The following is a 42,756-nucleotide window of genomic DNA, read 5'->3' on the forward strand; positions in this document are numbered from 1 at the left end:
ATGCTGAAAAACTTAGCTTAAATGAGAAAGAGCAGCAACTGCAATAGCTACTACTCTTTACAAGCTAGCTCAAGGCTGCTTTAATAAAATAAAGGTAAAGAAAATTTAGTTTTCTTTTGGATACTAACACAGAATCTATGTGGTTAAAATAGCTGTGTGCTTTTCAAATTGAATCCCTCCTTTTCAAAATGAAATAGATTCGCCTTTTTGGCACGAATCACAGATCTGCGAACTCCTTTCTCAAAGCCTTGTCAGGCTTGGTGTTTAAGTTTTTTTGTGAGAGTAAAAACCCCTTGAGGGCATGGATTTGGATTTTACCTGTTCAAATGACAAACTATCAATCATGAAAGAAGTTGCCACATTGCTTATAGCAAGCTGTTCAGTATTCGGGATGAATGTGAACGCGCAGGAAGATTTAAGAGAGAATTTGAAATTTGGTATCAAAGCCGGGGCTAATTACTCCAATGTTTGGGACGAAAGAGATCAGGACTTTGAAGCGAATGGAAGAGCAGGATTTGCGGGAGGAGCATTTTTACATATTCCAATTGGCAAATTCTTAGGTGTTCAGCCAGAGGTATTGTTTTCTCAAAAAGGATTTAAAGGTTCGGGAAGTTTGTTAGGGCAATCCTATGAATTTAGACGAACCACGAATTATTTAGATGTTCCGCTTTTATTTACGATTAAACCAAGTTCGTTTTTTACCATAGTCGCGGGACCTCAATATTCCTTTTTGTTGAGTCAGCAAGATGATTTGACTTCCGGACCTTACACCTCTTCTGAATTTAGAGAATATGAAAACGATAATATCCGCAAGAACACATTGGGAGCAGTAGTCGGCTTCGATGTGAATGTAAACCACTTTGTGGTGTCTCCGAGAGCTGGATGGGACTTTCAAACGAACCATGGCGATGGTTCCTCATCCACTCCACGCTATAAAAATCAATGGCTTCAGCTAACACTGGGTTACAGATTCTAGTCTGGAAGTCGATTATTGGTTTGGGAAGAGTCTTGGAATTGTTGAATTTCAAGACTCTTTTTTGTTTGTTACAATTCCTTTAAACTTAAAGATCAAAAAAATATCATTGCTCAATCTTAGAACTACGGATTTACTGATTTTTCCTGAGTCGTTTTCCGGATCGTATTTTAGTGTGAATGACAAGCCGGAATTTGGATTTATTGAGCGCTTTTTCAGGGTGACTTTTGTACAACCACACGATTTTGAAATATCCACGATTTCAATTTTTTCGTTTGAAGAATTATGAATGGATATGGGAATTGATTGAAGATCTGTATGATCTATTTTTCCTAAATCAATGTTATTGTCTTTCAGGAAAACAGATTCCGGGTTGGAGTTTTGAGGCTTTTCATTCAACGTATTGCAGGAAATGAGAAGTAACATCAAAAGTGAAAATAAGAGTTTATTTTTCATGGATGAGTTTTTTGATTAATTCCGAAGTTGATTCGATGTAACTCGCTTCTGCTTCTGAGTTGTACCCGTTTGATCGTCTCACAGCTTTTCCTTTTTTGCTAAAAATGATCTCAGTCGGAGCTCCTAATACTTTAAGAGTCTGAGCAAGCCGATTTAGGGAGTCGTGATAAGTTACCGCATAATCAAAGTAATAAGATTCCTGGAAGATTTCCATGGATTCAAATGTATGAATCTCAATGATCTTGAACGGACTGTGTTTGTATTGTTTGGAAAGGGTTTTTATGGCTCTTTTCTTTTGTCTGCAAGGCAGGCAATTCCTGAAACTGAAATTGACTAAATAAACGGTGTCTGAATTGAAAGTTGGATGTTCATTATAATGCCCAATCAGAAAACCGCGATTTTCATTGAGAGCAGAAAGATCGCTCTTGTCTTCATATTCATAATTTAGTTGATCTATGTAAACGGATTTAATGACGAACAAATAAATCAAAGAAGCTATAAACAGGGTAATGGAAGATTTATAATACTTAAGCTTAAAAAGGACCATTACACTAACGCCGAGTAAACAAAATGAGAATTGAATAAAATGGAAGACATTTAATTCATTACCTAGAAACAGCATTCCGAAATCAACTAACACCAATACAATTAAACCAATAAATGGATATTTTGCCAGTCTGCTTGATAACAGGAATGCGAAAAATAAGGTTGCAAAATTGATTGTAACAGGTCCATCAGCGGTCTGCCACTGCGCCAATATAAAGCCAGCAAATGAAAGGAGGATGGATAATAAAACCCATCCTATTAAAGCGATTTTTTCTTTCATTTTAGTTGCCAATTGTACATTTACCTTTGCAAGACCATCCCCAGAAAGTCCCACAACCCCTCTTGTGTTCAATATTGCAGGCACTTGTGTTGCAATTTACCAAGCTTCCTTGTCCCCAGCCGCTACACCAATTTGATTGTGTACTGCATGTACAATTGACAGGAGTATTTGGATCTGCAACGGGCATATTTGCAATATCCTCTTCCGAATTTACCATCGAATCAAAAAGGAGTCCTTGAACGTAAGGGTTCAAAGTGGAGAAATATTTTTGTATGTCCTTCTCCAATTTGATCATAACTTGAGAAGTTTCTGGATTTTGAGAAGTGAAAATCTCATGAAGATTTGTTTTAGCTTCATTTAGGATTTGAACTTGAGTATTATTCAAATGAAAATACTGGATGCAAAATGAGATGTGTTGAGATACGATTGCTTCCTGTTCCTGGCTTGTCATCAAGCTGAAAGTCATTCGTTGATTGGATTGTTCCCCAATTTTTTCAAAATTTTCAACTGCCTTTGATTTCGAAATTACAGGGTTGTTTTGATTTTTACTGCAGGAGACAATTATCAAAAGTCCAGCTGCATAAAGAAATGGTCTAATCATATTAAATGTGAATAATGGTTGTGTTTATAACATTGCCTAGTAATAAATGGTACACCAAAATTATAAAAAACATCGAATTACACAAAAGTGTGAAATCCAATTAATCTCGACTAACCAATTGTTAATAAATCGGTTCATTACCTCTTCGTAACTAATTATTAATGTTTCGTTCTAAAGGCAACTTTTGATTCTGTATCTTTGCCTCATGGAAGAACAACAAGCAAACAATTCCCGTAGGGTAGGAGCTCGTACCAAGAATACTATTTTACCGCTTGCAAATGAAATGGGGAAAATTCCACCTCAGGCAATTGACGTAGAACAAGCAGTTCTAGGCGCGATGATGTTGGATAAGAATGCGGTGACAGATACGATTGATATGTTGTCCGCAGAAAGTTTTTACGATCCGAAACACACTTACATTTACGGGGCAATCAGAGAATTGTTTGGAACTTCCAATCCGATCGACCTATTGACAGTTGCCGAAAAATTGAAGCAGCGTGGCGAATTGGAAGCGTGCGGCGGAGTTGTTTATTTGTCTTCCCTGACTCAGCGTGTTGGTTCTGTGGCACATATCGAATACCATGCCCGGATCATTTCCCAAAAACACATTCAGCGCGAAATTATCCGCATGTGTTCCGAAACATTGCGGGATGCATACGATGAAACCTCCGATGTATTTGAATTATTGACCAAAGCGGAAGGTGCGCTCTTCGGAATTGCTGAGAACAACATGAAGAAATCGGTTTCTACCATGAATATCGTGGTGAGTGAAGCGATCAAGGAAATTGAACAGGCAGCAAAAAACAGCGACGGACTTTCAGGAGTTCCGACAGGATTCCGAAAATTGGACGAATTGACTTCCGGCTGGCAGCGTTCCGACATGATTGTAATTGCAGCTCGTCCTGCAATGGGTAAAACGGCTTTCGTATTGTCCATGGCAAGAAATACAGCAGTTGATTTCGGTATGGGAGTAGCTGTTTTCTCTCTGGAGATGTCCTCTGTCCAGTTGGTGAAACGTTTGATCTCTGCGGAAAGTCAGATTTCTGCTGAAAAACTAAGAAAAGGAAAACTGGAAGAATACGAATTCCAGCAATTATACAGCCGGGTTACGAAATTAGCCGAAGCACCGATTTATATTGATGATACGCCAGGTCTGAGTGTATTCGATCTACGTGCAAAATGCCGTCGCTTGAAAATGCAGTACGATATCCAAATGGTCATTATCGATTACTTGCAGCTCATGTCGGCAGGTACTGGAAAAGGAGGAAATCGCGAGCAGGAAATCTCGACCATTTCACGTTCCATCAAGGAAATTGCAAAAGAATTGAACATTCCCATCATCGCACTCTCTCAGCTTTCCCGTTCGGTTGAAACCCGTGGAGGAGATAAACGACCGGTACTTTCCGACTTACGTGAATCCGGAGCGATTGAGCAAGATGCCGATATCGTAGGATTCTTGTATCGTCCGGAATATTATGGAATTACCACCGCAGAAGACGGTTCATCCAATGAAGGAGTTGGTGAGATCATTATTGCAAAGCATCGGAATGGTGGATTGGAAAATGTGCGTTTGCGTTTCGTTGGAAAATATGCCCGTTTCGAAAATATGGAAGACCAATACAACAGTGCTCCCGGAACTGATTTCAATCCGAATGCGATGAGTGCAGGAATGTCTATGAATAGAGGTTTTGATGAATCACCACGGACAATTACACTGGGAAGTAATATGAATAACGTTCCGGATGAAGATTTCAACGGACCGGATGAAACGCCATTTTAAATTTGGTTCACAATTTATGTTGTAAATCCGACGTTAGTTAATTTTTGAATTAAATTTAGGGTCTATCACAAAACGAATATGAAATTTTTCCTGACAATCGCATTCTTAATCGTTGTTAAAGCCGTTTCAGCCTCTTCCATCCTGGTTCCAATGGATGAAAGACAAGCAAACCATTTGAAAGCCTATGGTGTTTCTTTTTGGGTGCTTGAAAATGGGGTGGTGATGGAATGGCTGCTGAATTACCGTGGAGGATCATTCCTTTTCCCACATTTACGGACGATTGAAGAAGAATTGATTATCCGTGGAGTGAGCTACGAAATTGTAGCTGATGGTCAGGTAAATGCCATTCGAACCGAGATAGCCAACCCGGAAGTCAATATGGAAATCGTGCAATTGGAAAAAGCTCCGAAAATTGCGGTTTACACTCCCAATAGTGCTTTGCCTTGGGATGATGCAGTGACGATGGTGCTGGATTATGCCGAAATTCCTTACGATAAGATTTACGATTCAGCCATTGTGATGGGAGTTCTTCCAAAATACGATTGGTTGCATTTACATCACGAGGATTTCACCGGACAATACGGAAAGTTTTACGCCTCATTCCATCGGGAAGCTTGGTACATCAACCAGGTTGCGGATGCGGAACGAGATGCATCCAATCTCGGATTTGCGAAAGTGTCACAGTTAAAATTGGCTGTTGCAAATAACCTCCGGAACTTTGTGATGGGTGGTGGATTCCTGTTCACCATGTGCAGTGGAACAGATAGTTTTGATATCGGACTCGCCGCCCACGATACGGACATCTGCGAACGCATGTTTGATGGCGATCCGAGAGATCCGAATTGTCAGAACAAATTGGATTACAACATGACCTTCGCTTTCAAGGATTTCATTTTGGTTCAGGATCCGATGGTGTACGAATATTCCAATATTGACGGAACGGATCTGCATCGATTACCAGAGAATCAGGATAAATTCACCTTGTTTGATTTCTCTGCCAAATGGGATGTTGTTCCTGCGATGTTGACCCAATGTCACACCGATGTGATTGACGGGTTCATGGGGCAGACCACCGATTTCAGACGTGATTTGATCAAGTCGAACGTCTTGGTGATGGGAGAGAATAAATCGTTGAACACAGCACGTTACATCCATGGGGAATTGGGGCAAGGTACCTGGACTTTTTATGGTGGTCACGATCCGGAAGATTTTCAACACAAGGTTGGAGATCCGCCAACAGATTTGAATTTACATCCGAATTCTCCCGGATATCGTTTGATCCTGAATAATATTCTATTCCCTGCGGCTAAGAAGCAGAAGCGGAAAACATAAAAAGGCACTTCGACTACGCTCAGTGTCCTTTTGGTAAATCTTATGTCTATCTTTTTAGGTGACTGAGCGCAGTCGAAGGCGCCGATAAAATATTCCCTTTCAAAAATCCAAAAGTTAGTTTCATTCGTAAATGCTCTGAATAGTGCAGTTTTCTGTAATAGTGTTTTAGTAGTGACCTAAATGACGGATGATTTTAGGGGTTAGGTTTAAGTTCGGAAACTCTGATTGACTTCGGTTAATCAGAGTTTCCTTTTTTATTACAGTCCTAGTATCCAAAGTCTTTATATCTTTGTCCCAACTTTTTACAAAAACAAACATAGCATGCAACTGTGGAACACATTTAGTAAGGAGGAATTAGAGCAAAAATTGCGCGAGGCTGGTCATGAATTTGCGACCATTTCTTTCTACAAGTACGCAAAAATTGCAAATCCTCAAATTTTCAGAGATTACCTGTACCAATTATTGGACAATGTCCAGGTTGTTGGTCGGATTTATGTAGCGCACGAAGGAATCAATGCGCAAATCTCTGTTCCAACCAACCGATTGAATGATTTTCGTTCGGAGCTTTATTCGATTGATTTCTTAGATGGGGTGAGATTGAATATCGCTGTTGAAGAAGATGGGGCTGAGTTCCCATTCCTGAAACTGAAGGTGAAGGTCCGGAATAAAATCCTGGCAGATGGCTTGAGTGACGAATCATTTGATGTGCAAGATATCGGAAAACATCTGAAAGCGGAAGAGTTCAATGAATTGACCAAAGATCCGGATACCATCCTGATCGATTTCAGAAATCATTATGAACATGAAGTGGGGCATTTCAAAGGGGCCATTCTTCCGGATGTAGATACTTTTCGTGAATCCTTGCCGATTATTGAAGATGCTTACCTGAAAGGAAATGAAGACAAGAATATCGTGATGTATTGTACCGGTGGAATTCGCTGTGAAAAAGCTTCGGCTTGGTTCAAACATCGTGGATTCAAGCATGTTCATCAGTTGGAAGGCGGAATTATCAAGTATGCCAACGAATGCAAGGAAAAAGGATTGGAAAATCGGTTCATCGGTAAGAACTTCGTGTTTGATGAAAGACGCGGAGAACGAATCACAGATGATGTCGTTTCAAACTGTCATCAATGTGGTGAACCTGCGGATGTGCATGTGAATTGCGCCAATGAGGCTTGTCATTTGTTATTTATCCAGTGCGAAAAATGCAATGCGAAGTATGAAAGTTGCTGTACACCTGAATGTCAGGAAATCATCCATCTTTCTTTCGAGGAACAAAAAGCATTGAGAAAAGGATTGGATAATAGCAATAAAATTTTCAAAAAAGGAAGAGCGGAGCATTTATTGCAGAAATTGAATCAATAAAACAGCTATCTTCGAGCAACAAAATCAAATACGTGGAATTAGCAATTGACTGGAGAGTAGAATCTCAATTAGTAGATGGATGGTCTACGCCTAACCTATATGGCTTGTTGTTCGTTGGCGGAATGATCTTCGGATATTACATCATCAAAAGAATGTTCAAGTCGGAAGGGATTTCGGATAAATACCTGGATAAACTATTGCTTTATGTGGTTCCGGCAACTATTATAGGCGCGCGTTTAGGTCATGTTTTGTTCTACGGACCTTATTGGGATGGATTCAATGCAAAAGGTCAGTTCGAAGAAGGATATTTCGATCACCCCTTATCGATTTTAAAAGTATGGGAAGGTGGTTTGGCTAGTCACGGAGCAGCAATCATGATTTTGATTATGTTGTATGTGTATTCTATAAAAGTGGTTCATCGTCCGATGTTGTGGATTTTAGACCGCATTGTTGCTCCAATTGCCATTGCAGGATGTTTTATCCGTTTGGGCAACTTGGTGAATCATGAGATTATTGGTACTCCAACAAATCTTCCTTGGGGATTTAATTTTTATTATGCCGGAGACGAATATTTGGTCGATGGAAAAGTAGTTCCGCGTCATCCTGCTCAATTGTATGAATCGATTACATACCTGTTTTCATTCATTGTATTGTTTAGAATGTATTGGAAAACAAATGCAAAGGCAATCCCGGGAAGATTATTCGGAATGTTTATGATTCTGATCTGGACCGCACGATTTACCATTGAATTCATAAAAGTGGGGCAAACATCCCGTGATGATGTGTGGGCTTTGAATACGGGACAGTTATTAAGTATCCCGTTTATTCTGATCGGACTTTACCTAACTTTCCGAAAGGTTCCGGAGAAAGAACAAGCCAAATTTGACGAAGCGGTTGCAACACCACTTCCTTTAAAATAAGTGAGAGCCTCGATAATCTTTATCGAGGCTCTTTTTTTTTGATATCTGGATAACAAGAAAACATGATGTCGTTATAGAACGAATTATAGATATGATGCACTTTGCTTACTCAAGGCTGCTAGCTTGTTTTCTTTGACGAAATGTCTAAGAATTTGATATCCGAATGAACCTTCCGAAACTTCAAAGAATTTAGCTTATCTTTGCGCCTCCGCTGAAGCTCAGGTCTAAGCGTTGTACCCCTTTAGTATCGTTTGATTTCATGAAAACAAAAACACTTCGTAAGAATAAAGTAAATGTCATAACGCTTGGATGTGCAAAGAACACCTTTGACTCCGAAGTTTTGATGGCGCAATTGAAAGCCAATAAATTTGAAGTGGAACATGAAGCAAAACAAGATGATTCCGAGATTGTAATTATCAATACCTGCGGGTTTATTGACAATGCGAAACAAGAATCAATTGATACGATTTTGCGGTATGCAGATGCGAAGAACGAAGGGTTGGTTGACAAAGTGTACGTTACAGGTTGCCTGGTTCAACGTTACAAGGACGATTTGGAACAGGAAATTCCGGAAGTGGATGCATTTTTTGGAACAAGAGATCTTCCACGTTTACTGAAAACATTAAAAGCAGATTACAAACACGAATTGGTAGGGGAACGTTTATTGACAACTCCTTCCCATTATGCATACTTCAAAATTGCTGAAGGTTGCGACAGACCGTGTTCGTTTTGTGCGATTCCCCTCATGAGAGGAAAGCACGTCTCCACACCGATGGATCAATTGGTCAATTCTGCAAAGTCTCTGGCTGCTCAGGGGGTGAAGGAGATTTTATTGATTGCGCAAGATTTGACCTATTACGGATTAGATATATACAAAAAGCGAAATCTGGCCGAATTGTTGGATCAATTGGCTGCGGTTGAAGGAATTGAATGGATTCGTTTACATTATGCTTTTCCGGCAGGTTTCCCGATGGACGTACTCGATGCGATGGTAAAACATCCGAATGTGTGTCTATACCTGGATATGCCGCTGCAACATGGTTCAACAAAAATCCTTCAATCCATGCGCAGAGGAATCACGCGTGAGAAAACAGAAGCTTTGGTGAATACAATTCGTGAAAAAGTTCCTGGCATCGCGATCCGTACTACTATGATTGCCGGATATCCTGGCGAAACAGAAGAGGATTTCCGGGAAATGTACGAGTTCGTAGAACGCATGCGTTTTGACCGTTTGGGAATTTTCACTTACTCCCACGAAGAAGATACCCATGCTTATTCTTTGGAGGATGATGTGCCGGAGGAAGTAAAACGCCAACGTGCAGATGAAATCATGGAATTGCAATCCGGAATTAGCTATGAGATGAATCAAGAGAAAATCGGGAAGACATTTAAAGTCCTTTTTGATCGTATTGAAGGTGATTATTTCATTGGTCGAACAGAATTCGATTCACCTGAGGTGGATAATGAGGTATTGGTTAAGAAATCCGAAGGATATGTGAGTATCGGGGATTTTGCCATGGTTGAAATTACCTCTGCCGACCACTATGACCTGTACGGAAAATTCGTCTCGTAAGTTCAGTTTTCATTAAATTTTCATTAAATATTTACTCAATCGCTGATTTGGCTAATTCATAGGTGGAATATGCTCATTTGTCGATCGGTTTATTCCTAATCCCTTGATTTATCAGTACTTTTAACGAACACATATACTATTACTTAATTAAAAATAAGGTTACTTTCACAGGTGAAATCTAAACAGGTTAAGAAGGTTATATAGATAGTCTTCAGTTGAAAATTTATAAACCAATCACAACACATTTTTCAACCCGAGGGTTAACCCCTGATTCCTTTTTTCTCACTGTTTTCATAGCTCACCCAGATGCGTAATTCCCTATTTTTGTACTAAACACAGATTACCATGAAAAAAAAGTTACTATTCATCGGACTTTTTACGAGCTCATTGTCTTTTTTGAGCTTTGGACAGTCCCCAATTAAAACTCCAAAGGAATCGACTCCTATTGTTGTTTCATCACATGCTGATTTAAACGCTCAACGTGCAAAACTGGATTCAAAACAAGCAGAGATCAATCAGTCAACTGCTTCATCCAGAGCTCAAGTAAGCAAATTGAATGACGAATTTCGTGTGTTGAAAGAAGAGTACCTTCGATTACTGAAAGTTGAATTGGAGAAAACTACTGATGCGCAGTTGAAGGGTCAATTGCAAGCAGAAATCACACGTTATTCAGAAGGATCAAATCCTCAAACCCGTTAATCACTGAATCTATGAAAACAAGAATTTTAAAAACAGCTGCTTTATGCGGATTATTTGTATTGGGGAGTATCTCCAAATACAATGCTCAGTCTTACACTGAATTATTCAATGATATTACTACTTTACCAGGGAATGGGTGGTTTATCCAAAACAACAGTACTCCGGTAGGTAGTGTTAGTTGGTTTCAAGGAACTCCACCAGCTACAGGACCTTTTATTGCGTATAATGGAGCTGATAATGCATATATCGGAGTAAATTTCAATAGTACAGGAAGCACTGGAACAATCAGTAATTGGCTTCTAACGCCTAATAGAACATTAAGAAACGGAGATGTATTTACCTTTTATACAAGAACCGCTGCAGAAGCAACAGAATATCCGGATCGCTTAGAAGTTCGTTTGAGTACAAACGGTGCGAGTACAAATGTGGGTTCCGGGGCAACTGCAACCGGAGATTTCACAACGCTTTTATTAAGTGTCAATCCAACCTTGGTTACAGGCGTTTATCCTCAGGTATGGACACAATATACCATCACCATTTCCGGTCTTCCGGCACCAACATCCGGAAGAATTGCGTTTCGCTATTTCGTTACCAGTGCAGGTTCATTAGGTACAAACTCGAATTATATTGGAATCGATCAGGTTGATTACATACCTTATGTTTGTCCTGCATTCACCATGACTGCTGGTGGCGCCTTAACAGGTGGAGCAGCAGGTTCAGCGTATTCATTGACTTTGACTCAAACTGGAGCTTTAGGAGCGCCAAATTTTGCTGTTACAGCAGGAGCGATTCCTCCGGGATTGACATTGAGTACAGATGGAACCATTTCCGGAACCCCAACTGCTACCGGAACATTTAATTTCACAGCAACGGTAAGTGATGCGAGTGGATGTACAGGTTCACAAAGTTATTCGATCACGGTAGTTTGTCCTGCAAACCCAATTACATTAACAACACCACCGGCTTTATGTGACAATGCGGGAACGTATACTTTGGTTGAAGGTTCGCCGGCAGGTGGAACTTATTCCGGAACAGGGGTTACAGGAGGTGCTTTTGATCCGACGATGGGTACACAGACGGTTACTTATGATTATACCGATCCTTACGGTTGTGCATTCAATTCGAATTACGCAATTACTGTAAACACGTCTCCAATAGTTACCTTGTCTTCAATTGCTCCGGTGTGTGATAATTCAGGAACTCTTGCATTGACAGGTGAAAGCCCGGCAGGAGGAACGTATAGTGGGACAGGTGTTACAGGAACAGATTTTGATCCGATGGCTGGAACACAAACCATTACTTATACCTATACAGATGCGAATGGTTGTACAAATAACGCCAGTACAACGATTACAGTAAATATAGCTCCAATAGTAACTCAAGGTGCTGTTTCAGCGGTTTGTAGCAATGCAGCTCCTGTGGCATTAACGGGAGGAAGTCCTGTAGGTGGAACTTATAGCGGAACGGGCGTAAATGCAAGTGGTGATTTTGATCCATCAGCTGGAACGCAAACGGTAACTTACACTTATACAGATGCAAACAACTGTACAAATGCTGCTACTACCAGTATTACGGTAAATCCGGCACCAACAGTTTCATTTACATCTCCGGTTTCAACAATGTGTGTCAATCATGCACCATTGACACTTTCCGGTGGAAGTCCTGCAGGAGGAACTTATTCCGGAGCAGGAGTGAGCGGTGGAGTTTTGAATCCAGCAACAGCTGGGGCAGGTGACCATGTGATTACCTATTCATTCACGGATGCGAATGGTTGTGATGGAGAAGCGATGTTCACGATTCATGTGGATGCATGTTTAGGTTTGACAGAAAACAGTCAGGAATTCGGTTTGGAAATTTATCCTAATCCGACAACTGGGATGTTCACTGCAAAAGTAACTTCAGGAGCTGATTTCTCCATTGTAAATGTGGTAGATATCCAAGGGAAAGCGATTCAATTCGGATCTTCCAACTCTTCCGCACAAACAGTTGATGTTGATTTCTCGAATCAAGCACCGGGAATGTATTTTGTGACTGGTTTGGTTGATGGTCAACAGATCACTTTCCGTGTTCAGAAAAACTAATATTTAACACCGATATCCAAGTAAAAGTCGTTCAGAAATGGACGACTTTTACTTTTTTTATTACTTTGGTACCATGGACATTCAAAACCGACTACTTGAACAGTTAAAGGCGAAATTACCTCCTGATACTTCATTGGGTAAACTGCTGATGGATGATTTGGAGTTATCAAGAGATTCTGCGTACCGAAGAGCAAGGGGGGAAACTGCCCTGAAACCGGAAGAAATCAATTTACTCTGTCAGAAATACGATTTGTCGATCGATAAGATCATTGGTGTTTCGGGAAAAAGTGTCACCTTTCAATACAATCCGATTCAACGTTCCGAATTTTCCTTTGAAACCTATTTGAGTGGGATCATGGATGGTTTCAAGCGGATGGTTGCCCAGCGTACGCAAGAGTTGTACATGTCGAATTTGGATCTGATCATTTTTCAATTATTGAATTCACCGGCTCTCCTCCGTTTTAAATTACTTTACTTCGGGAAATGCTATCTGAAGTTGGGACAATTGGATGATGTCAAGTTTCACAAAGGCTGGAAAGGTGACATTTCGGATGAACACTTGCAGCAGATGGCCAACTTTTATATCCGGGTGAAGTCGACGGAAGTGATCGGATACGATGCGGGGAAAGGTCTGATCCGGGAAATCGTCTCCTTTTACGAACTGGGTTATTTTGAAACTCCTGAAGATGCATTGTTCTTAATTGACGAAGTTGCATCCTTGGTTGAACACATCAAGAAACAAGCGGAAATAGGTCGTAAATTTATCAAAGGTCAACCGGTTATCACAGATACTGACAATTTTCATTTATATCTGCACCAGACCTATATCCAGGATAATACCATCATTTCGGAAACGAATGCCTATCGTATGCTTTACATTACGCATAACATGCTGAATTACCTGTACACGATCGATCAGGATTATGTGAACAAATCATTTGCAGTGTTCCAATCCATGCTGAAAAGCTGCGTGAAGATCTCAGAGGAAAACCAACGGCAGCGCAATGCCTATTTCGATAGTTTAAATGTGTTTGTAGAACGGGCACGAATCCGCATTCAGGGAACAGACCTGTTTTAATTCAAAATTAAGAATTCAAAATGCAAAAAGTTTTGAATTTTGTCTTTTGAATTAATTATGCGTGTTTCTCGGATGATAGGTCAAGATAGCTTCCCGCAAAAAGCGTTGGTCTAAATGCGTGTAGATTTCCGTAGTAGTGATGCTTTCATGACCCAGCATGTCTTGAACTGCCCGTAAATTTGCCCCGCCCTCAATCAGATGTGTCGCAAAAGAATGCCGGAAGGTATGCGGACTGATTGTCTTTTTGATTCCTGCCAGATCTGCCAAACGTTTGACAATAGTGAAAATCATCACCCGCGTCAATTGCGCACCTCGTCGATTGAGAAAAACAATTGCCTCATTTCCTTTTTTGACAGGTACATTTTCCCGGTCGTTTTTCGCGTAAATCGTTACTTCTTCAATCACGCTCGGACTAACTGGAACCAATCGTTCCTTGTTTCCTTTTCCGATCACCCGGACAAATCCTTCATCAAAAAAACAATCTTCAAATCGGAGATTCACCAACTCACTGACACGTAAGCCGCAACTGTACAAGGTTTCAATGATTGCTTTGTTCCGCTGACCTTCATTCGAGCCCAGATCAATTGCAGCAATCATTGCATCGATTTCTTCGATGGTTAATACTTCCGGTAATTTCCGTCCAATTTTCGGGAGTTCCAAACTTTCTGAGGGGTCATCTTTCCGAACTTCCTCCAGAAGCAGGAAATCAAAAAATTGTTTCCATCCACTGATGATTCTGGCTTGGGAACGGGCACTCAGTCCCATGTCATATAACTCAGCAACAAATTGTTTTAGATGTCCGGTTTGAATATGCTCGGGAGAAAGTGTGTAAGATTCGCAAAAGTCGCGTAATTTAGCAATGTCCTGTTGATAGGCAAAAATGGAGTTTTCGGCTAAACTGCGTTCTATCTTCAGATAATGAACAAATTGTTTAATATAACGTTCCCAATTTTTCAATGATGCGTATTCTAATTCTCAATGGCCCGAATTTAAATCTTTTAGGAACACGAGAGCCCGAAATTTACGGAAATCGTACTTTTTTACATGTATTGGAAGACTTGAAGAAGCTTTTTCCCGGAGAGATTGATTATTTCCAGAGTAATGTGGAAGGTGAATTGATTAATGCGCTTCACGATTCAAAACACGATGGGATCATTCTCAATGCAGGAGGTTATTCACATACCAGCGTTGCAATCCGAGATGCGATTTCGGGAATCCAGATCCCGGTAGTGGAAGTACATATCAGTAACCTGGCTCAACGTGAAGAATTCCGCCACAATTCATTCATTACGGCTGTTTGCCAAGGATCAATCATGGGCTTCGGAATGGATAGCTACCGATTGGCTCTGCAATGGTTTGAATGGAATCAACGCGGGAAGATCGGGTATAGATAATTAAAAATGCAAAATGCAAAATTGAAAAGTTAGCGAGACCGGCGCGCCTATGCTGATCGAGTGTCGCCAATAGCTTTAGCGATAGCACAAGCTTCAGCGTAAGCATTAGGTGAGCAACTAATTTGAGCATTTGTGGGAAGAAAATTATTTTGTTGGCGGAATAAATTCAATTGTTTTTTCCTGCACTGAAATGATGGGCGGTGATGATTTATACTTGTTTTCTGTCTCCATTGCAATCAATCTTCCCAAGCCAAGTGCAATGATTTTATTGATACTGTCATTATTGGTGTGAAGAACTCCAAAATTTCTCCATGTTATTGAATGGCTATACACTTTTCCGATTCCTTCGATATATCCTGAATTCCCGTTGGCATCCGGTGCGAATTCATGATTCTCATTGGTGAAAAGGGATACTCCAATCCCTTTGCCATTTTCATCATCAACAAAACCAATTCCGATCAATGAATCCTTTTCGTTCTTTTTGAGAATTTCTGAAGCACTTACCGTATCATTATGGAATCTTTTGTTGGATGGTAAATAGTAATAAGAAATAGGTTCTTTCTTCACTTCGCATTTCTCTTTACATTTCATATCACACACCCTGGGAGAAAATACCAACAGTACAATTCCAATCAAAGCAGGTAATGCCTGAACAAAGAAGATTTTCTTGTCTGCGGTCAATGCACCATAGATTCCGGCAACGGAAACACAGATCAGGAAGAACAGACTCACATTGAATCGCCATTCCGGGTTACAGATGAAGAACGTCCAGATCAATCCGGCAGCTAGAAAACCATTGTATAATCCCTGATTGGCTGCCAAAGATTTCGTTTTTGGGAACAATTCTTTTTCGAAGTTTTTGAATGTTTTAGGCCCGCGGGTAGTCCAGGCAAACATTTCCAGCCACATGACATAGAGGTGAAAAAGTGCGACGATTCCGATTACAATTTTGATAGCGATTTCCATATTCCAAATGTTTTATACTGATTTGATTCTGAGTTGAATTTTAGACTTGATTCTGAAGAATTTTTTCTACCACTTCTTTTTTGTGTTTCAGGATGTTTACTAAAGCTAAGGAAATAACAGAACTAATGTATTCATCGCGTGATTTCAATAAAACATAATTCTCCATCCGAGGGTTTTCCGAATAAATCACTCCCCAATCATTTAAGGTGACTTTAAAAGCATCTTTATTATTGAGAGCATATTTAGAAGGACCATAAAAGTTAAGCTGATTCGGGTGCTTTAATTCATCCGTAAAGCTGAAAGAAAAGAAGAGGGAATCTGAAAAATCCGGATGATTATTTTTACTAATTGAAAAGGGTTCGCTTAACTTTCTTCCTTTCGAATCAATCAGGTGCACAACGTAACTATCCTCATCGGAATGCTTTGTTTCCTGAAAGGCAACTTTCGTTTGTGAGTTACATTTCATATCACACACCCTGGGAGAAAATACCAACAGTACAATTCCAATCAAAGCAGGTAATGCCTGAACAAAGAAGATTTTCTTGTCTGCGGTCAATGCACCATAGATTCCGGCAACGGAAACGCAGATCAGGAAGAACAGACTCACATTGAATCGCCATTCCGGGTTGCAGATGAAGAACGTCCAGATCAATCCGGCAGCTAGAAAACCATTGTATAATCCCTGATTGGCTGCCAATGATTTCGTTTTGGGAAACAATTCTTTTTCGAAGTTTTTGAATGTTTTAGGTCCGCGTGTGGTCCAGGCAAACATTTCCAGCCACATGACATAGACGTGAAAAAGTGCAACAATTCCGATTACAATTTTGATAGCGATTTCCATAGTTTAAAAAGATTAAAGTGTTTTTGTTCCTACTAGTGAATACATCATCGGAATGGAGTCTCCCAAATGTTTGATCCTGTATTTCCCGGGTTCGAATTCTTCCGTATGTGAAAAGCAGTTGTAGTTCGAAAAATCGTATTCCTGCAAGTCTTGCAATTGAATACCTTGTTTGAGCAGACTCGTGATCACTTCACTCATCGCGTGATTCCAGGTAACGGAGGTTGTTTGAATTGCTGCATCCCGGTCAGCATAAGTTCCGGTTGCAGTTTCCACTATCGGATCCGATTTGAAATAACGGTAGCCAACTTTTTGGAAGTCATCGTCAAACATCCAGACCACCGGATGAAATTCCACAAAAACGAATTTTCCATTTGGCTTCAAAAAATGAGTGATTACCGAAGCCCATTTGTCCAGATCAGGTAACCAGCCAATGGTTCCATAAGAAGTGAACACGATGTCGAATTGACCTTCCAATTGCTGTGGAAGATCATAGAGATCACAACAGACAAATGTTGCGTCCGCTCCAATTGTGGCTGCAAGTTCACGCGCTTTGGCGATTGCTTTATCGGAAATATCTGCTCCGACAGTACTTGCTCCCATTCGGGCAAAGGAAATGGTATCCTGCCCAAAATGACATTGAAGATGCAAAATGCGTTTCCCCGAAATGTCTCCCAATAGTTTCAGCTCTGTTTCATTCAGCGAACTTTTTCCGGCTAAAAAGCCTTGTAAATCATAAAATTCCGATTCCACGTGCGGTTCCACGCGATCATTCCATTGTTGTTTATTTATTTCCTTGTAATTCTCCATGAATGACTTCTTTTCTGTTTTTCACCTCGTCGAAAGCTTCGTCGTAATCCTTTCGCAATGTTCCCATCCAACGGTCCCAAAATAAAAAGTACAGACCGTAGTTTCCTTGAAAGTATTGATGGTGCTGATTGTGAGCTACGGATGTGTTGATCCATTTTCCAATCCACGTTTTCTGAAATTTCGGAGGGAACAGCTCGAAGCCCAGGTGACCATAAACATTGATGATAAATTGTCCCAATAGAAAAATGACCAAAGCACTTGTGTGAACCGGCAAAGTGAAAGCAATGATGGGAATGATTAAGGCTTCCAGGATACTTTCCGAGAAGTGAAAAGAATAAGCAGCCAGTGGAGTTGGGTTGGTGGACTGATGATGAACAAAATGAATATGCCTGAATAATTTCGGATGATGAATTGCGCGATGCATCCAGTAAAAATACGTGTCGTGAATCACAAACATGACCGGAATCGTAAACAAGTAATAAACAACTCCATACTGATCGATGTCTTTATAAAGATTGGTGTACGGGCGCAAGACAATCACGACCAAAAGAAAAATAGTTGCGAATATAATAGTGGTTTGCATGGAATAGATCACCTCCATCCATACGCGTCTGTTCTTTGGGAAAACCAATTGAATTTTTCGCTGGAAGAACTGATTTCGGAACAAGATGTAGAACAGAAGGTAGGTTCCACCGGCAATAAACAAATAGCGCAGTGAAATGTACCAGGCAATTTTTGGCCAAAGGCTATAAACGATTTCCATGTCTTTTGAATTCAAATAAAGGTCGGAATTTAAGTTGAACATTTTTCAACTTCGATAATTTCTTTTTTTGTGATCCATGTTATACAAAAATTAACTTCGAAAGCACCGAAGTTTACTTTTTAAGCGACTCATTAATTGATGGATTTTAATCAATTGTTTTTCAGTTGATTAGCGGATTGGCCTTATGGCTGTTAATTTATTTTCTATTTGTTAAAAATGAAAAGTTTAACAAACTTAATTGTTTTAATTCAAACAAAAGATTGTAATATTCACTTCTAACATTAAAAAGCTAATTATGAAGAAAGTTACTTTTAAGATGACAACATTGTTATGTCTTGGAATTTCCGTGGGCTCTCATGCTCAGGAATTTAAGAGAGTGTCACTTCCTAAGGGAATCTACACAGAAACAAAATCGGTTGAACGGATCAATCAGAAACGTGTTAACAATGCATTTCAGGGGATAGATGAGATCTACTCTTTTGATTTTACTGCTGCACGAGTGAAATCTGTTCCGCAGGAAATTGAATCAACAACCAATCTGGCACTCGAAAAGTCCGGATTAGTGTCGTATTCAAATACCACCTCTATTTCAAATCTGCTTGCAACCCGACCGGAAATCCTATCTGTTCAGTTGCCTTACGAAAATCAGGTTCTAACGCTCGATTTGGTTCAGGTCAATCTTTTCACAGACGAGTTCAAGTTGGAAACCAGTACTCCAGGTTTGGAGAAAGGAGTGAATTTCGGATTGTATTATCAGGGAACCATTCGTGGTGAGGATGCAGTTGTAGGAGTCAGTTTCTTCCAGGATGAATTTTATGTTCTGATTAACAGGAATTCAACGGAGGACGCAACGATCGAAGCAGGTTTCATAAGACTTCCTGAGAACAAATCCGGAATCCATGTGATTTATTCAGACGATGATCTGAAGAATAAGCCTGTTTATTCCTGTGGTTCTGAAGGATTGGAACAATACCATGAAGCTGTCGAGCGTCTTTCTTCGCAGAGAGAGGACCTGGAGCAAATGGAAAAGGCAACTTACAAGTGTGTGACTTATTTCTGGGAAACACGCTATAATTTGTACACCGCAAAAGGTAGTACGCAAGCCGTTACCAATCACATAACGAACATCTTCAATAATTTCAAATTGATGTATGAAAACGAGCAGATCGGATCGAAGTTGAATCAACTTTATATCTGGACAACAGCAGATACTTACAATGATGATCTGAATACATTCTCTGCTAACCGCTCGAATTTCGGGGCAAATATCGCTACCTTGTTTTCGAATACCGGTGGCGGTGGTGTAGCATGGTTGGATCAATTGTGCGGGAGTAATGAATATTACAAACACGGATTTTGCGGAGCTGTCGGTGGAACGGTGAATGCCATTCCAACTTATAGTTGGGCTGTAAATGTCACGACGCATGAAGTTGGACATAATTTGGGATCGCCACATACACATGCATGCAGCTGGACAGGTGGTGCGATTGATGGTTGTGGTCCGCAGGCGGGTTATTCCGAAGGTTGTACGGGACCCATTCCTACGAATGGAGGAACAATCATGAGTTATTGTCATTTAACAAGTACTGGAATGAACTTCACGCTTGGCTTCGGTCCTCAACCTGGAAATCTGATCAGAAGCAGAGTGAATAGTTGTATCACCTTGACTTGCGATACCGGTGGTGGTGGACAAACTTGTACCAATGCATATGAACCGAATGAAACTCAGCCTGCCGCTGCTGCTTTGACGAGTGGAACAGCCGCCTCAGCTGCGATTGCAACTGCCGGAGATGTGGACTTTTTTAAGATCACCACTTCTACGACAACGAATAATGTGTTCAATCTTGTTGGGCCATCCGGTGTGGATTTCGATATGGTTATTTACAATAGTGCAGGAACTCAGATCGGTTCGGGAGCCGGAGGTACTGCAACGGAATCGGTAACATTGAACGGACAAGCTGCCGGAACGTATGCTGTAAAAGTGTTCGGGTATAACAATGCATTCAGTACAACCTGTTATACACTGACTGCTACTGCCACAGCTGTGACTAACTGTGCCACAGCTTATGAACCGAATGAAACTCAGGCTGCAGGTGCAACAATTCCATTGGCAACAACGATTTCTTCCGCGATTTCCACGAGCACGGATCAGGACTATTTCAAAGTGACAACCACTTCCGTTGGAACCCATCAGTTTGCCCTGGCAGGACCAAGTGGAGTGGATTACGACCTGAATGTGTATAACAGTGGAGGAACGTTGATCGGATCCGGAACAGGTTCAACAGCAACCGAGAATGTTTCGATCACAAACCTGGCGGTTGGAACTTATACGGTTCGGGTTTTTGGCTATAACGGTGCAAACAGTCCGACTTGTTATACCTTGAACGCAGCGAAAACTTCGGCTTCTTTCCTTGGTGAAGAAACGACTTTCGCAACCTATTCGGTTTATCCGAATCCGACAAAAGATAAATTGGTCGTAAGCTCATCCAATCAGGACGAGATCATGCAAGTGGAAGTCATGGATATGAATGGTAAAGTCCTTTCAACCCGCGAATTGAGAAGCAATGCAGTAATCGATGTTTCAGATATCAGCTCAGGGATTTATTTCTTAAAAATAGGTTCAGCGAGCAATGGAGTGACACAGATCAAATTTGTGAAGGAATGATAACGAACTACTAATCCTGTTCATTGAAGAGGGGAGGTTCCGCACATGTGGGGTCTCCCTTTTTTGATGTTTATAGAATAGTGAAGTATCCGGTCTGATTGATTTTAGTCCGATCGGAAAAAGCCCCTTTTATGACATAGTAGTAAGTCCCCTGATTTGTTATTTTTCCGGATAGATCATACTCCAATTGAGTGGAAACATGAAGTTTTTCTCCCCAACGGTTAAAAATCGTAATTTCAATATCCTGAATCGAGCACGTGCTTGTGAAACGGAAATGAACTTGTTGGTCTCCGCGACCTTCTTTTTGAAGATTGGTTGGCACGACAATCACACATGAATCTGCAGTTTGCTGAGCAAATAAGATTCCGCCGAAGAATAGAAATAAGATCAGTAGAGCGATGTTTTTCATACCGTTCTTTACAATTAAGTTGATGATTCGTTCATTAAATTGAAATCTTTCTAAACTAGGCAAATTAACATTCACTTCCTGAAAAGAATACTAAATTTGTATCCAAAATTTGTTCCTTATGAAATGGTTGCTTCTCCTATTAATCTTTTCCACCTCTACGCATTTTTACGCACAAGACAAGATTGAAATTTGGAAGCCGAATAAAAAAGGGTCCTTTTACATTTATTGGGGATGGAACCGAGAAGCATACACGAAATCAGACATCACATTTTGGGGAAAGTCGTACGATTTTAAAATGGATAATGTCATTGCGAATGACCGTCAATCATTATTTAAAGCCAATTTGTATTTCAATCCATCAACGATAACTATTCCGCAATACAACCTGCGTTTGGGATATTATTTCAAGGATAAATATGAAATTTCGATTGGTGCGGATCACATGAAGTATGTAATGAAACCATTCCAGACAGTGAATATGAATGGAAACATTGAAAATTCCGGGACTCCGTATGATGGTGTTTATAATGACCAGGCGATGATGGTGGATACTTCATTTTTAAAGTTCGAACACACGGATGGATTGAATTATCTGAATGCGGAAGTAAGGAGATCGGATGCATTGATCAATGTGAAACATTTTAATGTGAGTGGCTTGTACGGAGTAGGAGCCGGTGTTTTGGTCCCAAGAACAAACACAACCCTTTTAGGGAATCCAAGACACGATGAATTTCACCTTGCAGGATATGGACTGAGTTTGGTCGGAGGAATTAAATTGAATTTTTTCAAGTATTTCTTTATCCAGGGTGAGGCGAAATATGGCTTTATTCACATGCCGGATATCCGCACTACCTATGATTCGGCAGATAGGGCAAAACAGCATTTCTTCTTCATGCAATACAACGTTGTTTTCGGAGCACAGTTCCAGATGACAAACAGGGTTAAGAAGAGTAAATAATCACGAATTATTTGGCGCTTATTTGCTTGAATCTAATCAGGTTGTGCTAAGTAAATCCTTGTGTTCTTCGCGTCTTTTCGGTTAAATTTCACTCTGGTCAGTCAGTGAGGTTTCCAGCTAGTTTTTAGAATCTTCTGAGAAACGCAAGATTTTCGGATCACCGGTTTGTCCTTCATTGGAGATATACAAATCGCCATTGGGCATGATGGCAATTCCCTCCGCTTTGTTGAACTTTTCAGGATCCAGAACTTCCAGATGGATGATGTTTCCGATGCTGTCAAAGACAAACAAGTAATAGTCCGAAGCACTCAAAACGTAAAGCAAGTTGCTTTTAGGGTGAATGTAAATTCCCGAGAGTTGAAATTTCAATGCAGCTTCTTGCTCACTTGGATTCTTTTTGCCTGGTTTTGTTGGTAATTGAATGTGATTCCTTGCTGCAAACTCCTTAATGGAGTTGATGTCATAAGTGTAAAGCGGTTTTTCTTCCAGTTTAGATTGGGTCAGGTCGAAGGCATAAATCGTCCGCAGGTTCTTGTATTCGGAACCTTTGGCAATCTTGCTTTTGGAACCGATCAGCAGGCGCTTGTTTTTCGAATCGAAACACAAACCTTCGTTGTCTTTGTTTGGAATTCCGGTTTTAATGGAATCAATACTTCGCTTAACGGATTGATACTCGTGAATGCGGAACAAGGTAGCGTCGCTTCTTAGTACAAAGAGGTCTTTTCCAACAAGTGCGATTCCTTCGTAGTCGCCAGGTCCCGCAAAACGGATTTTCTGTTTGATCGCTTGTTTTTTTAAATCGTAAATGAAAACCAATCCTTCTTCATCCTGAACACAACCAAGGGTTTTTGAATCGATGATGGTAATTCCGGAAACCTCGCGTAATTCAGAAGGAAGCACGATGGTTTGATTTTCCAACTTTAGATTATAGGGAATGGAATCCTGGGAAAAAGTCGGTGCTCCGATTAAACCGAAAACGACAAGCAGAAATTTGTTTCTCATGTTGTAAATTTAGTGAACGAAGCGGAAGATGATTTTTGCTTTAAGAGGAATTAACGGTTTTTTTGAAGACTTTAAGATTAAGACCATCGATAAAAGACTGCAGACAAAATGAGCCTCTGGTCTTAAAATCCTGAAGTCATATCATGAAACACCTTTGCGTTTCGGATGAGCTCAATGAGTTCCGGTTTTTTGAGTAAGTGATCACTTAGTTCGACATAACGTGTTTTTTTTCCTGTTCCTTCCAGAAGACCATGCTTGTTTGAAAACTCAGCACCTTTGCTGAAAGAGAGTTTCACCCCTTTTTGAGATGGGAGCAATACACAAATCATTCCTTTGTATCCGGGACCATAACTGAAAGCAAGCATCTTTGCTGCAATATCTAATTCCTGTTGACTGTTTGGAAGTTCTTGTTCCAGTAAGAACCGGGTTTTCAGGAATAGTTCCCTTACCGGATGTGGATAACCACCTAAAAATATGGCCAGGGAAGAACTCATCAGTTATCGAATTTCCGTTGATTCAAGTCTTTGAATTTACTCACCTTTTGAATGTAAAGTGCCCAAAGGATACTTCCTCTGTAAAATGAAATGGGGGCTTTCTTGTCCAGTTTTTTCCATTTTTTCCGTTCTTTCATGGAAGAGGGAAGGTGGTTGTAGAAAGACATGTGCGCTCTGAAAACAGCCCAGAAATGCGGGAATTGTCCTCTGATTAAAAAGATGAATGCAGCCAAACCGTCAAAGCAAAGTCTTCTGAAAAGTACGTAAGCTAAACCGGTGCGTTGGTTTTTGTGAATCATCAAAAGACTATTCCTGAAATTTAGAAAAGTCTTTTTCGGGTTCATATAATTGAGCGTTCCTCCTCCGACATGGTAAACCACACTTTGCGGATTCACTTCGAAATGAAGACCCAAACGCTGGATTCTCCAACACAGGTCAATTTCCTCCATGTGAGCAAAGAAACGTTCATCCAATCCACCGGTTTCCCAATAGATTTTGGAGCGGATCATCAGACAAGCTCCGGTTGCCCAAAATATTTTGGATGGGTGATCGTATTGACCTTCATCGATTTCCACGTGATCCATAATTCGTCCGCGGCAGAAAGGGTAGTGGTATTTGTCTAAAAAACCTCCTGAAGCTCCGGCATGTTCAAAATGAGTTCTGGATTTAAACGAATGAACTTTCGGCTGACAACCAGCTACCTGTTCATTTTTCATGGTTTCAATCAAAGGTAAAAGCCAATTTTCACTGACTTCGACATCACTGTTGAGTAAGACGTAATAATCCGCAGTTACTTTTTTCAAAGCATCGTTATAGCCTTTCGCGAATCCGCCATTGGAGCTATTGACAACAATTTCCATTTCCGGAAAATGTTCTTTTGTCCAGGAAACGGAATCATCCGTTGAGGCATTGTCAGCCAGAACCACCCGAAATGGTTTGGAGTGTTCGATAACCTCCGGTAAAAATTGTTCTAAGAAATGTAAGCCGTTCCAATTGAGAATGACAACGGCAATGTCAGGATTTTGCACAGATGACTTCTAATCTTGTTTGTAATAGTAGTTACTGTTTCCTCCATATTGGCTGCTTCCACTTGTATTGTCAACGCTGTTACTTGAGTTGTTGCGTTTTACGAGCATTTCCTGCCATTTATAATTTTGTTGTTCTCCGACCATATCAGAATGCAATAAACGATATGCATTGTTGACCAAATCCGGATTGTAGAATACAAAACGCTTGTTGCTGAAAGTCTTGATCTTGTAATAATGCCAGATTTCGTATGGGTATTCCGACGGTGAAGTTTGTCTGTCAATAATGGTGTTCGGCGGACCGTATTGCAGGTAAACCCTTCCGCGATCTGTTTCAAAGCCATCCTGGAAATTGTTCCCGTAATTTTGCTGAACAAGCGCTACATTTTTCTTGTAGATCAACCATTGACTCGTAGCATTTGCTCCTGAAGTCTGAACCCAGAACTGTTGAATGTGCTTGCGGTTCAAATCAGGGCTGTTTGCTTTCAAGGTTTTCATGATTGATTTCACTTCTGCCGGTCGCGCAATTGGAATCAAACTTGCCAGGTAATATTTCGTAGAATCTTCTGTCAAAGAAGCTTGGAATGAAGGATCGAGAATAATCTCGTCTACATTTTCAGCCACTTCGATATCGTTGATGCGTTCGAAAAAGTAATCAGCAGTCTGACCGATTGTTTTACTGTTTCTGTCAATGATCTCCAATGTGAGGTGGTACGAACCGGAAGGCAGTTTTGAAATATCGATGTTTCTGATAATCGGAACGACCGGACTCGGTTTTATTTTGGTGAAACGCGAATACCCGGGCATCACCTGACTATTCTGAGTGGAAACGATCTGTTGTCTTAAGCCGAAACTACTGTCCTGAATCAGGTTGGTGTTATACAATTCCACATAATATGGAAGGTAATTCATGCCTTGATTGTAGAAATTTGAAATTCGGGGAATGATTTCATAACCACTTTTATAAAAAGGGGATTGGTTGTTTGCGCTCTGACTTGCAACTTCGGCAATCAGGATATCTGAAGTCGAGACATTCGTGAATGCGTCCGGAACCAGAATCTCTACTTGTCCATCAAGAGATTTACCGCCTCCGTAAATATCTTTCAAACTCACATGTGCGGTATATTTTCCGGGTTGAAGAGGAATCCGGAGATTATCGAAAAAATCCTCTACGATAGAGTCACGCATTCTGGGACTTTCCAATGCGAAAGCGTTCGTATAAACAGTATCTCCGGAAGGTTCACTCGTTACAAAGGTCGAAACTTCAATTTTTGCCTGTAAGACAGAATCAATAGGCGCAAATCGGATAGTATATGCCACATATTGAAATTGTAAATCAACATAGGGTCCTTGTTCAGGTGAATAATAACTTTTGTAATCAATGAATGCTTTCATCTGATTTTTCTGTCCAAAAGAATTTGAAACAAGAACAAGTAAAGTCAAAATCACCAAAAATGGATTTTTCATAATTCAAAAATAGGTCTTGTAAAGTTAATGAATTTGGAGGGATTTACCGAATGTGAAACCCTATAAACGAAAAATCATTGATTAAACGGTGCTGATTTTCAGGTAACAAGTAAATAACTTTTATTTTTTTTTCAATTAATACTTGTCAAAAAGGAAAATAGCACTACTTTTGTCGCGGAGAATTGGCAGAGTGGTCGATTGCGGCAGTCTTGAAAACTGTTGTACCGCAAGGTACCGTAGGTTCGAATCCTACATTCTCCGCAAGAAATTGAATCCCGACATGCATAGCATCGTCGGGTTTTTTTCTTTTATGACTTTTCGAAGTGTAAGGACCAGTATTTTACCACAAATGCACAAATTTTTGGAGTCGCTTACCAGTCGACACTTTCTCTTTTTAAGTAAAAACTACTGGTTCCGCTTAAAAGAAAAGCGAGTGCGGTTCGCCTATGCATTTGCTTAGTTCACCTGACTTTCTCTGGTTCTTCAGTAGGTTATCAGTTTTTATTCTTTGAAACCTAAAGGTATTTGTAGTAAAAATAGAATGGGGTGTTAATTGTGATCTGCACATACAATTTCTGGCAATGGGCACAACTGAAAGGGTGATTTCCTATCTTTAGCCTTAAGGAAAATAAACCTTATCAAAATGAACCCTTCCGACTTAATAGCATTGATCGAGACAAATCACCTGGTTGAAAAGGTGCTTACAATTGAGCGCAATGCATTTCTGAAAACTGCCGGAAGTATCGATACCCATATCTATTTCATAGAAGAAGGAAGTCTGCGCGTTTTTGTGGTAGATGGAGAGGAGGAACGAACCATTCGTTTCGGTTATCAGAACAATATTTTGGTTTCACTGGATTCCTTCTTGACTGAAAAACCTTCCGAGTTTGTGATTCAGGCAATCAAAAAAACGCGGGTAAGGGTTATTCCGAAGAAAGGATTTATGGAATTTATCCATCAGGATGAAAATCATTTGAAGTTGTGGGTGAAGATCCTGGAGGATTTGGTGATCCAGCAGATTGAACGCGAAAAAGATCTGTTGACCGCTTCTCCCAAGGAACGCTTTGAGCGGGTATTGAAACGAAGCCCGATTTTGTTTCAGGAGATTTCCAACCGTCATATTGCGAATTATTTACGGATGACACCCGAAACCTTGTCACGCTTAAAAAAGTCTTGATTTCAATCAATGATTTTTGAAGAGGAGTTCATGACCTTTGTCAAAAATAGAGGAGATGAAAATACAGACAGAAGCATTATTGGTTGATTTAGCGAATAGAACGAAACAACTTATTCAGGATGCGGAATTGCTGAAAGAAAAGTCGGAAGAAAGTTTGAACTATAAGCAACATGCAGAAAGCTGGAGCATATTGGAATGTTTGGAACATCTGAATTTATACGGACGGTTTTATCTTCCTGAAATAAAAAAACGAATTTCGGAGCAGCTTGCTTTGTCCTCCCCCTCAATCGCCCTCCAAAAGGGGAAGAGCAATCCTGTTTTCAAAAGTGGATGGCTGGGAAATTATTTTGCGAATAGCATGCTTCTTAAAGCGAAACTGAATAAAATGAAGACCTTCCAAAATATGAATCCGATCAATAGTAAATTGGATAAACAGGTGATTGAAGAATTTTTGGATCAACAAACCGAACTGCTTCAATTGTTGGAGAAATCCCGCGAAATCAGTTTGAATAAGACCAAAACGGCCATCAGTATTTCGAAGTTGATCAAATTGAAGTTGGGTGACACGTTCCGTTTTGTGATTTACCACAATCAGCGGCACATGATGCAGGCACTTCGACTACGCTCAGTGACCTTGCCCCATGATTAGCAAGAGTGTTTTCCAATGTGGTAAGAGGAATATATTTTGAGGTGGCTGAGCGTAGTCGAAGTCACCCGATTCTAGTTCCATTTTTAACCGTTCTTTCCGGTTGCAATAAAGTGACTTCTTTGTTTTCTCCGATTCCACCAAGAATCAAGCATTCACTCATCATAGTGGCAATTTGTTTCGGAGGAAAGTTGATGACGGCAACCACTTGTTTTCCGATCAATTCTTCAGCTTGATAAAGAGCGGTTACTTGAGCAGAGGTTTTCCGGATCCCGAATTCCCCGAAATCGATGGTGATCTTGTATGCCGGATTGCGCACTTCCGGGAAAGTTTCTGCTGCGATAACGGTTCCGACTCGCATTTCCACGTGCATGAATTCGTCCCAGGTGAGGTTTTTAGATACGTTCTCCATAAATAGTACGTAATTGATCGGACTTTGATTTTACCGATTTGAATCTTTAACCAAAAGTATAGCCCCGATGAGTGATGCTCCAAAGATTATTGCTCCGGAAATTGCACAGGATATCCCGGTAAAATTCTGTTGGTTAGAAATTAATAAACCGTAAATAGTTAACCAGATTCCTGCCAATATGGAAAATGTGGTGATGAGTCCTATTAGATTTTTCATGTTGTCCTTTTGAAAATTACTAAGTGAAAATTAGTCAAATTCTAAATGGATTCTGTACTTGCTGAGAAAAATAGGCGCCCGAGATCAATATAGGTTGCATCGTGAAATGTTTCCAATAGTGATTCGTATAGTTCTTTCTGTTCATTGACTTCGTTCAACGCAAGTGGGAAAGGCAGAGTCATAATCTCACGTTCGATCTTTCCTTCTGAATTTAAAACCGGGCATAGAAATACGAGTTCGTCTTCTTTGATTTCTTTAAAAAGGGGAATGAATCCGGGATGAAAGGGGATTTCGTCAACGGATTGAATCAGTTGAAGTTTTAAGATTGAAAGCAGGGAATCATCTATTTCCGATTCCAAACAGGAAATCTTTTCTGCCAGGGCTTCCAGTCCGAATACGGTTCTTAATCGAAAACCTTTTGACATTTCCCGTGCAGCGGGAGCAGCGTATTTGCCGGCCAGATAATTTTCAAAATTATGGGTTACGACTTTTTCGTGTTCTTTCCAGCTTGAATTCCAGGACTTCGGGAATTGAGTGATCATTATTTTTTGGTCAAAGTCAAGATAGACTAACGGATCATCCACGTGAAAAGAATGAGTGCAGTTCGGGCAGGTAAACCTTTGGAATTTCCCGGATAAGATTTGCTGTTTGAAATCTGTTTTGGATGAGATTCGGAGACTTGTTGCAATCGACTGTGTGCTCTTTTGTCTGCAAACCGGACAAGAAACAGATTCTTCCTGAAATCGTGACATAATTTTTAAAGTTTCGTTTACAGACTGATATCTACATGTGTCTCCATGTAATTATAAGTTGTGGCATCACGCCCCTGAAGCACAGAACCATAACCCCGTTGTGTTTGATCCGGTTGATAATAAGCAGCATAAGCTTCTGCAAACCATTCTCCCGGAGCTCTGAATTGATAATTGGAAACCTGTCGGGCACGCGCGGCTGTATCATATGCCGACAAGGTGGTATCGTTCGAATAAACAAACGTTTTACCCGCAACATCTTTACCACCGGATGTATTCCATGGTTTTTTAAGGTTTACTTTTTGGAGATCCTCAAAAATAGAATCTTTATCTACTATGGAGCGATCGAATGGAATATTTGCCAGGTTGCTTGATTGGGTCATTAATCGAATGACTTCCGTTTTGACGGCATTCGGTGAAGCAGTGGCAGTAATCAGTTTGGCTATTTCGATTCTAACCATTGCGAGACAAGCGGGATGGTTTGAAAGTGCCGAGTTGTTCTGAAGCAGGTAAGCCTTCACCATTGAATCCATTGAATTATACGAATCCCAGTTTCCACCGTTTGCAGTCGAACAATACGCTCTACTGAAACCGTGTTGCTTATCTACAGCATGACCCACTTCATGTCTCACGGATTTATCGAAGCTGTTTTTTCCTGTAAAGACATTGGTTCCTCTGTTATTCCATTTGTCAGATAAAGTCCTTTCGTCTGCTCTGGTATTGTTGATATTGTCATAACCAATGGAAACGGTATTGGCATCACCATACCAGCCACCTCCTCCTGTGAATCGTTTTAATTTTGCAAAACTGGCGTTACTGGATGCATGTCCGTCGGGTAATTTAATCATCAAATTGTAGGCTCTTTTTAATCCTTCCAAGGTCCAGTCTGTTTCTGCCTGCACAGTGTCATCGCCGGCAGTTGGCTTTCCAACTTCCAATCCTTTAATATTGGCGACATCAATATCAAAACGCTGGGACGCTAACTTTTTTAAGGCTCCCAAATCAGTAACCAGATCCACAAATAAATTGATCACCTTTCTTGAAAAGAATGACAATGCTTTCCCCTTCGGAAAAGTCCCGATTAGATCACTTCCTGCCCCGTTAACAAAAGTCTGGTCTAGTATGAGTGGTAATTCGCCCTTGAGCAATAAGGAGGTCATGGTGGTGATTTTCTGCGGAACACTTGTCACCTGAAGATAATCCTGGATCCACGTTTTGGCTCTTGGAGCCTTGGCAATACTTAGGATTAGTAAACGGGTAGAATCGGCATCCGGTTGTTGCTCAATTCTATCCACAATAGTTTGATTGGATGGAATATTGCCGTTTGTCTGTTCAATTTCCAGTAATACATCCTCTTTAAAACTTTTTACAGGAGCAATCCGTTTATTGGTAGGATCATTTTGCTCTTTGTCGGTGATGTAGGCATTTGTCACATACCTTAAAACACCCAGTAAATTCAGTTTTCGCTGTTTGTGACCTTCCTCATCATTTAAAATGGGATTTAAGAGGTAGTCTTCATAATTCTGGATAGCATCGTCAATAGCAGTAATGGAACTTCGTCTTTCCCCCAAATTTGTAAGTGCTTTGAATGCTCCTAAACTCATCATGGCCTGGATGGGTGCTTCGGATCCAGTTGAATTTCTTTCTTTTGTTTCCGGATCATCCGTAAATTGTTTTGGAAGAAGGGTATTTGCTTTTGCTCCCATCAAATCTGCTTCCTTTTCCAACCCGGAATCATCATTGATGTTTGTAGTTCCTTTCAATTGCTTCGTGGGTTGAACCCGCCCTTGTTTTTGTTGTACCACATGCCAGGCTTCATGGGGAAGATGCTTTTCCTGTCCGGGACCCAGGTGAATATCTGTTCCTTGCGCATAGGCGTGAGCTTGCAGTTGGGAAGGTTTGTCCGAGTTGCGATGCACTTTTACATCGTCGAGTGAAATTCCCGAAAGGTTTTCAATTCCTCCCTTCAGGTTGTCGGGTAAACCGGTTTTGTTTTCTTTCTTTTGAATGGTTGTGGTCTGGACGCTATTGTCTGCCATTTCCTGCACAGATCTTAATTGGGCAGCTTGCGGGCTGTTATCAGCGATTTCCTGTATTTTTTTCTGAGAAACCGATTGATGCTGATTATCAACAAAATGAGAGGCGGACTTTCGATCAGTTTTTGACTGAGATTGGCTTAAGGAAGCTTGCTTGCTTTTGTTTCCCGGTTTTTTATTGGCATGCGGACTCATTTCATTGGTGTATGAAGGGTTTTACATTGCGGGAATTTTTCAGTAGAAAGATTCATTATAAATAGTGTTTCAGTTATTGGGTAGACAATGTATGAAATTTTGAGAAAAGTCAATTGATAAAACAAAAAAAATCCCTTTCGGTCATCTGACGGAAAGGGATTCGATTATTCTATGTGAGGAGTTACTTTCCTAAAAGTACATCCACCGCTTTTTTCAATTGTGCGTCTTCGCCTTTCAACATGGTGTTGTAGTCGTTTGCGATTTTGAAATCCGGTTCGCATTGGTTGTTTTCGTAGTATTTTCCATCCATGGTCATGACACCGACTTGCGGAATCCCGAAGATCAAGGAGTTGTCCTGCAGGTTTTCCCACCAAACTGCTGTTCCTGTTCCCGGTACCGGCATTCCGATTAGTTTACCGATGTTCAAGGTTTTGTAAACAACCGGGAACATGTGTGCATCGGAGTAGTTTCCTTCTCCCATGATCACACAACTTGGTTTGGTCCATTTGGAACCCGGTTCAATTCCAATTTTTTGACCCCTCGGTACAAAGTTGATGTATTGTTTTCCGGACAGGAAGGTTGCCAAGTCGTCGTGTAACCAACCACCGCCGTTGAATCGCGTATCTACGATCAATGCTTCCTTGTTGATGTATTTCCCCATTACCTGGTTGTAGAATTCGCGGTAACTGTCATCATCCATTCCACGAACGTGCATGTAACCCAACTTACCGTCAGATAGTTTTTCCGTCATGGTCTGCATACGTTTCACCCAACGTTGGTAAAGTAATTCGCTTTGCATTCCCGCAGAAATCGGTTTGATGATCTCCTCCCAGCGTTTGCCATTTGACGGGTCGTAAATAGAAAGTAAGATTGGCTTACCGGATTTGCGATTCAGAAGGGAGTAATAGTTCAATTCCGGTTTGATTTCCACTCCGTCGATTTTTTCAATGATGGCACCGGCTTTTATTTTGGTTTCAGAACTAACCAATGGACCTTTATCCAGGATTTCAGCAATTTTCAAACCTGTTCCGGTGAACGTTTCATCGAGAATTACACCCAATTGTGCTGTTTCATCCGCATTTTCGCGATGTGGGTAGAAACGACAACCTGTATGAGATGCGTTCAATTCACCCAATAATTCGCTACACATTTCGGCAAAATCATAGTTGTTATTGATGTGAGGAAGGAACTTTGCATACGTGGATTTGTAATAAGTCCAATCGGTTCCCTGAAGATCTGCAACGTAGAATTTTGTTTTTACCTGTCTCCACATGTGCTCAAACAGGTAGGCGCGTTCTGCGTAACTGTTTTGTGTGCGTTCTGCTCTGAATGGAATGTCTTTCCGTTCTCCTTTTTCTAAATCCAGGCGTGTCAATTTCCCTTCGATAACGGCATAGATATTTTTCCCTTCCTTGTCCATGGACGTACTCCATATCCCATTCGCCTTCAACGGAATCAACATTTTTGTTTCGTGATCCTTGAAATTGCGGAGATACAAATTAGTCCCATCTTCATTCGGAGTCAGGTAATACAATTTTTCTCCTTTCGGATCTAAGAATGCATCTTGTAAGAAAGAAGAGTTTTCAGTCAAACGAACCTGGCGATCCATTAATCCCACCAAGTCAATTTTTAAAGGCTCTGTCTTTTTGGTTGTATCCGCTTTCTCACCTTTTCCTTTTTTTGCAGTTTCGGATTCCTTGGTTTTGTCTTTTTCCTTATCGGTTTTCTCCTTTTGTTCTTTCCAAAGCTCGTAATCCGCCTTTTTCATTTTGAACAGGTCGAATGCATTCTGATCCAGGAACAAAGCATAAGCATCTTGTTGCGAACCGTGGCTGGCAACATTTTTCATTCCGTCGCGATTGGAGAACCACAAAATAGCTTTTCCATCCATCTGGAATTTCGGTCCACCGTTTGAGAATCCGTTTTGGGTCAGTTCAAGCATCGGTTTTCCTCCGCTCACATCCACTAATCCGATTTGTTCGTGCCAGTTTCCATCTTGTAGGAAAGAAACCAGAATGTATTTGCTGTCCGGAGCCCAATTGAAGGTCTGGTCACCATCGCTGTAAGAATAATTCTTAGTTGCAGGAAGTACATTACGGATCTTCTTGCTTGCGATATTGTAGACGCTCACTGCAGTTCTGTTTTCCAGGAAAGCAATTTCCTTTCCGTCCGGAGAATATTGCGGTTGGAACGATTCATTTTCAGTAACAACCAGTGCTTCTTCTTTTAAAAGGGTAGAAGCGTAGAAATGACTATCTTCTTTTCGGATCATGGTTGTTTGATAAATCCCCCAAATGTTATTTCTTTCAGATGCGTACAAAATAGCTTTCCCATCAGGAGAGAAACTAACATTTCGTTCTTCTTCCGGTGTATTGGTGATTTGTTTGGTTACACCGTTTTCAAGTGAAACAGCGTACACATCACCGTGATTGGTGAAAACAACTTCTTTTCCACTTGGCGCAACAGCAATTTCAGAAGCTCCACCGGTTTCAGAGACGTTTTTAGTATCTGCATTCCGGTCTTCCGCATTGATCTGAATGCTTACTTTCTCCGGACCTTGACCTTCTTTTTGCGTGTAGATCTCTCCATCGTAACCGTAACAAAGTGTGTTGTTATCGGAAACCGAAAGGAAGCGAACCGGGTTTTTATCAAATTTTGAAATCTGAGTTGCTGAGCCTGGTGAATTCGGGTTCATTTTCCAAATATTGTAAGAACCACTTTTTTCGCTCAGGTAATAAATACTGCTTTCGTCGTTATTCCAAACCGGATTTCGGTCTTCTCCTGCAAACTCGGTCAATTTGGTAAACTTATCTCCTGCTTTTTCGTACATCCACACATCGCGAGTTACGGATGATTGATGGTGTTTTCTCCAGGAATCTTCGTATCCTTTTTTATCGTGGAAAATCATTTTTGTTCCAGCCTTGTTCCATTTGATGTTTTCAGCTGTAATCGAAAGTTCCTGTTTTTCACGTCCTCCTTCAATTCCGACAGAATAAACTTCGCCTAAAGCTCCATAAGGAAACTGGGACATAGCTGCATTGTCTACGCGTAAAGCAATGAACACGATTCTTTTTCCGTCCGGAGAAGTACATTGCGGATAGTCATTGCTCGAATGAAGCGTAAGTCTTTTGGTTGTTCCGCCAATTAAGGGAACGGAAAACACATCAAAATTCCCATAACGATCCGATGCGAAATAAATGGTTTTTCCGTCGGGTGAGAACACCGGCATGAAGTCGTATGCATCGCTCAAAGTTATTGGAGTTGCAGTTCCACCTGCAGCAGGAACCTGATAGATATCTCCTTTGTAAGTGAAAACAATGGTTTTCCCATCCGGTGAGATGATAGGATAGCGCATCCAAAGGGGAGCGCCTGCTATTTGTTCTGGTAGGTTAGGCATTCGAAGGCTCATAACCATTGCGCCAATCATGACCCAAGCAACTAGTTTCTTCATATAGTGATTTTAGAATTTTAAAAGTAAAAAAATAATGCAGAATAGGTGCGGGACAAATGTGGGACGGACGAATCTAATTACGAATGGAAGGACTTGAGGTGTACGGTTAAACTAATTTTTTTACTTTGGAATCCAACCTTTGCACCTTTTGCGCGTTATATTCTTAAATAATATTTAATAATATAACTTTAAAAAAAGTAGCTTATGAAAAAAATTACTCAATTATTCATGATTTGTTTGGCGCCTGTGGCTTTTGGTCAGACAAATCATACAGTGAATGCACAAGCGCAGTCTTGGTCGCCGAATGACCTGACCATTGATCTTGGGGATTCCGTAACATGGATCAACAATAACAATGGGTCGCATAATTTGAACGGTACAACTGCTACGTTTGCTGCAAATCCTGAATCATTCTCTATGTTGACTACAGGGACAAACTGGACTTTTGGAAAACGTTTCAATATTGCAGGTGTTTACATGTATCGTTGCAATGTTCATTCTGCTATGATGACCGGGAAAGTGACGGTGATTGATCCAAGCTTAGGAGTAGGAGAAAATGCAGCTTCAACAATCAGTTTCGGACCGAACCCTGCAACGGAGACAATTACCATTCAAACGAAAGCAACGGATTTCAATGTGGTGATCTATGACATGTCAGGAAAACAGGTATTGTCAGAAAATTTGAAAAACAAGAACGAATTGAACATTGCTTCCTTGAAACAAGGGACTTATGTGATTGAGATCAATGCTGAGGGAACAATCCTTCAGGATAAGTTTATCAAAAACTAAGAACTTAGAATATTTAGAAGGAAGTCCGGATCAGTTTGTGGTTCGGGCTTTTTTATAAAAAGCAGTAGCTTCTCCTATTTTTCTTTCCCCCAATAATAATAGAGTTTTCCTTTGGAATAAAACGTAGGAGATTTGGGTGAATCGTAAACTCCTTTTGTGTCAATACCGACCAATTTACAGCCGTCTTTTGCTGCTTTTTTCTTCATTTCCATGAGTTGTTCCTCATTTAAATCACTTACGGCATTTATTCTTTGAGTGATCTTAAGCGTAGATTCTCCCATAATATCCAATTTCCGTGGTGTTTTTCGGGATTCAATAATACGAATTTCTACTTTTTGCCAGTCAACTTCAGGTGTTTTATCCTGAGCATAGGAAGCCGTGCCGATCGCTAGTTGAAAGAATAATAAAAGAATACCAATTTTTTGCATGTTGGATTGAATAAATTTCCAAGGGTAATGATAAAACTTTTTGAGATAGTATTCTATACTTGAATAAAAATCTAAGTCTTAATATCCTGATCTTTATTTGCTATCAACCACTCATCCCTGTCTTTTAACCTCTCGCTAAATGAGATCCGTATTTTGACCGAATTTTAGATAAGTGTTTCGGGATTGCTAACAATTGTGTATATTTTTGCGACACTAATTTTAAGTCATGGATACAAAAAACGAACTTTCGACTCTTCGTGTTTCTAAATTGGCAGAACATATCATTGGTTCTGAAATTATCAAATTGGCAGCAGAGGTTAATGAGAAAATAAAACAGGGAGAACAAGTTTACAATCTGACGATTGGAGATTTCAATTCGAAGGTTTTCCCTATTCCGGCAGAATTAAAGCAATTCATTCAGGAGGCGTATGACGATGATCAAACGAATTATCCTGCTGCAGATGGAATGTTGGAATTACGTCAGGCTGTTTCCCAATTATTGAGTAAGCGGGGTGATTTAGAATACGCAACAGATGAAATTGTAGTTACCGGTGGAGCCCGACCGGCTATTTATGCCATTTTCAAGGCGATTGTAGATCCGGGAGATGCTGTGATTTTTCCGGTTCCATCCTGGAATAACAATCATTATACTTATTTGAATAATGCCCGTCCGATCCTGATTGAAACGAGTCCGGAGAGTAATTTCATGCCTCGGGCAGAGGAAATTGCACCCTATCTTGCAGAAGCGAGTCTTTTGGCTTTGTGTTCACCCCTGAATCCGACAGGAACCGTTTTTTCGAAAGAGGATTTGGAACAGATCTGTGATTTGGTGATTGCAGAAAACAAAAAACGCGAATCGGCAGGAGTGAAACCTTTGTATGTGATGTATGACCAAATTTATTGGCCATTGACTCATGGTTCCATTGAACATTACAATCCGGTTTCTTTGCGACCTGCTATGCGCGAATATACCTTGTTTGTGGATGGGATCTCCAAATCGTTGGCTGCAACAGGAGTTCGTGTCGGTTGGACGATGGGACCGAAATTCGTAATCAACAAGATCAAATCCATTTTGACTCACGTAGGTGCTTGGGCTCCAAAGGCAGAGCAAATGGCTACTGCAAAATACCTGAATGAATTAAGCTTATACGATACGTATCTGAATCATATCAAATCTGAGATCAATTCACGTTTGTTGGGCTTTTACAATGGAATTCAATCCTTGAGATCGGCAGGTCATAAGATTGATGCGATTGCTCCGGAAGCTGCAATCTATCTGACTGTTCAGTTTGAATTACATGGTTTGAAAACGGCATCAGGAACTGTTTTGGAAACAACACAAGACGTTACGAAATATATTTTGGATGAAGCAAAAGTGGCAATTGTGCCATTCTATGCTTTCGGTTCTTCAGATGATTCCAGTTGGTACCGACTTTCTGTCGGGACTTGCAAGATCGAAGATGTGGATGGAGTTATTTCCAATTTGAAAGCTGCTTTGGAGAAATTGAGTTAGAACTTGTCCTTTGACAATCGTTTTTAGATAATGACGCGGGAATTTTACCCGCGTTTTTTGTTTTGCTAAAGAAAATAATCGCCCTTTTAGATCTGAAATTGACCAGTGATATTTTAGCGTTATTTCATGTGGTTTGGTGAAATAATCATCAAATAGTTTTCTGAAAGATATTCACAATTTTAATTTATTGAGGTAAGAATGAGGTTTCTGAAACGATTTTTTATTTAAATTTCCTACCAGAACTAAAAAGCTATATTTCAAAATTAAACTACGCTTATGAGAAAACTCGTCTTTTCTATGACCTTGTTATGTGGATTTACGTCCTATTCGCAAGGCATTCCTCAAAAATCACAACAACTTGTCTCTCCGCAAGCAGTTGAAAAATGCAGTCAGCATCATCACATGCAGCAAATGCAACTGAATGATCCGGTACGTTTTGCAACAATTTTTAAAGATCCGTTGCCAAATCAAAGTTCAAAATACAAGCCTGGTGCTGGAACTGAGAAATTAACAGGTCTTATTTATACGATTCCTGTTGTTTTCCACATAATTCACAACAATGGTTCGGAAAATATTTCGGATGCTCAGGTGCAAGATGCCTTAAATATTCTGAATCGAGATTATCGAAAATTGAATCCTGATACAAGCGCTATTGTAGCTGCTTTTCAAGGTGATGCTGCAGATGTGGAAATTCGATTTGTTTTTGCTACTGTTGCTCCAAACGGTGCCTGTTTTTCAGGGATTACGAGAACGGTTAGTACAACAACCAATGACGGAACTGATGGTGAAACTCAAGTAGCTGCAGTCGTTAGCGGGAATAATGTTTATCAGGGGGTTTGGCCTCATAACCGCTACTTGAACATCTACATTGCCAATGATATCGGTGGTGCTGCCGGTTATACCTTTAATCCGAACAATGGAGGGACGCCTCAGCAACAAATGTATTACAATGGTGTTTTTGCCTTGCATAATTACACAGGATCAATTGGAACTTCGAGTGTTACGAACAGTAGAACATTGACACATGAAGTTGGTCACTGGTTAAATTTATCCCACGTTTGGGGGGCAAATAATAATCCTGGTTCGGCAGGTTGCGGTGGTACGGATAACGTAAACGACACGCCGGCAACCCAAGGATCTACATCTTGTGTAGTTACTCAGAATTCCTGTACAACAGACAATGCTTATTGGGGATTTGATCAGATAGATCAGGTACAAAATTACATGGACTACTCTTATTGTTCAAAAATGTTTACGCAGGGTCAAGTAGATAGAATGCGTGCAGCAATCATCAGTTCGGTGGGAGGCAGAAACAACATCTGGACAACTGCCAATTTGAATTTAGTTGGTGGTGGACCGGGTACTTCTCTTTGCGCACTTGATTTCAATGCAAACCAAACAACCATGTGTGCAGGAACTACCGTTACTTATACTCCAAGTCAGACTTCAGGAATTGCTACTTATTCCTGGTCATTCCCTGGTGGAACACCTGCAACATCGACAGCAGCAAGCCCAACGGTTACTTATTCAACGGCGGGAACTTATAATGCAAGTTTAAGCGTTACTGCTACATCGAATGGTGCAACCTATTCAAAATCCAAAACAAACTACATTACGGTAAATACCAATACAACAGTCAGCTTGCCAATTTCGGAAGGTTTCGTTTCTACAACCTTTCCTCCGACAGGTTGGACGATTGTCGATCCGAATGGTTCTGGGACTTGGACACGATCAAATACTGTAGGGCGTGCACCAACTACTGGTAACTCGTTGAGATTTGATAATTACAATATTGTATCCGGTAGCGATGAGATGCGTTTGCCAAAAGCAGATATTGGAGCTTATTCCAGTGCTCAAATGGTCTTTGATGTAGCTTACGCACCTTATAATGCATCTTATTATGATGGATTAGAGGTATTGGTTTCTACTGATTGTGGGAATTCTTTTACAACAGTTTATTCCAAATCGAATACAACATTAGCTACGGCGAGTGCAACAACAAATTCATTTGTGCCGTCAACTGCTCAATGGAGAAGTGAAACGGTAGATTTGACTCCATACGTTGGTAATAGTTCTGTTTGGATTTCATTTAGGAATATTGGAGGGAATGGTAACAATATATATGTCGATAACATCAATGTAACAGGAATCAGTGGTACTCCGGCAGCTCCGGTTGCATCATTCAGTTCGACTACAACAGCTGTTTGTGCCGGTCAATCGGTTACTTATACAAGTACTTCTACAAATAACCCTACTTCATACAGTTGGTCATTCCCGGGAGGAACACCTTCCACATCGACTACTGCAAGTCAGGTTGTGACTTATCCGACGGCTGGTACCTATAATGTGTCATTAACAGCAACAAATATGGGTGGATCGAATGCATCGAATCAGACGGGATATATTACGGTGAATGCGGTTCCTGCTGCACCAACAATCACTGCCGGTGGACCGACAACATTCTGTCAGGGAGGTTCTGTTACCTTGACTTCTTCTGCTGGTTCAGGAAATACCTGGTCGAACAATTCCACTTCATCTTCGATTACAGTAACTGCTTCAGGAACATATACGGTTACCAATACGGTTGCTTCTTGTGCCTCTCCGGCTTCAAATAGCATTTCGGTGACAGTAAATCCAAACCCGACTGTTAGTTTTGGTGCCGTTCCAATGTTGTGTTCAAATGATGGACCTTATACCTTGACACAAGGAAGTCCTGCCGGTGGAACATATTCAGGAACCGGTGTGACAGGTGGTCAGTTTAACCCTGCAACAACAGGAATCGGATCGACTACCGTAACATACAATTACACGAATGGAAACGGATGTTCAGGCTCTGCTCAAACTACGGTTGTGGTTGACGGTTGTGCATCCATATCTGAAAATGAATTGGATCTGATCTCGGTTTATCCTAACCCATCAACAGGATTGATAACGATTCATTCGGGAGAAGTGAATCTGAATGCTGTAAAAGTGTTCAATGCACAAGGTCAGGTTGTTTATGAACTGAACAATCTGCAAACAGTGAAACAAGATGTCGATTTGAGAAATATGGCAAAAGGTGTTTATACACTTCGTGTTTTAACGGATGTTGGGACACAGCATATTCCAATCGTGTTGGAAAAATAGAATGAAGCAATTGAATGAGAGAAGGCTGTTACATTACGTAGCAGCCTTTTTTGTTTTTTACGACTGATACTTTATCATATCGCGATCTCGTAATATAACGAATCTTGAAAATGGAAAGTTAATATTTAAACAAAAGGATAGGGCTACTGTTTTATTCCAAATGGTTGTACGGAAAATCGCAACTCGTAAAAGTCAAGTGCAGAATTCCGTTTTCAATTGCTATGCATACCTAGCAAATTTGTCTCGAAACTTAAAATTGAAAACCATGAAAAAAATAGTTCTAATGTGCTTGGGTTTATATATGTATGAATCGTTTGCTCAAACCTCCGAGTTGCCTTCGATGATGATTGCCGGAATCGAGGTCCGAAATATACCATCCAATGAAGATATCCTTCGTTCCGTGATTTATAAAAGTCTCGTGAATTCCAAAAAGTATGTGGTCAATGACCGATATGATGTAGCTGAAAAGTTGGGGGATACTCAAATGAAAGAATGTCTGGGTAAAGAATGCATGGGGAAGGTAGGAACAAAATTGAATGCGGATTTTGCTTTAAGTGCAAGTTATGAAGGATTGGGTGACCGGATTCTGATCTCCATGAAAATTGTCAATGTGAAAACAGGAGAAATCGAACAGAATGAAATCCAGCAATTTGAAAATCAGCCAAGAGAACTCAATCGCATGACGGATATTATGATTTATAAATTACTTAAAGCAGATGTTGATTTGTCTGTCTACAAAGCATTGTTTTTTAAAGATGGTCCAACAGCCAGTTCCGGCTTAGGAAAGATGAACAATTCAGGACCTCGTATCGGTTTTGCACTGGCGACTGGAGAAAACGGGGAGTTTTTCACGCGGAATGAGCGGGACGGAGGAGTAGGAACGTTACCGGTTTTATTCAATATCGGATATCAACTGGAAGTGCAGTATGCAGGAAGTGAAAAGTTTAGTGGCTTGTTTGAGTTTTTAGGAAATGTTGCCGGAATGGAACACGGTACACCAATTCCGTCACTTGCCATTATGCATGGAGTCCGTTTTGGCAAAGGAGCCTGGGAAATCGCCATGGGACCATCATTTACTATGAAGCGACTTGTTTCGGGGACCACTGATTACGATGGAGAGTTTCACACTTTTCAGGAATTGAATGATGATATGGGAGTGACGAATGCTGCTCACATGGATTATTTCAAAAGACCGGATACCCGGGGAGCAACCTACTTTTCAACGAATTTCATTTTCGCAGTTGGGAAAACCTTCCGACCGGGAGCTTTGAATGTTCCGTTGAATCTTTATGCAAGTATGAATAAATACGGAACCACTTATGGGGTTTCACTCGGAATCAACATCACCCGATCACGTAAATACACCTACACCAAATAAGTCAAGATGAAAGGAGGAGGCTGTCTAAAAAGTTAGGCAGCCTCTCATTTTATTCATTGGAACAGTTCACACCAACGGATTCACAATTTTTCCCACGAATGCACAAATAAAAATGCTTGCCTAATACTTACGCTGAAGCTCTTAGCCTTCGCATAGCTATGGCAG

The 42,756-nt window shown here is 40.6% G+C and carries 35 protein-coding genes, 1 tRNA gene and 2 pseudogenes; 19 read left to right on the plus strand and 19 right to left on the minus strand.

Annotated features, from left to right (window positions below; translation table 11 throughout):
* Positions 1-343: 343 nt before the first annotated feature.
* Complete coding sequence (locus AAG807_RS20005; protein WP_341908058.1) at positions 344-976, plus strand: porin family protein; 633 nt, start codon at positions 344-346, stop codon at positions 974-976.
* 48 nt (positions 977-1,024) lie between these two features.
* Here AAG807_RS20005 and AAG807_RS20010 read toward each other — a convergent pair whose 3' ends face one another.
* The 3 genes from AAG807_RS20010 to AAG807_RS20020 are packed head-to-tail and all read right to left on the minus strand — an operon-like array spanning position 1,025 to position 2,856.
* Positions 1,025-1,429, minus strand: coding sequence for a DUF1573 domain-containing protein (locus tag AAG807_RS20010; protein WP_341908061.1), 405 nt, complete (start codon positions 1,427-1,429; stop codon positions 1,025-1,027).
* Positions 1,419-2,255, minus strand: coding sequence for a hypothetical protein (locus AAG807_RS20015; protein ID WP_341908063.1), 837 nt, complete (start codon positions 2,253-2,255; stop codon positions 1,419-1,421). The genes AAG807_RS20010 and AAG807_RS20015 overlap by 11 nt, the downstream gene beginning before the upstream one ends.
* 1 nt (position 2,256) lies before the next feature.
* Positions 2,257-2,856: a bacteriocin fulvocin C-related protein gene (locus tag AAG807_RS20020; protein ID WP_341908065.1), complete on the minus strand. Its 600-nt coding sequence runs from the start codon at positions 2,854-2,856 to the stop codon at positions 2,257-2,259.
* A gap of 205 nt (positions 2,857-3,061) precedes the next feature.
* On the opposite strand from AAG807_RS20020, the gene dnaB reads away from it, so the two are divergent.
* The 8 genes from dnaB (at position 3,062) to AAG807_RS20060 (ending at position 13,684) form a co-directional block, all read left to right on the plus strand.
* Positions 3,062-4,636 (plus strand): replicative DNA helicase, encoded by a 1,575-nt coding sequence (gene dnaB, locus AAG807_RS20025; protein WP_341908068.1) that lies wholly within the window; start codon positions 3,062-3,064, stop codon positions 4,634-4,636.
* A 78-nt stretch (positions 4,637-4,714) separates the two neighbouring features.
* Positions 4,715-5,968, plus strand: coding sequence for an asparagine synthetase B (locus AAG807_RS20030; protein ID WP_341908071.1), 1,254 nt, complete (start codon positions 4,715-4,717; stop codon positions 5,966-5,968).
* Between the two features lie 321 nt (positions 5,969-6,289).
* The gene (locus AAG807_RS20035) at positions 6,290-7,333 is read left to right on the plus strand and encodes a rhodanese-related sulfurtransferase (RefSeq protein WP_341908073.1); all 1,044 of its coding nucleotides are present in this window, start codon (positions 6,290-6,292) and stop codon (positions 7,331-7,333) included.
* Between the two features lie 32 nt (positions 7,334-7,365).
* Positions 7,366-8,253 (plus strand): prolipoprotein diacylglyceryl transferase, encoded by an 888-nt coding sequence (lgt, locus tag AAG807_RS20040; RefSeq protein ID WP_341908075.1) that lies wholly within the window; start codon positions 7,366-7,368, stop codon positions 8,251-8,253.
* A gap of 259 nt (positions 8,254-8,512) precedes the next feature.
* A complete protein-coding gene (rimO, locus tag AAG807_RS20045) occupies positions 8,513-9,826 on the plus strand; it encodes a 30S ribosomal protein S12 methylthiotransferase RimO (RefSeq protein WP_341908077.1) in 1,314 nt (437 codons plus the stop codon).
* A gap of 345 nt (positions 9,827-10,171) precedes the next feature.
* Positions 10,172-10,525 (plus strand): hypothetical protein, encoded by a 354-nt coding sequence (locus AAG807_RS20050; RefSeq protein ID WP_341908080.1) that lies wholly within the window; start codon positions 10,172-10,174, stop codon positions 10,523-10,525.
* Between the two features lie 11 nt (positions 10,526-10,536).
* Positions 10,537-12,606 (plus strand): choice-of-anchor J domain-containing protein, encoded by a 2,070-nt coding sequence (locus AAG807_RS20055; RefSeq protein ID WP_341908085.1) that lies wholly within the window; start codon positions 10,537-10,539, stop codon positions 12,604-12,606.
* A gap of 73 nt (positions 12,607-12,679) precedes the next feature.
* Positions 12,680-13,684, plus strand: coding sequence for a hypothetical protein (locus tag AAG807_RS20060; protein ID WP_341908088.1), 1,005 nt, complete (start codon positions 12,680-12,682; stop codon positions 13,682-13,684).
* Between the two features lie 51 nt (positions 13,685-13,735).
* Here the strand turns inward: AAG807_RS20060 and xerD are convergent, their stop codons facing one another.
* Positions 13,736-14,641: a site-specific tyrosine recombinase XerD gene (gene xerD / locus AAG807_RS20065; protein ID WP_341908091.1), complete on the minus strand. Its 906-nt coding sequence runs from the start codon at positions 14,639-14,641 to the stop codon at positions 13,736-13,738.
* Between the two features lie 2 nt (positions 14,642-14,643).
* Between xerD and aroQ the strand changes: the two genes are divergently transcribed.
* A complete protein-coding gene (aroQ, locus tag AAG807_RS20070) occupies positions 14,644-15,078 on the plus strand; it encodes a type II 3-dehydroquinate dehydratase (protein WP_341908093.1) in 435 nt (144 codons plus the stop codon).
* A 612-nt stretch (positions 15,079-15,690) separates the two neighbouring features.
* On the opposite strand, the pseudogene AAG807_RS20075 reads toward aroQ, so the two are convergent.
* From AAG807_RS20075 to AAG807_RS20090, 4 genes and pseudogenes are all read right to left on the minus strand, one after another.
* A pseudogene (locus AAG807_RS20075) lies at positions 15,691-16,044 on the minus strand (DUF1304 domain-containing protein); the annotation flags it as partial.
* Positions 16,045-16,531: 487 nt separating this feature from the next.
* Positions 16,532-16,885, minus strand: a pseudogene (locus AAG807_RS20080) (DUF1304 domain-containing protein); the annotation flags it as partial.
* Positions 16,886-16,897: 12 nt separating this feature from the next.
* Positions 16,898-17,692 (minus strand): class I SAM-dependent methyltransferase, encoded by a 795-nt coding sequence (locus tag AAG807_RS20085; protein WP_341908096.1) that lies wholly within the window; start codon positions 17,690-17,692, stop codon positions 16,898-16,900.
* Positions 17,667-18,497, minus strand: coding sequence for a sterol desaturase family protein (locus tag AAG807_RS20090; protein ID WP_341908098.1), 831 nt, complete (start codon positions 18,495-18,497; stop codon positions 17,667-17,669). The genes AAG807_RS20085 and AAG807_RS20090 overlap by 26 nt, the downstream gene beginning before the upstream one ends.
* A 253-nt stretch (positions 18,498-18,750) precedes the next feature.
* Between AAG807_RS20090 and AAG807_RS20095 the strand changes: the two genes are divergently transcribed.
* A complete protein-coding gene (locus AAG807_RS20095) occupies positions 18,751-21,120 on the plus strand; it encodes a T9SS type A sorting domain-containing protein (protein ID WP_341908101.1) in 2,370 nt (789 codons plus the stop codon).
* Between the two features lie 70 nt (positions 21,121-21,190).
* On the opposite strand, the gene AAG807_RS20100 is transcribed toward AAG807_RS20095, so the two are convergent.
* Entirely contained in the window at positions 21,191-21,529 is a 339-nt protein-coding gene (locus tag AAG807_RS20100; RefSeq protein ID WP_341908105.1) for a gliding motility-associated C-terminal domain-containing protein, read from the minus strand.
* A gap of 118 nt (positions 21,530-21,647) precedes the next feature.
* Here AAG807_RS20100 and AAG807_RS20105 point away from each other — a divergent pair, with 118 nt between their 5' ends.
* Positions 21,648-22,487: a hypothetical protein gene (locus AAG807_RS20105; RefSeq protein WP_341908108.1), complete on the plus strand. Its 840-nt coding sequence runs from the start codon at positions 21,648-21,650 to the stop codon at positions 22,485-22,487.
* Between the two features lie 117 nt (positions 22,488-22,604).
* On the opposite strand, the gene AAG807_RS20110 is transcribed toward AAG807_RS20105, so the two are convergent.
* The 4 genes from AAG807_RS20110 to AAG807_RS20125 form a co-directional block, all read right to left on the minus strand.
* On the minus strand, positions 22,605-23,489 hold the full coding sequence (locus AAG807_RS20110; RefSeq protein ID WP_341908111.1) for an SdiA-regulated domain-containing protein: 885 nt from the start codon (positions 23,487-23,489) through the stop codon (positions 22,605-22,607).
* 122 nt (positions 23,490-23,611) lie between these two features.
* Positions 23,612-23,983, minus strand: coding sequence for a hypothetical protein (locus AAG807_RS20115; RefSeq protein WP_341908114.1), 372 nt, complete (start codon positions 23,981-23,983; stop codon positions 23,612-23,614).
* On the minus strand, positions 23,983-25,011 hold the full coding sequence (locus tag AAG807_RS20120; protein ID WP_341908117.1) for a glycosyltransferase: 1,029 nt from the start codon (positions 25,009-25,011) through the stop codon (positions 23,983-23,985). Before AAG807_RS20120 ends, AAG807_RS20115 begins: the two co-directional genes overlap by 1 nt.
* A gap of 9 nt (positions 25,012-25,020) precedes the next feature.
* Complete coding sequence (locus tag AAG807_RS20125; protein WP_341908120.1) at positions 25,021-26,475, minus strand: GWxTD domain-containing protein; 1,455 nt, start codon at positions 26,473-26,475, stop codon at positions 25,021-25,023.
* Between the two features lie 176 nt (positions 26,476-26,651).
* On the opposite strand from AAG807_RS20125, the gene AAG807_RS20130 reads away from it, so the two are divergent.
* The 3 genes from AAG807_RS20130 (at position 26,652) to AAG807_RS20140 (ending at position 28,301) form a co-directional block, all read left to right on the plus strand.
* A tRNA-Ser gene (locus AAG807_RS20130) sits at positions 26,652-26,736 on the plus strand.
* A 382-nt stretch (positions 26,737-27,118) separates the two neighbouring features.
* Complete coding sequence (locus AAG807_RS20135; protein WP_341908123.1) at positions 27,119-27,652, plus strand: Crp/Fnr family transcriptional regulator; 534 nt, start codon at positions 27,119-27,121, stop codon at positions 27,650-27,652.
* Between the two features lie 55 nt (positions 27,653-27,707).
* Positions 27,708-28,301 carry a DinB family protein gene (locus AAG807_RS20140; protein WP_341908125.1) on the plus strand — a complete coding sequence of 198 codons (594 nt, stop codon included), beginning with the start codon at positions 27,708-27,710 and terminating at the stop codon, positions 28,299-28,301.
* 61 nt (positions 28,302-28,362) lie between these two features.
* Here the strand turns inward: AAG807_RS20140 and AAG807_RS20145 are convergent, their stop codons facing one another.
* The 5 genes from AAG807_RS20145 to AAG807_RS20165 form a co-directional block, all read right to left on the minus strand.
* Positions 28,363-28,710: a tRNA-binding protein gene (locus AAG807_RS20145; protein ID WP_341908128.1), complete on the minus strand. Its 348-nt coding sequence runs from the start codon at positions 28,708-28,710 to the stop codon at positions 28,363-28,365.
* A 30-nt stretch (positions 28,711-28,740) separates the two neighbouring features.
* Positions 28,741-28,926, minus strand: coding sequence for a hypothetical protein (locus AAG807_RS20150; RefSeq protein WP_341908132.1), 186 nt, complete (start codon positions 28,924-28,926; stop codon positions 28,741-28,743).
* Between the two features lie 41 nt (positions 28,927-28,967).
* The gene (locus tag AAG807_RS20155) at positions 28,968-29,678 is read right to left on the minus strand and encodes a CpXC domain-containing protein (RefSeq protein WP_341908136.1); all 711 of its coding nucleotides are present in this window, start codon (positions 29,676-29,678) and stop codon (positions 28,968-28,970) included.
* 17 nt (positions 29,679-29,695) lie between these two features.
* The gene (locus tag AAG807_RS20160; protein WP_341908140.1) at positions 29,696-31,906 is read right to left on the minus strand and encodes a DUF4157 domain-containing protein; all 2,211 of its coding nucleotides are present in this window, start codon (positions 31,904-31,906) and stop codon (positions 29,696-29,698) included.
* A gap of 181 nt (positions 31,907-32,087) precedes the next feature.
* The gene (locus AAG807_RS20165; protein WP_341908142.1) at positions 32,088-35,357 is read right to left on the minus strand and encodes a S41 family peptidase; all 3,270 of its coding nucleotides are present in this window, start codon (positions 35,355-35,357) and stop codon (positions 32,088-32,090) included.
* 204 nt (positions 35,358-35,561) lie between these two features.
* Between AAG807_RS20165 and AAG807_RS20170 the strand changes: the two genes are divergently transcribed.
* Positions 35,562-36,146, plus strand: a complete 585-nt coding sequence (locus AAG807_RS20170; protein WP_341908144.1) for a T9SS type A sorting domain-containing protein — start codon at positions 35,562-35,564, stop codon at positions 36,144-36,146.
* Positions 36,147-36,220: 74 nt separating this feature from the next.
* Here the strand turns inward: AAG807_RS20170 and AAG807_RS20175 are convergent, their stop codons facing one another.
* Positions 36,221-36,574, minus strand: coding sequence for a hypothetical protein (locus tag AAG807_RS20175; RefSeq protein ID WP_341908146.1), 354 nt, complete (start codon positions 36,572-36,574; stop codon positions 36,221-36,223).
* Positions 36,575-36,800: 226 nt separating this feature from the next.
* Between AAG807_RS20175 and AAG807_RS20180 the strand changes: the two genes are divergently transcribed.
* From AAG807_RS20180 to AAG807_RS20190, 3 genes are all read left to right on the plus strand, one after another.
* Entirely contained in the window at positions 36,801-38,087 is a 1,287-nt protein-coding gene (locus AAG807_RS20180) for an aminotransferase class I/II-fold pyridoxal phosphate-dependent enzyme (protein WP_341908148.1), read from the plus strand.
* A gap of 276 nt (positions 38,088-38,363) precedes the next feature.
* Complete coding sequence (locus AAG807_RS20185; protein ID WP_341908153.1) at positions 38,364-41,213, plus strand: M43 family zinc metalloprotease; 2,850 nt, start codon at positions 38,364-38,366, stop codon at positions 41,211-41,213.
* Positions 41,214-41,478: 265 nt separating this feature from the next.
* Positions 41,479-42,591, plus strand: coding sequence for a hypothetical protein (locus tag AAG807_RS20190; protein WP_341908156.1), 1,113 nt, complete (start codon positions 41,479-41,481; stop codon positions 42,589-42,591).
* Positions 42,592-42,756: the final 165 nt, after the last annotated feature.

Origin of the sequence: Fluviicola taffensis DSM 16823, from assembly GCF_943372375.1 — a bacterium.
Lineage (GTDB): Bacteria > Bacteroidota > Bacteroidia > Flavobacteriales_D > Crocinitomicaceae > Fluviicola > Fluviicola taffensis_A.

What these genes read in the sequence shown, in the direction of transcription:
- AAG807_RS20190 (WP_341908156.1), top strand. Translation starts at nt 41,479, where the DNA reads ATGAAAAAAATAGTTCTAATGTGCTTGGGTTTATATATGTATGAATCG.
- AAG807_RS20125 (WP_341908120.1), bottom strand. Translation starts at nt 26,475, where the DNA reads ATGAAAAATCCATTTTTGGTGATTTTGACTTTACTTGTTCTTGTTTCA.
- AAG807_RS20180 (WP_341908148.1), top strand. Translation starts at nt 36,801, where the DNA reads ATGGATACAAAAAACGAACTTTCGACTCTTCGTGTTTCTAAATTGGCA.
- AAG807_RS20095 (WP_341908101.1), top strand. Translation starts at nt 18,751, where the DNA reads ATGAAGAAAGTTACTTTTAAGATGACAACATTGTTATGTCTTGGAATT.
- AAG807_RS20160 (WP_341908140.1), bottom strand. Translation starts at nt 31,906, where the DNA reads ATGAGTCCGCATGCCAATAAAAAACCGGGAAACAAAAGCAAGCAAGCT.
- AAG807_RS20035 (WP_341908073.1), top strand. Translation starts at nt 6,290, where the DNA reads ATGCAACTGTGGAACACATTTAGTAAGGAGGAATTAGAGCAAAAATTG.
- dnaB (WP_341908068.1), top strand. Translation starts at nt 3,062, where the DNA reads ATGGAAGAACAACAAGCAAACAATTCCCGTAGGGTAGGAGCTCGTACC.
- AAG807_RS20105 (WP_341908108.1), top strand. Translation starts at nt 21,648, where the DNA reads ATGAAATGGTTGCTTCTCCTATTAATCTTTTCCACCTCTACGCATTTT.
- AAG807_RS20060 (WP_341908088.1), top strand. Translation starts at nt 12,680, where the DNA reads ATGGACATTCAAAACCGACTACTTGAACAGTTAAAGGCGAAATTACCT.
- AAG807_RS20005 (WP_341908058.1), top strand. Translation starts at nt 344, where the DNA reads ATGAAAGAAGTTGCCACATTGCTTATAGCAAGCTGTTCAGTATTCGGG.
- AAG807_RS20185 (WP_341908153.1), top strand. Translation starts at nt 38,364, where the DNA reads ATGAGAAAACTCGTCTTTTCTATGACCTTGTTATGTGGATTTACGTCC.
- AAG807_RS20020 (WP_341908065.1), bottom strand. Translation starts at nt 2,856, where the DNA reads ATGATTAGACCATTTCTTTATGCAGCTGGACTTTTGATAATTGTCTCC.
- AAG807_RS20085 (WP_341908096.1), bottom strand. Translation starts at nt 17,692, where the DNA reads ATGGAGAATTACAAGGAAATAAATAAACAACAATGGAATGATCGCGTG.
- AAG807_RS20015 (WP_341908063.1), bottom strand. Translation starts at nt 2,255, where the DNA reads ATGAAAGAAAAAATCGCTTTAATAGGATGGGTTTTATTATCCATCCTC.
- AAG807_RS20165 (WP_341908142.1), bottom strand. Translation starts at nt 35,357, where the DNA reads ATGAAGAAACTAGTTGCTTGGGTCATGATTGGCGCAATGGTTATGAGC.
- AAG807_RS20155 (WP_341908136.1), bottom strand. Translation starts at nt 29,678, where the DNA reads ATGTCACGATTTCAGGAAGAATCTGTTTCTTGTCCGGTTTGCAGACAA.
- AAG807_RS20170 (WP_341908144.1), top strand. Translation starts at nt 35,562, where the DNA reads ATGAAAAAAATTACTCAATTATTCATGATTTGTTTGGCGCCTGTGGCT.
- AAG807_RS20150 (WP_341908132.1), bottom strand. Translation starts at nt 28,926, where the DNA reads ATGAAAAATCTAATAGGACTCATCACCACATTTTCCATATTGGCAGGA.
- AAG807_RS20090 (WP_341908098.1), bottom strand. Translation starts at nt 18,497, where the DNA reads ATGTTCAACTTAAATTCCGACCTTTATTTGAATTCAAAAGACATGGAA.
- AAG807_RS20100 (WP_341908105.1), bottom strand. Translation starts at nt 21,529, where the DNA reads ATGAAAAACATCGCTCTACTGATCTTATTTCTATTCTTCGGCGGAATC.
- AAG807_RS20010 (WP_341908061.1), bottom strand. Translation starts at nt 1,429, where the DNA reads ATGAAAAATAAACTCTTATTTTCACTTTTGATGTTACTTCTCATTTCC.
- AAG807_RS20055 (WP_341908085.1), top strand. Translation starts at nt 10,537, where the DNA reads ATGAAAACAAGAATTTTAAAAACAGCTGCTTTATGCGGATTATTTGTA.
- AAG807_RS20110 (WP_341908111.1), bottom strand. Translation starts at nt 23,489, where the DNA reads ATGAGAAACAAATTTCTGCTTGTCGTTTTCGGTTTAATCGGAGCACCG.
- aroQ (WP_341908093.1), top strand. Translation starts at nt 14,644, where the DNA reads ATGCGTATTCTAATTCTCAATGGCCCGAATTTAAATCTTTTAGGAACA.
- AAG807_RS20175 (WP_341908146.1), bottom strand. Translation starts at nt 36,574, where the DNA reads ATGCAAAAAATTGGTATTCTTTTATTATTCTTTCAACTAGCGATCGGC.
- AAG807_RS20140 (WP_341908125.1), top strand. Translation starts at nt 27,708, where the DNA reads ATGAAAATACAGACAGAAGCATTATTGGTTGATTTAGCGAATAGAACG.
- AAG807_RS20135 (WP_341908123.1), top strand. Translation starts at nt 27,119, where the DNA reads ATGAACCCTTCCGACTTAATAGCATTGATCGAGACAAATCACCTGGTT.
- rimO (WP_341908077.1), top strand. Translation starts at nt 8,513, where the DNA reads ATGAAAACAAAAACACTTCGTAAGAATAAAGTAAATGTCATAACGCTT.
- AAG807_RS20030 (WP_341908071.1), top strand. Translation starts at nt 4,715, where the DNA reads ATGAAATTTTTCCTGACAATCGCATTCTTAATCGTTGTTAAAGCCGTT.
- AAG807_RS20115 (WP_341908114.1), bottom strand. Translation starts at nt 23,983, where the DNA reads ATGAGTTCTTCCCTGGCCATATTTTTAGGTGGTTATCCACATCCGGTA.
- AAG807_RS20050 (WP_341908080.1), top strand. Translation starts at nt 10,172, where the DNA reads ATGAAAAAAAAGTTACTATTCATCGGACTTTTTACGAGCTCATTGTCT.
- AAG807_RS20145 (WP_341908128.1), bottom strand. Translation starts at nt 28,710, where the DNA reads ATGGAGAACGTATCTAAAAACCTCACCTGGGACGAATTCATGCACGTG.